Source organism: Zavarzinella formosa DSM 19928, from assembly GCF_000255705.1.
In the GTDB taxonomy this organism is placed as follows: Bacteria; Planctomycetota; Planctomycetia; order Gemmatales; family Gemmataceae; genus Zavarzinella; species Zavarzinella formosa.
In genome coordinates this window covers 433,863-491,533 of sequence record NZ_JH636443.1, presented here as the reverse complement: position 1 = coordinate 491,533, position 57,671 = coordinate 433,863, and the positions used below count along the sequence as shown (strand labels likewise).

Sequence of the window (57,671 nt, the reverse complement as noted above, 5' to 3'; positions counted from 1 at the left end):
GCGACCTCCAGCATCACCATTCAAGACATTGGCCTCGTCGGTGGCAGTCTGGTGATTAGCGGCACGGATGGCAACGACATCATCACGGTCTCGCCAAACGTCAAACCAAACGTCAAACCGGGCCAACTGAATGTGACGATCAACGGAACCCTGGCGGGAACCTACGACTTGGCGGATATCACTTGCGGAATCATCATTCACGGCTACGCCGGCAACGACCGGATCACCGTGGCGCCGACCGTCGCCATCGACACGGCGATTTGCGGCGACACCGGCAACGACACCCTCACCGGCGGCGCCGGGGATGACCTCCTCGACGGCGGCAAGGGCAACGATTCTCTCGTCGGCGGCAAGGGGGACGACACTTACCGATTCGCCGACGGATGGGGCGTCGACAAGTTCGTCGAAGCGGTCAACGGCGGGGCCGACACCCTCGATTTCTACGATGCCTGCAACAACATCGTCTTCACCAAGACAACCACACTGACGGCCAAAAGCGGTGCCAACACGCTCACCGGTTCGCAGGCCGAAAGCATCATCGGCGGCGCCGGGTTTGACACCCTCGTCAGTCCGGGGGTGGCCGCGACAACGGCCATTCCGGCCGACAAGCGGCATTTCCAGCCCGCGCCGCCCGTCACCACCCTTGGCCGGGGCGGCAATATCTGGGATATCACGCACTTTAATGCCGGCACGCTGAACGGTTCGTTGGATTTCTGCGGCATCGAGAACCTCACCGGCGGCGCTGGGGCTGACACGTTCAATCTGGCCAATCACGCCGGCGTCTGCGGCGCCATCACCGGCGGGGCCGGGGTCAACACGCTGAACTACTCCGATTTCACCCACTCCGTGGTGGTTTCACTGCAAGACAAGTTCGCCACCAATATCGGTTGCTTTAGCGGCATCAATGCTTTCGTGGGAAGCGGCGATGGCGCCAATTTTGACTCCACCGGCGGCGGCCTCTGCGAGGACACCTTGATCGGCCCTGACGCCGCCACGGCGTGGAGCATCACCGGAGTCGACACGGGCAAGGCCGGCACGACGAGTTTCAAGGGATTTGGAAATCTGGTCGGCGGCAAGGGGAATGACACGTTCAAGATCAGCGTCGGGGCGTCCATCAGCGGATTCCTCGAAGGGGGTTCGGGCACCAACACGCTGGACTACCGGGCGTTCAAAACCTCGGTTTTCTTCAGCTATGACCTCGGAATTTCCACCGCGATTGGCGGTTTCGTCGATGACATTCAAAACGTGATGGGGGGCGAGGGGAATGACATTCTGGTCGGTTGCGATGTCGTCAACGTCCTGTCCGGCAATGGCGGCCGCGACATCATCATCGGCGGCTCCCAAGACGACCAGCTCAACGGGGGGGCGGGCGACGACATCCTCATTGACGGCGAAACCGAGTTTGATTCCGATGTCACCGGCCTGATGTTGTTGCAAGCCGAATGGGTCCGCACGGACGAAACCTATGCCCAACGCCTCGCCCACCTCCGCTTGGGCGGCGGCCTCAACGGCACGGCGGTGCTGGATAGCACATCTGTCTTCACCGATGAGGCCGTTGACAAACTGACCGGCGGGGCGGGAACCGATTGGTTCTTCGCCAACATCAGCATTCCCCCGATTGACATCCTGACAGATCGTGTGAAGACGACCGAACAGGTCAATTGAGGCGGGAGTCTCAATTGCGGCTCTTCATAAAACTCAGAAGGCCGTCCCAAAATCTTAAATTTGGGACGGCCGGATCGATATTCGACTTGATCGCTGTCATTCAAATCCAATCCAGACCGCTAAGTTTTGCCAGTTTGGACATCAATTTGCGGATTTCATAAAATCGACATATTTTGATTTGTTTGGCTTTTTCAATTTCCTTCCCCCTGATTCGTCTGTTCTTTGCCGATTCGACACCCGTGCTGTCGTCTCAACATGCCTTGAATCACTATTGCCCAGCCGAAAAAGCAGCCTTAAATTCCGCACAATCCCTCTCTTCCGGTTAATCGTTAAAATAGGAATTTTGGCTAGAACACAATTTAAAACGAGTCAACGAAATTATCCTAAAATTTAGTCAGTTCCCCTTTGTCAAATTCCGATTCCTCGTTAGAGTCAAAAAAGTTGAAAGTCGTCCTTTGACGATTAATCAGGTTTGAGGTCCCCTCAAAACTTCAATCTGATTTTTCTCACCATCCACGGCTCTCCCGTCCGCGGAGTTTACAAATGGCCTTTTGGAATATGAACATTAACGCCAGCTTCAAAAAACAATCGTCCGGGTTCAAGAAGCAATCGCCCAGCGCCCGCTTGAACGTTCAAACGCTTGAAGCCCGCGAAGTGCCCGCCAGCGGACTGGGGGTCGCCAGCGATTTCAGTGCCTTCTACTTCGGCGATGTCAACGCTTACAACAGCGACATCGAAGGCCGGGTGGCGGTCGGCGGCAACGCCTCCTTCACCGCCTACAGCGTCGGGACCAAGCTCCCGAACTCCAACGGCACGCGGGACGACTTGATCGTCGGCAACGACCTGACCTTCACCAACGGCCAGAACTTCGCCGGCAACACCGTTTACGGCGACAAGGCCACGACGGACATGTTCGGCCACCCGCAAGGGGACATTCACAAGGGCACGCCGATCGACTTCGCGGCCGCCCAATCCGAGCTGACCAACCTTTCCAATGCGTGGAAGGCCATGAAGTCGACCGGCTCCGTGTCCAACTGGTACGGCGCCCTGACGCTCACCGGCAAAGACGCCAAGCAAAACGTTTTCAACCTGACGGCCGCCCAGCTGTGGGACGCCAACGGCATCACGATCAAGGCTCCGGCCGGGTCCACGGTGCTGGTCAACGTCTCCGGCACCGATGCCCGGATGCAGTTCATGGGGATGAACCTCCAGGGGGTTGACAACAACCACGTGGTGTTCAACTTCAACCAAGCCACCAACCTGCAATTCCAAGGCATCGGGTTCTTGGGCAGCGTGGTCGCTCCGAAGGCCGCGTTCGACTTCTCGAACGGCGCCATCCACGGGACCGTGGTCGCCAAGTCCATGTGCGGTTACGGCGAAATCGAAACGGCCAACCCCTGCATCGACATCAAGCCGCCGTGCATGCCGTGCCCCGGTTCGACCATCAAGGGCAACGTGTTCTATGACAAGAACAACAACGGCGTGATCGACACCGGTGAAAACACCCTCAGCAACATCAAGATCACGATCACCGGGATTGACAAGAACGGCAACCATATCAATCTCGCCACCACGACGGACTCCGACGGAAACTACTCCTTCGTCGGCCTTCAAGAAGGCACGTACACGGTCCGCTCCGCCAACCCGACCTGGATGCACGGCGGCAAGAGCGCGGCCGGCTCCTTCGGTGGCAAGACCGGCGTGAACGTGATCTGCGGCATCCAAGTGAAGGGCTGCGGCGTGGTCTCCACCGGCTACAACTTCGGCGAACTCTGCGGCTGCAAAGACTAATCGCTGACGAGAACTGACAAACCACAACGATCCCGGCGAATGTTCGCCGGGATCGTTTCATTTCCCGCCCGTCTCCAATATCCTGTCGGCACATGATTCCCGACTGGCAACTACCAACCGGCACGGATCGCGGTCTGTGGGACTACGTCTCCAGCCGCCGCGTGGCCGACGAATACGACGCCGCCCTTTCCGGCACCCATTTGCTGGAAGTGGATCTGGCCTTTGCCGACCAGCACTTCCCGACGCCCGGCAAGGTGATCGACCTCGGCTGCGGCACCGGCCGATTGCTGATGCGCCTCGCCCCGCGCGGGTTTGACTGCCTCGGCGTCGATCTCTCGGAGCCGATGCTTGATGTGCTTCGCCGCAAGGCAGCCGACGCGAACTTGCCGATTGCCACGCTCAAAGCCAACCTCGTCGAGTTGGACGAAGTTCCGGCCGCCTCGCACGATTACGCGGCCTGTTTGTTCAGCACGCTCGGAATGCTTCGCGGCCGGGAGAACCGGGCCGCTTTTCTGAAACATGTCCGCCGAATTCTAAAGCCCGGCGGGGTGTTCGTGGTCCACGCCCATAATGTGCGGTTCAAGATGGGATTTGGCCTCGGCCGCCGGGGAGCCGAACCCGGCGACCGGACCATGCCCCAGCACCGGGGCGGGGCCGACCTGACGCTTCACCACTACACCAAGCGAGAACTCCTCGCCGAGCTCGCCCCCGCCGGATTCTCCCTGCGAGAGCTTCGCCCTGTCAGCACCCGGCCTGATGGACGGTTGCTGATGCCGTGGCTGTTTCCGGGCGTGAGGGCTTACGGATATCTCGTGGCCGCCGTGGCTGGCTGAGAAGTCGCCAGATTGTCTGTAACATTCGCAAGATAATTACCGCTTCCAGGCTGGTGGGCGGCGGCAGACAGGACAAGCCAGAGGATATTCAGCACGACACGTTGACTGGCAGGTGGCCAACCGTCTCCGAGGCCGGTGGGTTGCTCCAACGGCAAATGGCGGGCGACCAAGTCGAAGAAGGCCCATGGCATTCGAGTTTGAGCCATGACGGACGCCTCCTGTCTGGTGGCGATTGCCTGTCAATTGCTCAAGTTGAATGCCAGAAGTTTTGTTAGCGCCTCCAACACCCCCAACATTCGCAAGCCGATCACCACAGTTAGGCTGACCAGCAACGGCGGAGCAACCCGTCTCATCAACTGGAAAGAATTGGTTCCGGTCAGTTTGGCGGCCATCAGGCAGACGGCCGCCACCGGAGAGAGCGTTCGGCCGGCGGCCGAGGAAAGGGACACCACCGCTCCGATGTCGGCGGGGTCCGCTCCCACGGCGTTTGCCGGAGCGACGTAAAAGGAGTACAAGCTCTGTGTCGCCGCGATGCCAGACCCGCCGATGGCCGCGAAGCCGCAGGGAATCGCCCCGGCCAGCGGGTCCAGCAAATCCGGGGCATGTCCCACAAGGTAGCCGATCACCCGCGTCAGGCCGACAAGTTCGATCGCCTTGCCGAAACAGTTGGCGATCACGATCAACGAAATCACATCCGTGAACGCATGCCCCGCCCCCTCGAAGAAGGCTTTCGGTACCCCCCGGATCTTTTGCCGGTGGCTCAACGCGGCCAGCGCGACCCCGAGAAGCATGGCCGCCCCGATCAGCCGGGTTTCGTAGCCCGAATCCTTTTTGTCGAACAACACCATTGCCGGGGCGCCCGCCAGTTGGCCGAGGACTTCCACGGGTTTCGTGACCACCCAGCGTTCGGGAACCTTGAAGACATTGAACGGCGGCCCGATCAGGAACAACACCACCAGAGGCACCACCGGAACCAACGCCCGGAAAATGTTCACACGGAAGCTCACCGGCGGCTCGATCACTTCGGGGATTGTACCTTTGAACTGGCGTTCCCCGCGAACCGTGAGGTACCAGAAAATCAGCGTCGCCAGAATCACATGCGGAAACAACAGGGGAACAACATGCGACACCACCTTGGTGGGGGACATGCCAAGCCGCTGGCCGACCGTGTTCAACTCCGGGGCACCGGGGTTTAGCAACTCCCCGCCGATGGAAGCCCCGAGCAAAATCGTGGATCCAATGGCCACATTGGAAAGCCGCGCCGCCCGCATCAGCGGCACCACGACCGCCCCGAGGCAAACGGCCGTGCTGGTCTGGCTGATGACCGGGATGTTGACCATGAAACCCACGGCCACCACGCCGGGGATCAGAAACAACCGGGCGTATTGCAGCGGCTTGGTGAGCGCCCGCACCAGATGTTGATCGCATTCTGTGTGGCGAAGCACATAGGCAAAGCCCATCGCCGTGCAGATAGGGATGACAAACTTCTCGTTGCTGAAGGTCGTCAGAAACTCCCGCACGATGGGGGCGATATCACCCTCCAGGCCGCCGATGGCGAGCGCGGCGAGCAGAAGGGCGAGGCGGACGTCGATGCCTCGGATGATCGCCACCACAGCGGCCGCCACGATCAATCCGGCCGCGAGAATCGTCAGGATTGATCCATCCATGTGCGTTAATGTGTCCTGGGAAGGGTTGGAACCGGTTAAAACGATCACGTTGAGTCGGCGGGTATCGCCGCAGGCACGCATTATGGCGCGGGCGAGTTTGAAATGCGAACGGATTTTGATTCAAGTTTCCGGGGAGCCGGGCGTTCTCGTCCAACACGCGGCATGATTGTCACATCAGGCACACGCCATGCGATCACACCACGGGAGATTATTCACCATGCCGACGGACGCCAAATGCGGATTGCTGGTCGGCGTCGGCTTGGTCATCGCCGTCGCCATCTTGTTCTTCCAGAAAGACCCGGAAGCACCGGCCCTCGCCATCCCCTCGGCCGAGGCCAAGCCCGTCGCGGCAGTCCCCAAACCGGAGGAAAAGCCGCTTCCCCCGCCACCGCTGGCTCCCATCGGCGAGGCTCCGGGACGATTCGTTTCGTTGACAAAATGATCGCTTGAGTCGGCGACAATCCCCGGCCGGTCACCGGGTGAAACTTGAAAAATTCCCGGATCAAATACGCTCAAAAATCCCTTTAAAACCAGCGTAATCCGCACAATCTTCCCATTTGAAAAATTTTGCCCTTGCGGCAGCCCCCCTGGGTTGTGTAATCTTCCACCTCCCGTGGTTCTGGATTGAGTCCAAACCCAAGGGAGCATCGGGGCACGGTCGTCCCGGTTCGTCTGACAAATCACCAAGGAGGGTTCCCGTCATGGCCGCCAAGGAAAGTCCGCGCCCCGTCATCGGTATCAACACGGATTACTTTCTCGCCGGGAAGACTTACTCGGCTCATGCCCGCGTGAACGCCGGGTATTTCGACGCCGTTTATGCCGCCGGCGGCCTGCCGATCCTGCTGCCTCCGCTCGGCAAGGAAGCGGAAATCGACTCTTTGCTCGACCGCTGCGACGGCGTGCTTCTCACGGGCGGCCTGGACATGGACCCCCGCAAAACCAACCAGCCGCTGACCGCCACCGTCCAGCCGATGGCCGAACGCCGCGACTCGAACGACCGCATTCTGGTCCGCCGCGTGATCGACCGGCAAATGCCGGTGCTGGCCATCGGCGTCGGCATGCAGCAAATCAACGTGCTGATGGGCGGCTCCCTCTTCTCGCACCTGCCGGTGGATTGCCCGAAGGCCCTGCCGCACTTCGACCCGACCGGCGCCCCGCACCGCCACATCGTGATGCTGGAGGAAAACACCCGCATCGAAGAAATCTACGGCACCAACGAACTGCGAGTGAACAGCCGCCACCATCAAGGCATCAACGTCGTGGCCAAGGGCCTGCGAGTCGGCGGCCGCGCTCCGGACGGCGTCATCGAAGCCCTCGAATCGGAAGACTCGGACTGGTTCTGCCTCGCCGTCCAATGGCACCCGGAAGCCGACACCGCCTCGGCCCTCGACATGCAAATGTTCGAGTGCTTCGTGCAAGCGACCGCTCGGGAATCACAGGCAGGTGCCGCTCCCCGGTTTAAGCTGGCCGCCGCTTAAGATGACAAGGGGACAAGGGGACAGGGAGACAAGGTGACCAAAAGCGAGCCGGGTCGCGTGGGCGCCCGGAGACCGTCATGTCTCAATCGCTCAGGCGTTTGTTCGGCAAGAGAGGAAGTAGCGGTGGAGAAGCGGCCGACGTTATCTGCCCGACATGCTTGGGACCGGCTGGAGAACTGGTGCCGGAAGAGTCACCCCTTGCTTCTCGATACGCTCAAGCCCGGTGCGACAGCCCGAGAGATTGAGACGGTCGAATTGGCAATTGGGCAACCACTGCCGCCGGACCTCCGCGAGTCATTCGCCATCCATAACGGAGCGAAAAAATTTCTTTTCGGGTATAATCTGCTCACGACACACGAATTGCTCGATCAATGGCAGATATGGAGAGATGTCACGGGGTTCAACGAGGAGCTTCGGGAGGGGGCAGAGTCGTTCCCGCCATTGGCAATCGCCCTCGACTATACCAACGCAAGCTGGGTTCCGCTGACGCAGGATGGGGGCGGCAACCACCTTGGGGTGGATCTTTGCCCTGGGCCGACGGGCGCGGTCGGGCAAGTCATCAACTTTGGCAGGGACGAATCTCACAAATGTGTGCTGGCGTCTGGGTGGGCTGAGTTTCTCGCCGACTATGCGACCCTCTTGGAGTCCGGCGCGGTGTCGGTGATCGATCCGGACCCGTCAGAATGGTTCGACTGCTGCCGAGCCGTGTTTGGTCGGCACTGCCATGATGGTCTGTGCCAGTGGCGGCGGGAGGGGCGCTGGCCTCCACAAAATCAACCCGAACAAAGCGTTGCAGGTGACCGGGGACCTCAGCCCTCATAAATGTGGCAACGGGCGTTACGGCCCCGGCTCCTGAACTGTGTCGATGTATGACGAACTCCGGGCACCCACGCGACCCAGCTCGCCTTTGGTCTCCCTGTCTCCCTGTCACCTTGTCTCCCTGTCCCCGTGTCACCCGATCATCTTTCCCGACCGTCAAGGCTCGCGCCAACCGTCACAATCGTTTCCAGCGGAATTTCTTCGGCGGATTCCCCGGATTATCGCGGCCGTTCTGCGCGCATGGGTTCGCTCGGTTTTCTAAGTTTTGCGTGTTGGGGCGGTTATGCGTTCCGCCCGCAAAATCACTGTCCGAGATTAACTCGGCACAACCGGGAGTCCTGTCCATGAATCGAATGATGAAGAAAGTCGTGAGTTTCCTCCAGAAGGAAGACGGACCGACAGCGGTCGAGTACGCCGTCATGCTCGCCCTGATCATTGTGGTGTGCCTCGTCGCCATCACGTCACTCGGCAAGCAAGCGAACAATACGTTCAGCAACATCGGCACCCAACTCTCGAGCACCACGGCGAGCTAAATGAGACGTGCGGAAAAACCCGGACGGCCACATTCAGAACCCGTCCGGTTTTTTGTTCTTTTTTCGATCACCCAAGAGCCTACCCATGCGTCTCATTTATCGAAAACTGGCTTCTTTCCTGCGACGGGAAGATGGTCCCACGGCGGTCGAGTACGCGGTGATGTTGGCGCTGATCGTGGTTGTTTGCCTCACCGCAATCAGCACGCTCGGCAAACAAGCCAACAACACGTACAGCAACATTGGCACGAAGCTCAGCGCGACGACGGCCAGTTAAACCGCCCGCGTCCTGGGTGAGTCGCGCAACCAGCCCGCCTCACCAACTTCCCTTCGCCGGAGGAGCTTTTTTCCACCGGTCTATTCCAGCCTTCGTTTTTTTGAATTTTTCACCAACCCGCTGTGTAATCTTTTCCATTTATCAGTGGGTTTGATTTTTTCTTTTCCATCGCCAATTTTCCAACAGCTTCAACCTATGACACTTGCGACGAATCCATTGGGTCGGCCCTCCGATCTGGCACGGGACTCGCTTGATGTATTGTCACCAACCAAATCGGGACCGTGATGAACGACCCGAACGGGGCTGGCAGAGAAGAGGGCTTCGGGGAACCGGAACTTCCCCGAACCAGATTTGGAATTGGCTGGCCCGGTCGCTGGTGCCAGCCTGTTCCGAATTCCCACTCTCCCGAATTTATGTCACCGGGATCACGGTCTCCGCATGGCCGCCCCGTTTGAACCGCCACCGCCGACCACGGTGACGGAATATCGATCTCCTCCCCCCTCATCCCGTCCCGGCATCCCTCCGGGCCGGGATGTTTTTTTTCTCTGGCAGTTGGAAAGCTTTAGAGTGGGAATGACCAATGACCTGCTGGAATGACGCAATGACCAATGACCAAGCCGATTGTGTTCCGGGGCTCATCCGGGCAAGTGAATAAATCCTGATTGGTCATTGGTCATTGGTCATTCGACCGCGAAACGCCTCTAACTATCCGAGACTCGCAAGACATGAGGCCGAATCGATAAAAACACCGATGAATTCGAGGTGTTCCGTCATCCGCAAGGTGTTCGGCGTGCGATCCTTGCGAACGCCATGAGTCGCACGAGGGGCATGGCCGAACGAAACGCGCGGACTCCGCACGACGGGCATGGCCCGCAGTAACCGCGCAACAAGTCATCAATGATGAAGAGGTTCGGGAAGCGAAATGGATTTCCCGCAAGAGACAGGGATGACAGGCCGATTTGGTAAGACAGAGAAACCATGACGGGCCACCCGTCGAACGACCGGCGGCTCATCACCTCCGAACTTCGACGGACCGGAACCGGCAACCGAGAGAGGGATTCCGGGGCAACCACGGGAATCCTTTATTATCGGTCTGGAACCGGCGGCACAATACGACCGCACCACACAACGGAGCCCCTCCGTGAATCGAATTCTGTTTCCGGCCGAGTTGAACGACCCGAATCGTCGGGCATACTTTGTGTGGCGGACGGATTTCCCAGCCGTCGCCGACCGGGGAGCAGACCAACCGATGAACAAGCCCGCGCCACGCCGACCGCGTGGGGCGTCGATACGGAATCGCGTCCTTCGACGAACCACCCTGACCAATGCCACCGATCGAACAAGCCAGGAAGGTTTGAACATGAACACCCAAGTGATGGAACCGGACATCCGCGCCGATCTCGTGGCAAGGGTTCGCCGCGAGATCAGCGAAGGCCTGTACGACACGCCGGAGAAGTTCGAGGCCGCCCTGAGCCGCCTGTCGGACAACATCCGGTTTTCCTGAGCCGACGCCGCCCGCTAGAATAAGGGCATGGGTCCGATTTCCTGCTTGGGAGGCGCTTGATGTCGCTACCTGCCGTTCATGTCGGTCAGTCGCCGGTCGAAAAATTCCGTGAATACCTCGCCAGCCGGGCAACGCCCAAGCGAATCACGGATCAGCAAAAAGATCTGGTCGAACACATCTTCGCCCGGCACAGCCATTTCGACGCGGACCAGCTCCTGAAGGACTTGGAAGGGGCCGGTGCGGGGATCAGCCGGGCGACGGTGTACCGCACGCTCACGAAACTCGTGGATGCCGGCTTGCTGCGAAAGCTGGAAATCGGCACCCGGGTCTTTTACGAACACGATTACGGCTATCCGCAGCACGAACATCTCGTCTGCCATGTCTGCCACAAGATGATCGAATTCCAACACCCGGCCATCGAATCGGCCATCGCGGAAATCGCCGCCCAACACCAATTCCAAATGGAAGGCCACACGCTGGTGATTCAGGGAACGTGCATTGAATGCAACCGAGCGAGATCATCCAAGCGGCGGTTGGATTTGATTTGAATTTGTGGAAGAGAAGACTAACCACAAAGACGCAAAGATCACACAAAGTTTCACAAAGAAAGCCAAAACAACAAGCAAAGTTTGATTAAGAAATCAGAAGACAAACCGGATTGATCCGTCGTTCGCTCTTGGTTGGATTTCTTCTGTTTTCTTGTTCAAACTTTGCTTGTTGTTTTGGTTTTCTTTGTGAAACTTTGTGTGATCTTTGCGTCTTTGTGATTAGTCTTCTCGGCTCTTCTCCTCTTTTTTACTCATCCAACTGCCGTCGGATCTGGTTGAGCCGCCTAGGGTCCACGTCGCCGGGCGGGTGTTCGATCAGGTAGTCCACGTCGGCGATGGCTTCTTTTTTCATTCCCTTGGAAAGATACATCCCCGCCCGCATCATGCGGCTTTGCCCGGCCTCGGGGTCGAGCATCAGGATGCCGTTGAGGTAACGCAGACCGCCGTCCACGTCTTGGTCGTTCTGGGCGACGCGAAGAAGGTTGTGCAGCATCCGCGAGACGATCAGCTTTTTGGTCACCGGCTTTAGGAATTCGTCGCTAATGTCGATGCCGCCGACTTTTTTCTTCGCTTCCTCTTCGGTCATGAACTCGCCGCGTTCGTAAACGTCGATGAACTTGCCTTCCCCTTTCGCGGGCATGTGCCGGGCGACGAAGTGCCCCGGCAGGCCGATCCCGGCGACGGGAACATCAATTCGCCGGGCCAGTTCCATGTAAATCACGCACAGGGTGATCGGCAATCCTTCGCGGTCGTCCATCACTTCGTTGAGGTAACTGTTCGACCGGGTGTAATAATCCCCCCGGCTGCCGTGATAGCCGCGAACATCGAAGAAGAATTTGTTTAGTGTCTTGAGTTTGGCCGAATCGTCCGCGTCTTTCGGAAGCAGGGCTTTGATCTTCCCGGCCATCCGGTCCACTTCGTCGCGGTAAGACTTCACATCCACATCTTCGTTGTCCAGTTTGGCGAGCAGCAGGGCGGCGTGGATCAGGTCGGTCTTTTCCTCGGGTTGCTTCAAGACCGCCATCAGTTCGTCGTACACCCGGCGTTCCTGCACACGGGAGGCCAGAAACTTCAACTCGGCCGCCTGCCGTTCGAGTTCCTTGGCCCGTTCGCGGATCACATCCGTGCTGGATTTTTTGGCGGCCAATTGGCCCAATGTCTTCTGCGGGTCGCCTGTCTTGAAGTCGCCGAGCAACTTGAGGATTTCCTTGGAATCTTCCGGCGTGGAAGCGAGCGAGGCCCCGACGCGGAAGTTCTTGAACTCGGCCTTTGTGTCCCGAAACTTCGCCAGCCCCACGCTGGTGCCTTCGCCGGCCACGTCATCCGATTCCAAGACGAGTTGATCGTTCAGGTAGCAGAGGGTTTTGGTTTTCTCCACCCGCACGCGCAGGGTGTTCCATTCTTCCGGCTTGTAGGAGACGCTGGCGGCATCGTGGAGGATCTTCCACGAATACACATCCGGGCCATCGAATCGGGTGAACCGGAGTTTCCCGCCCGTGGGGTAAAATCCGTAATGCCTCTCGCCATCGTGCCGGAAGATCAGCCCGGCCGCTCCGCGTTCGTCTTCAAGTTTCACGGTCACGGTCACTTCAAACGGAACCTTCGGCGTCTCCCGCTGATACACGCAATAGCTGCGGCCCCCGAAACCGTTGCCCGCCCCCTCGACGCGAAGACGGCCGGCCCGCTGCGTCCATTGGCTGCCGAGTTCGACCTTCCAATCCTCTGGGTCCAGTGCCCCGATGGTCACCCACGCGGCCATCGGCACGGTGTTCGGCTTCTTCAACAGTGGTTTGAGTTCATTGACGGAACCAGCGAATCCGAGATTATCCGTGACGAGCGATTTCAAAGTGATGATCCCCTGCACCCGGCCGAACAGGTCCACCAGCGGGCCGCCGCTGTTGCCCGGTTCGACCGGAATGGCAATCTGAATCATCTTGCGGCCTTCGATCTCCCGCTTGCCAGACACCACGCCGCTGACGACGCTATGCTTCAGCCCCTTCGGATTGCCCAGCGCCAGCACCCCCTGACCGTCTTTGAGGGCGTCCGAATCGCCAAGCGGAATGGGCTTCAAGTCCTTCGCATCGATCTTGATGATCGCCATGTCCCGCTTGGTGTCGTGGGCATGGATGGCGGTCGCGTCGAACTTGCGGCCATCCGCGAATTCGACGGAGATGGGCCGACCTTCCCCGATGACGTGGGCATTGGTGGCGATCAACCCGTCGGCCGAGACGACGAACCCGGTTCCCAGATTTTCGCGCTTGGCCTCCCGGCCTCGGGAGGTGATGACGCAAATGGAGGGTTTAAGTTGTTCGGCGATTTCTTCCACCGTCTTCGCCTTTGGTTCCTGGGCGACGATTGGGCTGGCAAACAGAAAGGGAATGGCCAAAGCAAGAACGCACAAACGCATGAGATTCTCCCGGCGGGTACGTTATTCTTAACCGCCGGATGACCTGACGCAATGAAAAATGCGGAAAGCAACCTTCATGTAATGAAGGATGAAGAATCGATTTTTGGCGGCACCGCCCGAACCCGGTTTCAATTTCCTTGTCCCGTCTGATAATATGAGTCGGCGAGATTCGGACGTTCAAACGTCCAATGATCGCGGAATCACGGTTCGTCACGTCTTTTCGGTTCCATTTCTTTCCCAAGGAGTTTGCACATGAGTACGCCTCGCGTGGACATCGTCCCCCTTCGTCCGGCCGTCAAATCCGATTCGCCGACCACCCTTGACGTGTTGCTCGCCATCACCCCGCCCGAAGACACTCTGACCCAACGACCGCCGATGAACATTGGTTTGGTCCTCGACCGCTCCGGTTCGATGGCCGAGGCCAAGAAAATGTCGTTCGCCCGCGAGGCAGCCGTCTTCCTTGTGCAACAACTCAAACGCAACGACCGCTTTTCCTTCACCGTGTTTGACGAGCAAATCGAAACACTTGTCCCCAGTCGGCCCGTTGAAAACACTTCTTCGCTTGTCTCCCTTATTAATGCCGTCCAGCCTCGGGGGAGCACCGACTTGTTCGCCGGGTGGGCCGAGGGGGGCAAACAGGTCCGGGAAAACAAAATCGCCAACGGCACCAACCGGGTGATTCTCCTTTCGGATGGCCAGGCCAATCACGGCGAGACAAACCCGGACGTGATGGCCGGGGCCGCCAAGGCTCTGAGCCAGGCGGGTGTCAGTACCACAACAATGGGTGTCGGCGATTCTTACAACGAAGACCTGCTGGAAAAGATCGCCGAACACGGGGACGGCAATTACTACTACATCAGTTCGCCGGTCCAACTCATGGACATTTTCCAATCCGAATTGAAGGAACTGGTTGGCATCGCCGGGACGAGCGTGACCCTCCGGGTGAAACTCCCCGAAGCGGCGACCGGCTTGGATGTGTTGAACGACTTCCTCAAAAACGGGGACGGCGCCTATCAACTTCCCAACCTGATCGGCGGGGCGACCACCAACGTGCTGGTGCGGTTCACTGTTCCGGCGCAGGCGGCCGAATCCGAGATCGCCCGGTTCGTTCTCGAATGGGACAATCCCAAAAAAGCCGGCCGACAGACGCTTGAACTGGCGCTGAAACTCCCGGCGATCACCACCGATGCCTATATGAAACTGGCCGAGGATGTGACCGTTTCGGATCAAGTCTCTGTGTTGCAAATCGCCCGGCTCAAACGGGAGGCGATGTCCCACATGGATCGCGGCGACATGCACGGCACCGCCGCCTTGGTGCAAGACATGGACGCGATGGTGTGCGCGATGCCTCCCGCCTCCCTCACAAGGGCCGGTGAAACCGAGGACTTGGAGGAGATCAAGAAACTCCTCGCCTCCGGGGACAAGGACAAGCTCCGCAAGACCGCCAGCGTGCAATCGAACTACGCCCGGCGAAGCAAGCCGTAAAAGCAACATGGCGAGCCGGGCGCTGACGCCACCCAGCTCGCCGGTCTGGCCATCAGTTCACGTCTCCTCTTCCGATTTCACGCTCCTTTAAATCTCCAACTCGCCCCATCTCAATCTTTTACGCTGGACTTGCTTTCCCCTTCACTGGTAATATCCCCCACAGGACTGAAATATTTTCCTTCCGCAATTTCCAACTCTCCCTTGGGGGTCTTACGTTTCATGAGTCAGACATCGAGCGAACCGGGCAAGAACGAAAAAATCTTGTTCTGGGCCAGTTTCATGACGCTGATCGCCGCCGGCATCGGCTTCTCCGTCCGCGGGGCCATCCTCAAGGACTGGGGCCAGCAGTTCAGCTTCACGCAGAGCGAACTCGGCACCATCACCGGGGGCGGTCTGCTCGCCTTCGGCGTGACGATCATCTTCTTCAGTTTCTTCGCCGACCTGTTCGGCTATGGCAAGCTGATGCTGGTTGCTTTCTTGCTGCATGCCTCCAGCGCCATCGTCACCTTCGCTGCCACGCCGGTTTACGCCGCCTACGGCAAGGAAGGTGCCTACACATGTCTTAGTATTGGGATGTGGCTTTTCGCCTTCGGCAACGGGACGTGCGAAGCGGTCATCAATCCGCTGACGGCCACCCTCTTCCCCAAGAACAAAACCCACTGGTTGAACATCCTGCACGCCGGCTGGCCGCTGGGCTTGGTCCTCGGGGCCGGGATTGTGCTGGGCTTTGGACAGGTCGGCCAGCCGATCCGCTGGGAATTTAAGCTCGGCGTGTTCCTGATCCCGGTGCTGGCTTACGGTATTCTGATGTTCAACAAGCCGTTTCCGCGATCCGAGGCCCATGCCTCCGGTATTTCGATGGGAACCAGCATCCTGACGCTGCTCAGCCCGGTGCTGTTGTTCCTGTTCGTCATCCACGCGATGGTCGGCTATGTGGAACTCGGAACCGATAGCTGGATCGTGAATATCACCGAACGAGTGTTGGGCGATGCAAACAAGGCCCTCATGGCCTTCATTTGGACGAACATTATGATGTTCACCCTGCGATTCTTCGCCGGGCCGATTGTGCATCAGATCTCGCCGCTCGGTTTGTTGTTCTTCAGCGCCACCCTCGGCACGGCTGGCCTGTACATGCTCGGGCTGGATTTCAGCAGCTCGACATGGCCGTGGATTGCCGCTGTCACCGTGTACGGCATCGGCAAGACGTTCTACTGGCCGACCATGCTGGGCGTGATTTCCGAACGCTTCCCCAAAGGCGGGGCACTGGCTCTCGGCATCAGCGGCGGCATTGGCATGATCTCGGCCGGGATGCTCGGCGGCCCCGGCATCGGCTACAAACAGGATTACTTCTCGGTGCAGAAAATCGAGGAAACATCCCCCGCGACTTACGAACGCTACGAAGCCCGGAACGACAAGGGCGAACCGGCCAAGACCGGCTTCCCGATTGTTTCGCAATTTGCCCCCGACAAGGCTCCGCTCGTCGCCGGGATCGACAATGGCAAGTACAAGGTGCTTGAGGATTACCAAGGGGTGAAGAAAGACCCGACCAAGAAGATCGGGATCGACGAAGAACTGGATATCATCGCGGCCGCCAAGGCCAAAGACCCCAACGCCAAGGGCGAGGACAAACTGGAGGCGAACCTGAACGCCCAGAAGAAGTGGTGGATGGAACAAGGTCTGCCGAACGAGGCGAACGATTTGCCGAAACTCGAAGAAGCCAAGACCTACGGGGCAAAGCACGCGCTGCTGGTCACCGCCGCCATCCCGGCGACGATGGCGATCTGTTACCTGCTCCTGATTATCTTCTTCAAGCTGACCGGCGGGTACAAGCAAGAGACGATCTGATGATGGCTGGATGAAATCAGAAGAGCCGGACGCCACAGGCGTCCGGCTCTCTTTGTTTGTTGTCCAAGGTGATTCTTTTGGAGAGCGGCCACACCCGATCAATCGTGGATGGGGCCAAGATCATTTGGAAAAAGGGCCGGACTACCGGAGCGGGTGTCAATCAAGTTGTGTGTGTCAATGAAGCTCCGGCAGTCCGTCCTTGTGCGGGGCAGGCTCAGTGGGCCGTGTCAGCGTCGGAAGGGACCGGGCTGGCGCCCAGATCGACCGATTCTTCACAGCGGCCCGCGAGAACCGGTGTCAAAGGGCTGTTGGTTTTGCGGGCTTGGAGTTCGGCCCGATTGACGGCCACGTCTCGCGGGGCTTCGATGCCCACCCGGATCCGGTCGCCGTTGACGGCGACAATCTTGATCCGAATGTTGTCGCCGATGATGATTTCTTCGTTGAGCTTGCGGGTGAGAACCAACATGATGATCTTCCTTGATGTTGTCTTTGATTCGCTTCGTGAGAAACATAGGTTGCAAAGTCCGAGCCAAAGCATCCGGCATGCAAAATATTTCCAAATAGTGATCTGGACAGGGCATCGAACTCTCGCTGAATTGCCCATCTTTCCGATATTCGCGCCGACGCTCCTGAAAAATTGGCCTTGATTTTTGTAGGTGTTACAGAATTCCACATCAGGGTTGCAAGATTGCGCAGTTTGGGTGTCACAATCGGCAAAACCGGCAACGAATTGGCAGATCCCCCACTTCATCTTGCGTGCGGCTGGCCGCTTGCCTAAACTTACCCTTTCACCCCGGTCACGGATGAGAGACCGCTTCACCGATGCCAGCCACCAAACCGCCCGTCCCGGCGTATGATCCCGCGAACCCCCTGTTCGTGCAACCGGACCGCTCCATCTTGGTGGAGACGTTCAACCCCCGCTATGCGGCGGCCCGCGACGCCATCGCCCCGTTCGCGGAGCTGGAAAAAAGTCCCGAGCATATCCACACTTACCGGTTGTCCAATCTCTCCCTGTGGAACGCGGCCGCCGCCGGATTCACCTCGGCCGAGATGATCGCCGTCCTTCAGAAGTACACCAAGTTCCCGCTGCCGCCGAACATTCCGACGGACATCGAAGAAACAGTCTCCCGCTATGGCCGGGTGAAGCTCGAACGCTTCGACGAAAAACGCCTGCGGCTGGTGTGCGAGGAAAAGGCCCTCTTGGAGGAACTCGCCCGGCAGCCCAAGGTGAAGGCTTACCTCGGCGAAAAGCTGGACACGATCAGCTATGCGGTTGATTCGGGCCACCGGGGCGTCATCAAACTGTCGCTGATCGCCGTCGGTTACCCGGCCGAAGATCTCGCGGGCTATGTGGAGGGGACGCCGCTGCCGACGGCCCTCCGCACCATCGCCCGTTCGGGGCTGCCCTTCAACGTGCGGAACTATCAACGGGAATCGGCCGACATCTTTTACGCCGGGGGCGATGTGAAGGGGGGCAGCGGCGTCATCGTCCTCCCTTGCGGGGCCGGCAAAACGGTTGTCGGCATCGTAGCGATGTCCTTGGTGCAAAAATCCACGCTGGTTCTGACGACCAGCGTGACGGCCGTGAAGCAGTGGCGACGGGAGATTCTCGACAAGAGTGACTTGAAGGACGACCAAGTCACCGAATACACCGGCGACAAGAAGGAGATTGGCCAGGTCACCGTGGCGACCTACCAGATCATCACCTACAGGCCGGACAAGGACGAAGACTTCCCCCACTTCAAGCTCTTCAGCGAGCGGGACTGGGGCCTCATCATTTATGACGAAGTCCACTTGCTCCCCGCCCCGGTGTTCCGCGTGACGGCCCAGATTCAGGCCCGCCGCCGGTTGGGCCTCACCGCCACGCTGGTGCGGGAAGACGGCCGGGAAAGCGATGTGTTCAGCCTCATTGGTCCGAAGAAGTACGACGTGCCGTGGCGGGAATTGGAAACGCAGGGCTGGATTGCCTCGGCCAGTTGCGCGGAAATCCGGACGGCCCTCCCTTCGGAAGGCCGCATGGAATACGCCGTCGCCGAACTGCGGGACAAATACCGCATCGCCAGCGAAAACCCGGCGAAGGACGACATTGTCGCCCAATTGCTCAAACGACATGCCCACGAGCGGGTCATCATCATCGGGCAATACATCAGCCAGTTGAAACGCCTGAGCGAACGGTTCAACCTCCCGCTCATCACCGGGTCAACGAAGAACGACGAACGCGAAGAGTTGTACGGCCAGTTCCGGCGTGGCGAACTCCGTCACTTGGTGCTGTCCAAGGTGGGCAACTTCGCCATCGACCTGCCGGACGCCAACGTGCTGATTCAAGTGTCGGGGACGTTCGGCTCCCGTCAGGAAGAAGCCCAGCGCCTCGGCCGGGTGCTTCGCCCCAAGCCCAACGGCGAAACCGCCCACTTCTACACACTGGTGACACGGGACACACGAGAACTGGAATTCGCCCAGCACCGGCAAATGTTCCTTACGGAACAAGGTTACAGTTACGCCATCGCGGACGAATCCGAGTTGATGAACATCGTCGCGACCGAACCGGCCCCGGCTACGGTCAAAACGGTTGCGAGCGATGCGGTGATGAAGTGAGCGGGCGGCGAATCACGCGGAGAGCGTGACGCCGCAGCAGTGAAGCAACACGCCGAGAATGCGGTCGGGTTGTGAAATGGGGTATTCGGTCAGATCAATGTCAAGTTCCGTTCCCCGGAGTCGAAGAAACCGCCAAAAAGTGCCGGTGGTGACGCAACCATATATCGGGTCAATCGGCCGACCGGCCCGGAGATTGAACCGCTGGGCGGCGACCATTTCCGCCGCGCACTGGCCAAGTCCGTCCGAAATGCTGTCTCGTTTGGCTTCAACAATGGTGACAATCGGCGCGGAAGCGGCGAATAGTTGCCGTCCCCGGCTGAGAATAAAATCGCAAATCCCCTTGAGGCCGGCTGCTTCATCCACGTTGAGACTGGCCCCTGAAATCACGCTGATCTCATGATTGCTTCGCAGCCAGACTTCTCCCAACAGCGGGGCCACCAACCATTCCGAACGGGCTTTCTCGGAGATATTGCCGATGGCCAGCGGGGCATACGCCAGCAACATGGTGGCCAGCGCGGGGGTCAATGCAACGGGAGGCACGGAAAGGAACATATCGGCCTGATCGGCGATGTTCAGGCCAAGTTCAGCTTGAACACTGGCGAGCGTGAAATCTTGAAAACTCATTGGCGGTCCCCAAGACGGCTGGCATTCTCATTTTCACAGCGATCATCCCCGCCGTGAAGCCGCGACGCGGAGGCTTTGCGCAGCGGAGCGCGTCCAGCGATGGTCACCCAAGTCCTTGAATCCAAGTATTCGGTGACCATCGCTGGACGCGCTCCGCTGCGCAAAGCCTCCGCGTCGCGGCTTCACGCCAAGGATTTACTCGTCGTCTTCCCGCAACTTCGCCAGCACGCCGATGTCTTCCAAGGTCGTCGTGTCCCCGGAGGTGACGCGGCCGGCGGCGATGTCACGCAGGAGGCGGCGCATGATTTTACCGGAACGTGTTTTTGGCAAGCTGGGGGTGAACTTCACGTCGTCCGGGCGGGCCAGCGCCCCGATTTCCCGGGCGACGTGATCCCGCAGTTCCTTCTTGAGTGCTTCATTCCCCTCGAAACCGGCCTTGAGGGTCACGAAGGCGGCGATGGCCTCTCCCTTCAGATCGTCCGGTCGGCCGACGACGGCGGCCTCGGCCACTTTCGGGTGATTCACCAAGGCGCTTTCCACTTCCATCGTGCTGAGCCGGTGGCCGGAGACGTTCAACACGTCGTCCACGCGGCCCATGATCCAGAAGTAACCGTCGGAGTCGCACCGGGCGCCGTCGGCGGTGAAGTAATTGCCGGGGTTTTGGCTCCAGTAGGTTTGCTGATAGCGGGCGTCGTCGTTGAAGATGGTCCGCAACATCGCGGGCCACGGCTTGCGGACGACGAGGAAGCCCCCCTCGTTCGCGGGAACCGTTGTGCCGTGCTTGTCCACGACTTCGGTGACGATCCCCGGAATCGGCCGGGTGGCGCTTCCCGGTTTGGTGGCGATGGCCCCCGGCAACGGCGAAAGCATGATGCAGCCGGTTTCTGTCTGCCACCACGTATCCACGATCGGGCATTTCTTATTGCCGATCACTTCGTGATACCACATCCACGCTTCCGGGTTGATCGGCTCGCCCACGCTGCCGAGCAACCGAAGGCTGGACAGGTCATGAGCTTTCGGCAGATGATCGCCCCACTTGATGAATGCCCGGATGGCGGTCGGGGCGGTGTAAAACACCGTGACGCCATACTTTTCGATGATGCTCCAGAAGCGGTCTTGCTTGGGCGTGTCCGGGGCGCCTTCGTACATCACGCATGTCGTTCCGTTGGCGAGCGGGCCGTACACGATGTAGCTGTGCCCGGTGACCCAGCCGACATCGGCGGTACACCAGTACACGTCCTCTTCCTTGATGTCGAAGACCCACTTGTGCGTGAGGCTCACGCCGAGCAGATACCCGGCGGTCGAGTGCTGGATGCCCTTCGGCTTGCCGGTCGAACCAGAGGTATACAGCACAAACAGCGGATGTTCGCTGTCAAGCGGTTCGGCCGGGCAGACGACGCTTTCCTCGGCGACGATCTCATGCCACCAGACATCCCGGCCCGCCTTCATCTCGACGGCTTGGTTGCAGCGGTTGAACACCACGCACTTTTCAACCGTGGGGGATTTGGCCAAAGCCGCGTCCACGTTGGCCTTCAACGGGACAACCTTGCCGCGCCGCCAGCCGCCATCGGCCGTGATGACCAGCTTGGCTTGGGCGTCGTTGTTACGGTCGGCGACCGCCTCGGCCGAGAACCCGCCGAAGATCACCGAGTGCGTCGCCCCGATGCGGGCGCAGGCCAGCATGGCGATGGCCGCCTCGGGGATCATCGGCATGTAGATCGTCACCCGGTCCCCGGCGACGACGCCGAGTTTCTTCAAGGCATTGGCGAACAGGCAGGTTTCGCGGTGGAGTTGCTGGAAGGTCAGCGTGCGGGAGTCGCCCGGCTCGCCTTCCCAGATGATCGCCGCCTTGTTCTTGCGGGGGCCGTCGAGATGCCGGTCGAGGCAGTTGTAGCTGACGTTGGTCTTCCCGCCGACGAACCATTTGGCATGCGGGGCCTTCCAGTCCAGTGTGGTGTCCCACGGTTTGAACCAGTGCAGGCTTTTCGCCTGTTCGGCCCAGAATGCCTCGGGATTCTCATTCCCCTGCTTCCAAAGAGCCTCATACTCCGCGACGGATTTGACGTGGGCTTGCGCCGAAAATTCCGCGGTCGGCGGGAAGGAACGGGTTTCCTTCAACATGCTCGTGATGGACTGCTCAGGAGAGGCCATTTCGGCTCCGAAAAGATACAGGTGGGTACGGTTACAGGATAAAAGCGGAAGGGGTCGGAAGCCAGACGCGAAGACGTTTCTGGCGCCGAGTTTCTGGATTCTAGCCGACGGCCGGAGGGGGAGGCCTAACGGTCAACGATTCCTTAATACCCACGCCGCTGGCGCCGACAGCCATCATTCGGGCGATTAGGGCGATTAGCCGGGCGGTTGCATCTGGCAGAGAAACACCGTTGGCATGGATGTTGGAAATCAAATTCCGTTGGGCATCCGTATGGCCTCGCTGCGGCCGATGGGCCAGATACGCGGACAGGCTTTCGGCCGTCGCCAGACCGGGCCGCTCTCCAATCAACAGCACGGCCACCGTCGGGCGAAGGGCTTCCCCGAGGGCGTTGAGAATCCCCACCCGGCAATGATGGACAAAGCACGTCGGGCCGACGCTCCAACCGCGTTCGCGGGCCGCGAGTGTCAGCGAATCGAGCAACGAGAGGGCGTTCAACCGCACGGCCGCCGCCGAGAGGCCGTCCCCGATGATGAACAGCACATCGGCCGAGATGGTGTGCGGCCTGAGCAGTTCGAGTGAACCGTCGTCCAACTCCCGGCCCCGGTCGGGCCGCATCAGGTACTCGGCCTTGGAGCAAGCTCGCGTGCGCAGTTCGAGAAAAGAACGCCCCGAAAAATCACGGGGCAGATCTATCTCCGCATGGACCGCATCACGGGCGGCGGCATGATCGGCTCGCAACTTCAGCCAGGTGGAAGTGAGATACCCCGGCCCGGCCCGGCCTACCATCAACCGGGCGGGCGTGCGAGCCAGAGCCTCTTGCAACAGGCGGGCAAGATCAGCTTCGGCGAGAGATTCGTCCGGGAGCGGCATGGAAAAGCGGGAGTTAATGTTCGGACACAAGGGGCCATCAATCGTATCGCCACTTCGCTTGGTCGATCTTACCGCCGCCACGACTCCGCGTCCGGCATCCGGCTCAACGTCGTGATCGCCGCCGTGGTCTCTCGGGCGGTCGTGACGCCGTGTGTCAGTTCCTCGACCAACCGGCGGGCGGCGGGGGTGTTGATTTCTTCCAGTACCACCAGTGCCCGCAGGAAGCGGAGGGTTTCGGGAGAAAGGACGGTCCCGGCGTGTCGCGTGGCCAAACGCTCCAACTGCTCGCGAACTTCCGGGGATTGCGGTTTCCGAAACTTGTCAGACAGTCTATCCGAAACGCCGGAGCCGAATTGTTCCAACCGCCGATAGGCCGAGGCTCGCACGCGGAACGCTGGGTCGTTCAAGTCGGCTATCAGCTTGGCCCACTCGGCCGTGTTCGGCACCGTGATCGGCCGGAGGCGTTGCCGCAGGAACGGCACGAGGATGTCCGAAGGGGTCTCCGACAGTTTCCAGATGGCTTGGTAGGCCGTCGTGGAGTCGCCGACCAAATCGCCCCACCAAGCCGCCATGTCTTCCTCTGTGTGTGTCTTGCTTAATGTTTTCAGCGGGAAGGCCGAGAGATCCCAAGTCATGGCGGTGCCGTCGTCGAATGGGGTCAGCACGGTGTTGGTGTCGAGAAAAACCATTGGCGCCGGTTGAAGTGGGAAAATGTTTTTCGGACCCATGCTGTTTTGGGGCAACGACCACACGCCAAGCTGGCTCGCGGTGGCCAAGTCGAGCAGTCTCAGATGGCGCCCGTCCATAAAGACGGCCTTCCGGCCTCGGATATGCAAATCATCGGTTAAATCCTTGAACGCCGTGGCCGGCGGCCGGGAGATCACCTCGCCGGACGCGGCTTCCCTGATCTCGATGACGTTATCATTTTTTTGAATGGACGACAGAACCCAGAGCCAGCGACTGTCATGAGAAAACCCCGCGACGGCCCCTTTGAACGGGCCACGGGCTTTGCCGGTGCGTAAGTCAATCAATTGAGTATCGCCCCGCAACGTGGTGGCCAGCATGTAATCGTCGCCCGGCTGGCGGATATGCGGATTGTTGATGTCATTTTGATTAATGGCAACCACCAATCGCGGGCGGCCGGATACCGCATTGGATGCGACAACACGCAGAGTCGCGCCGTCATCGTTTTTTTTCGTCGTCGCTGTCAAAACCGTCTGGCCGTCCGGCGTCAGCCAGTTTGAATGCAACGAAGGCATTCCGACACGCAAAGGAACAGCGGTCGTTCGTCCGGTCGCCGTGCCCCAATTCAAGATGGCGCCGCCCCGATTGATGGCCCGGATGATCCGCCCGTCGTCCACGAATGCGATCTGATGCGTGTCTTCCGGCCGCATGGAAAGCATGCGGATTCGACGGGCCGACCGGGCATCCCACAATTCCATTGTGCCGGCGATGTCGTTCGGCATGGCCAGCCATCGGCCGTCCGGCGAACTGACCGCCCGATGGAACTCCGCCGATGAGTCCTCGTCGGCAGCGGGGCTTCCGTCCGTGGCATTTCGCACCAACAGACGAGGCCCGCTGCGGAGAATCAGTTTGGTCCCGTCCCTTGAGTATCGGCACGCCGCGCCATACGAGAACTGTTGGCCGGCAAGTATCCGTCGAACGACTTGCCCCGTTCCGGCATCATGCACCGTCGTCTCGTCGCTCACTGTGACAGCCACCCATCGGCTGTCTGGCGAAACAGTCAGGTCCCGGCAACTCGTCGAGATCGGCGTCGGCCCCGGCACGGTGAACACCACATCGCCCGTCTCCGCGTTAATCACTCGCAAGACCGTAAACCACTCACGGCCAATCTGGGCTTCTTCCAAAATGGCCAGCCGGTCCCCTGACGGAAAGAATGCGGCCATTCCTGATCGGGAATTGCGGGCGAACAGTTCCTTGCCGGTGCCTGAGTCAAGAACGACGAGTCGGCCGTCGACGGCGCCAACCGCCAATCGCCGACCGTCGGCGCTAAACGCCAGCCGCATTTGTTCCTCAGCGGCCCCTGTCCTCGCCTCCGCCAAACTCACGGATTTAGCCTGATTCGCTTTCACATTGAACAAGATGAGATGCTGGTTGCCGCCGACCACGGCAATGAGCGCCCCATCGGGGGAACTGGCCACATCATGCACACGTGAAGTCATTTCTCTGATGGAAAATGACGCGATCATCCGGCCGGTGGCGGCGTTGAAAACACCCTTTGAGGCGTTTCTCCCGACCTCTGTGTCAGCCAACACGGAGTTACCGTCAGCGGAGAGCAGTTCGCCAAAGATGGCTTGTTCTGACAGGCGAACCAGACTGGTCTGCCTGCCCGTGTCCAAGTCCCAGCGCCGGATTGTCCGGTCCTTCCCGACCGTGACGATGGTTTTTCCATCGGCCAAGACGGTGAAATCGGTCAACTGCGGATGCCGCAACCGCAGCGATCCGAAACGCTGGATGGCTCCCTCCGGCAGCGGATCGCCATGCTGATCGACATGCCTCGGCGCCGGCCCTTGCTCGGGCGTCTGGGCCGCCAGCGGGGACGTGGCCCACAAGAGAAACAGACAGCGGGCGAAAGCGGGCATCTTGGCGCTCCAAGGAACCGGACTCCGTCATTTGACGGGCCTGTCCCAAGACCGAACACCCGACCGGGATGTGTTGTTGACGTTTTGCCAAAAAAATGAAATGTGGCAACAGTGAAGCCGCGACTCGGAGGCTTTGCGGAGAGGAGCGAGTTCGGAGATGATCACCGAAGGCCAATAATCGCCGTTCGCCGTGACCATCTCAAAACTCGCTCCTCTTCGCAAAGCCTCCGAGTCGCGGCTTCACATGGACGAAATCGCCGTTTTGAAACTTACCCCTTCAACCCCGGCAGGTGGCCGGTGCTGTCGCCGAGGTTGTTGAGCTTTACGTCCATGCGGTCGAGCATGGAGAGCCAGAGGTTGTTGAGCGGGGTTTCCTTGGCGAACTTCAAGTGCCGGCCGGTTTTGATCGTGCCGCAACCGCGACCCGCGACGAGGATCGGCAGGTCTTCGTGGTTGTGCGCGTTGCCGTCCGAGTTGCCGCTGCCGTAGGCGAGCATGCAGTGGTCGAGCAGGGTGCCGTCCCCTTCCGTTACGCTCTTCAATTTCTCGATGAGGTAAGCTAGTTGGGTCGTGTGGAACTTGTTGATGTCCCGGATCTTTTCCTTCTTCTTGGCATCGTTGCCGTGGTGCGACAGGTCGTGGTGCCCCTCGGGAACACCAGCGAACGGGTAGGGCTTGTTGCTCCCCTCGTTGGCCAGCACGAAGGTGCATACGCGGGTGACATCGGCTTGGAAGGCCAGCACCATCAAGTCCGCCAAGATGCGCAGATGCTCGGCATAATTCGCGGGGATGGTGGCCGGGGCTTTGTAGTCCGGGGTTTTCACCGGTGGGAGCTTGTCCGCGCGGGCGATGCGTTGTTCCACGTCGCGGATGGCCGAGAAGTATTCGTCCAGCTTGCGCTGGTCGTTTGATCCGAGCTTGTTTTTGAGGTCGGCCGAGTCTTCCCGCACGAAGTCCAGCACGCTCTTGCGGCGGGCATCCCGTTTGGCCCGCTCGGCATCGCCGCCTGAGCCGAAGAGGCGTTCAAACACCAGTTTCGGATTCACTTCCTTCGGCAACGGCTGCGTGGCCGACCGCCACGACATCGTGGAAGAGTAAACGCAGGAATAACCGCTGTCACAATTCCCGGCCATCGAACCGGCTTCGCCGCCGATTTCCAGCGAGGGGAGGCGGGTGACATCGGCCAGTCGACCGGCCGCCACTTGATCCACGGAAACGCCGGACCGGATATCTGCCCCGTCTGTCTTGCGAGGCTGGCAACCGGTGAGGAAGGCCCCCAAGGCACGGGCATGGTCGCCACCGCCGTCGCCGTGGGCGCGGGCCTTGTCAGCCGTCAGCCCCGTCAGGATGAGCAGATCATCTTTCACCTTGGCGAGCGGTTGCAGAATCGCCGGAAGATCGGTCAGCGCTCCCTCGGTCTTCGGCGTCCAATCGGCCATGTTCTTGCCGTTGGGCACATAGAGGAACGCCATCCGGTTCGGGGCCGGGGCCGCCTTCCCGTCCACCGGGGCCGCCCATGAGGTGACGGCCCCCATCGAGTCCAGCCACGGCAACGCCACGGTGGCCCCGATTCCGCGAAGCATGGTCCGGCGAGAAATCTGCTGCACGTTTGTTCCCCTATGTGCGGTTCTTTGTTTGAAGTTCCAACTTAAAAGTTCCAACTTTCAACTTTGTCAGCTCGCGTCAACTTGGAACTTCCAAGTTGGAAGTTGGAACTTGCGTTTTTAGCTCTTTCCCCGCCTCATCCGAAACGCATCGCTCTTCACAATCTCGGTCACCAACGCGGAGAACTTGTATTCTCCTTTGGCCGTTCCGGCGACGACCGCTTTCAGTGTTCGCTTGTCGTAGAACTCCAAGCCGCGGCCGAGGGCGTAAGTCAGCATCTTTTCGGCCCAGTTGCGGGCGATCAGTTCCTTCTTCTCTTTCAGAAGCAGCTTCAACTCCTGCGGATTCTTGAATTGTTTGCCGTCGGGAAGTTTTCCGGCCGGGTCGATGTTGAATTCGCCGTCTTTCCAGCGGTATTTGCCAATCGCGTCGAAGTTCTCGAAGGCGAAGCCCATCGCGTCCATCTTCGCGTGACAATTGGCACAGCTTGGGTTTTTACGGTGTTCTTCCATCCGTTGGCGGAGGCTGCCGCTGGAGACGGCCTTGGAATCTTCCTTCAGTTCCGGCACGTCCGGAGGCGGGGGCGGAGGCGGCGTGCCAAGGATTTGTTCCAGCACCCAGCGGCCGCGTTTCACCGGGGAGGTTCGCGTCGGATTGGAGGTCACGGTGAGGACGCTCGCCTGGGTGAGAATGCCGCCGCGAACACCGTCAGCCGGGAGTTCCACCCGCACGAATTTCTCCCACGGGATTTCCTTGCCGCCGGGGGTTGGTTTCTTGGTTCCCCAGTCGTTGCCCTTGGTGTCTTTGATGCCGTAGACGCCCGCCAGTTTGCCGTCGAGATAGGTGTAGCGGCCATCAATGATGTCGAGGATCGAACGGTCTTCCCGCACCAGTTCCTCGAAGAACAATTGGGTTTCCCGCATCATTGATCGGCGGATGTCCTCGTTGAATTGCGGGAACATTTTTTGATCGGGGGCGAAGGTGGCGAGCCGTTTCAACTGGAGCCATTGCATCACGAAGTTGTCCACCAGCGTGGCCGCCTTCGGGTCTTTCAGCATCCGCTTCACTTGCGATTCGAGGTTGGCGCTCAGTTGGTTCTTGGCGGCAAGGGCGAAGAGTTCATCGTCCGGCATCGAGGCCCAGATGAAGTAAGAGAGGCGGGAAGCCAGTTGATACTCGCCGATGGGGTGGGCGTCGGCCGAGTCGGGCCGGTCGTCGAGTTCGACGCGGAACAGGAACTTCGGCGAGGTCAGCACGGCTTGAAAAGCGAACTGGACGGCCGCTTCAAACTTTTCTCCCTTGGCTTCACCGGCTTCCACCAGTTTCACCAACCGTTCGACTTCCTCCGGGGTGGCCGGGCGGCGATACGCCTTGGTGGCGAACCGGCTCATGATCTCGCGGATCTGTTCCCGTTTCGGCTTGGAAGCGTCGGCCGCCAGCAGTTTCTTCTGCGTCTCCGGCCGGGTGTCGGCGGGACCGTTCAGGTTGAAGTTCTCGACCAGGAGCTTGCGTTCCTTGCCCTTGTCGTCTTTCTTCGGGTTGACGAAGTTGACGGCGATCCGGGTGTTGCCTTTGTCAATCTTCATCTTGGTTTCAAAGAACTTCGCTGTCTTTTCATCCCCGCCGGGGATGGTGACGACGTTCATTTCCTTGCCGTCCAGCGTGATGCTCAACTTCACCGGCTCGTTGTCCACGGTTTCCGCGTAGGCCCGGAAGCGGAACACGTAATCGCCGGTGAGAGTCAGGGAGTATTGGGAGTTCAGGTTGCCGGTGGTGATCGGCCGGAATTTACCGACCTTGTCCGGGTTGGTCGAGGGTTCGAGGTATTTGCCCCCCACCCAGCGTTCCGGCGTCTTCGGCAACACCGGGATGATCGCCCGGTCCATGATCGACTCGGCGGCGGCCAGATAGCGTTCCAGCAACACGGGGGAAAGCGTCAGCACGTCTCCGATGTTGTCGAAGCCGTAGCCGATGTCGTCAGCCGGGAAATCCTCGGCGGGGTTGAAGTCGATGCCGACGAGGTCGCGCACGGTGTTGGCGTATTCGGTCTTGTTCAACCGGCGAATGGTCACCCGGCCGGGGTCCGGCTTGGCGGTCAGGTCGGCCTTGTCGAAGATCGCGTTGAGCATGGCGACGAATTTTTCACTCTCGTCGGCCATCGGTTGTGGCTTGTCGGCCGGCGGCATCTCCCCCTCGGCCACCGTCTTCAACACCTTATCCCATAGTTTGCGATTCTTCAGCAGCGAGGCTTCGTCGGTGAGGGTGTGCAAGGCCACGCCGGCGTTTTTCTTCTTTTCCCCGTGGCAGGCGATGCAATGCTTTTGGAGGAACGCGACCCCCTCCTTGCCAAAGTCCGCGGCAACAGCCGGAACGGCGGCGGCGATCCCCAACAGGAAGGTCAAGACAAAGGGCAATCGCATGAAATCGGTTCCGAGGGTCGAAACGGGCGAGGCGGGGGCGTGATCGCGCACCGGCGGGGAGGTATTGGTTATCTTATACGCCCGAATCGCCCGAGAGCAATCGGAAGTTTCATTGAGGCAGGCATGGCGCCGCTTGATGGTTCGCGCCCGGCGGACTTTGCCGGATGTCGCGAACGGACGGGGCGGCGATTTTCCAGCCGCAGAATGTTCGGCCCGGTCATTCCCGTCGATTCAAAAGTTTAACGCCGGGGATAAGCAATCCGTGTGACCGGCCAAAGGAACCGCCCACAATTCGTTTGACAGACAAACACACGCGCGGCACGATGACCGGAGTCAGTGACACGCAAACTGACAAGTTCGAATATCAGCCAAGCTTGCGTTGTTTCGGACAGAGTGTTCCGGACATCTCATCTCCTGAACGGCTGATCGGAGTCCTCTCCATGAGCGTCCCCAAAGCGGACTCGTCCGAGCAACTTCCCCCCACCGTCGATTTGAGTCTGGATGCGCAAGGCGTGGATGCGTCCGGTCAGTTGGCCGACACCGTCAAAACCAACCCGGAAGAGGGAATGGCCTTGAGGCATGCCGTGCTTGATATTCCTCCAAAAGACGAGCCGAGACTGGCCTATGCCAACTGGCTCATGTTCACCGGGCAGGGGGAACAGGCGGAATTCATTCGGCTGCAATGCCGGCTGGCTGAGTGCAACACTTCCCCGGACCACCGCATCGGCCAAGAGTGCAATTGCGAAACCTGCCAGATGAGGAAGCGAGTCGCCGTCCTGCTGATCCCGAGAACGGCGGCCGATTGGGGCGAGGTCAAGGCGTTGGAGTCGGCCGGATTGACCGTGCCCGCGCAATTGGTCACCGGCCAGTTGCCTTACGTTCCGGGGGGATTGGGCTTGCAATGGGTGCGGGGCTTCCCGGCGAGGGTGACGGCGCCGACGGCTGTTTTCCTGAAGATTGCCGAGGCCCTTTTTCGCCGCCATCCGATTACCCACGTGACACTCATCGACGCGGAACAGTATCTGTGGACTGAAAACCGGTCAACCGGCGAGAAGCATTATTGGCTAAACGTCCCCGGCAAAAAAATCTGGGTCGGAACAAAAGGGCCGGGGGGCACGGAACGGGACTCAAACCCCAAGGAATTCAGCCGCTGGATCCAGGAAGGCATCTCTCGGGCTTGTGTTGTCCGGGGCCGGAAACTGGCCGGGCTGCGGGTGTGATTCCGCCATCTATCGGCGGGCTGTTTCCAATTCTCGGGCCGCGTTCGCCGGGGAATATTGTTCCCGCAATGGTTCGGCGGCTTTCACCAGCCGCATCCTCAAGTTTTCATCCGCAAACAGTCGCGTCATTTTTTTGCCCACGGTGGGCGGCTCGGCCGGTTCCATCAGCAGGGCTTGTTCGCCGTCCCGCAACATGGTTGAAAAAATCCGGGGGGCGATGATCGGCTTGCGGGCCGTCAGGGCCGCCATCACGCTTTCCTCGTTCGTGGCGATCACCACATCGGCGATTCCGAAGACCCCGGCCAGCGGCAGACTGGTGCCGACCAATCGAATCCGCGTTCCCTCCGGGGCCAGATTTCGGGTGAGTTCTTCCACTTCGGCGGCCTTCGGCCCGTCCCCGTGGATCAACAGGTAAATATCCGGCTGCGGATACCGGAGCATCTCGAATCCCCAGATCGACGGCAACGCCTCGATCTTCTCGAAGAGCCGGCTGGCGCTGGCAAACACAAATGCCGTCGGCGGGATGCCGAATTTCGCCAGTGTCTCCTCCCGGTTCAACGGCGGCGACTCGGGGGGAACGGCCCAAGGCCACGCCAGCGTGGCAAATTCCCGGTTCAAATAGCGGAAGGAAGCTCCGGGGATGTCCCCGCTGATCCACAGGTTCGAGAATTTCAGCCCGACACCGGCAAGGGCCACTGTCTTCGCCGCTTGTTGGCCCAAGGCGTGGATGTGACGATGTTGGGCCAACAAGCGGCGAAATTCCAGAAGTTTGCGGAAGTCCCAGATTCCCCGGCGATGTTCCGCGAGGTCGGCCACGGCAACCGGCTGACGGAATGATGGCCGCAACAAGGCCAGTTGATCCCGCAAGACCGGGTCGGAAACCACAAAGAGAGGGGAAGTCATGAGGCGTCGGGGGCGTCCAGGATGCCGATGTAGGGCAGGTTGCGGTATTCGTCGTCGTAGTCCAGTCCGTAGCCGACGACAAACTCGTTGGGGATGTTGAAGCCCACAAAATCCGGCTCGATGGCCACTTGCTGGCGTTCTCGTTTGTGCAACAGCACGGCCGTGCGAACCGAGGCCACCCCGAGGGTTTGCAAATGCCCGACCATGTGTTTCATCGTCGTGCCGGTGTCGAGAATGTCATCGATCAGGAGAATGTGCCGACCCTTGAGTTCGGGGAGCAGATCGTCCTGAATGTGCAGGGTTCCGGCGGTGGTCGCCTTCCCCCGATAGCTGGAGGCTTGCACGAGGGCAATCTTCAACGGCAGATCCAGCCGACGAATCAAGTCCGCCAGGAACACGATGCAGCCCGTCAGCACGCCGACGATGGTGATCGATTGTCCCTGATACGATTTGGCGATGTCGCGGGCGACCTCGTCGATCCGTTGTTGAATCTGCTCCGGCGTGATAAGAACGCGCATGCCGACCGCTCCGAAAACGCCCGATGAATGAGAGAGGTTTGGTAGAATTTACGAACCTGTCCCCGTTGATGCGAGACTGAAACAAATCCGTTCAAACCTTTTCCACCATCGCGTCAAACACCCGAACCTTGGCCCAGTTCACTTTGCACTCGTCAATGAACTTGTTGTGGGTCGGGTCTTCCTGATAGGCATCATGGGCTTCCCGGCTCTCGAAAACGATGTGCAGGCTCACATCCCAGGCGGTGTCGTTGACATCCCGTTTCAAATCGGCGACCAGCTTGCCGCAGCAGAAAAACACGATGCCGGGCTGGACTGTCAGATACTTCTTGCAGGCTGCCACTAGTTCGTCGGCCTTCTCGGGGGCGCTGTCTTTCAGGGTGAAGTAAACATCGTGGCACAGGAGCATGGGAGGAACCTCGGAAACGAGAGAGAATGTTTCCACCGATGTTACTCCGGCCCGCTTCCCCCGACCACCGGGCGTTTCGCGTTCGTCATTTTCCCGGCGATCTGCTATCCTCAATTTCAGAGTGTTCACCATGCCAGCGCCGTGATCGCCCGGCCTCTCTTCGAGTTTCGCCACCATGAAATGGGCCAAGTCCGAATACATTCTGAAGGGCGTTTTTCTCGGCCTGCTCCTGTTTGTCTCCCTGCAAAATCTCGACTGGCCCGAAACCGGCCGCCTCGCCCTCTTCCTCGGTGGCGGCCTTGGCCTTGGTTTGTTGATCGGGGCGCTGGGGCAATATCGCACTCTTCCCGGCCTCTTCCGCAATCCCGTCGGTTACTTCCTGTTCTTGCTCTTGGAAAACCCGCTGCTGATCTATGGCGGCATCATCCTCGGCTTGGGGGCCGGAACCGTTGATTATCTCCGCATCCTGTACGAAAGCATTCCCGAAGGGACGCCCAAGCCCGAAGAAACAACCGTCTTGGGTTTCTGCGTGCTGGGCGGGGCCGTCTTGGGGTATGGCCTCGGCGAGTTGCGACAAGCGACCGCCGGATATTACCGGCTCGCACTGGCGATGCTCGTTTGCGCCAGCGTGGGGGCGGGCATTTATTATTGGATCGATCAGGCCGACTTTTTGGCCGATCCCTCCCGTCGGGTGATCCTTGGCATGCACTTGTTGATGGGGATTCCGTTCTTCTACATGCTGGTGTTTGCCGGAGTGGCCGAGGAATCGGAAGTCGAGATCGCGGCCCTGTGCGCCACGCTCGGCTTGGGGTTGTTCTTGGTCAAGTTCCCGAAGAACATGCCCTCGCTGCCGTTGATTCTTCCGGTGGGCCTCTATTGCGTTTACACCATCCGGGTGATGAAACCGTTGCGAGTGTTTAAATACACGCTACGCGGCTACAGCCACAACGAAGTCGGCCAGATTCGCTCCTCGCTGGCGGCCTTCAACCGGGCCTTGCAACTTGACCCCCGCAATCACACGGCCAAGGCCGGATTGGTCCGGCTGCATCGCAACATTCAGGTGGACCAACTCGACAACGCCACCAAGCGATTGCTGAACCCGAACCTGTGCGTGACCGAGGCGGCGAACTACCTGTTGGCCGAGGCCACGCCGACGGCCGATCATCTGCGGGATGCAAACGCCCTGTTGAAGTTCGTTGCCGATCAATGGCCGGAAATGAAGGCCAACACCGATTATTATCGCGTGATCTCCGACACGCACGCCAGGGACTTGGACGCCGCCGCCGAGCGGTTGTCCAACCTGCTCGATCCGGCCGCGTGGCCGGCCGGGGATATTTTCCGCGATGCGATTTTGTTCGATGCGTGGCAACTGGCGTTGCGCGCCCACCCGACGTTGAAGACCCGTGTGGGGAATGTGCAAATCAACCTGCCCGGCCGCCGGATGGAAGCCCTGCGGGCGATCCAACGGCAACTTCGCACGACGCCGACCGACCATGTGGTGCTGGACTTCCGGGCCGAGTTGTTCGATCCGTTGACGGAAGAGGAATACAAGAACGCCGCCTCGACGCCGCTCATCGATTTCAGCTATGAATTCGCCGAGGAACGCGGGCTGGCTTTGGCGGCCACCCCTGATCACTGGCAACAGGGAATGTTTTTCCTGCGGGTTGCCGCCCACGGCCAGCCGGAACGCTCGCCGGGCTTGTTCCTGAAACTGGCCGAGGTAAGCGAACAACACGGCGAGAAGGAAACCGCTCTCGACTATCGCCGCAAAATCCGCGATGTCGGCCAGGCTTTTGGTCCAACGAACATGGCCGCCGACCAACAGAAGATTTACTTCGACACCGTGAAGAAACTTGGCGAAGAGGCGACCAAACGGGAAGACTGGCCCGAGGCCATCCGCAATGTCTTGCTCTCCACGCAAGCCGAAAACAGCGGCAAGGAAACCCTGCGGACGCTGGCCCAACTATACGAGAACAACAAGCAGGTGATGCTCGCCCTGCGAACCACCGAGGACGCCCTGACCCGCGGGGCCGACAAGGATTTGAACGAACGCAAGGACCGTTATTACTATTCGGTCGAACCGGCCGAATTGAAGATCAAAGCCGAGGATGTGCGGTCTTACTTCGACACCAAGTATTGCATTCGCAAGGCGAAGCAACTTCTTGACGGCAACAGTCAGGATTTGGATGTGATTGATTGGGCCAATCATCTCGCCACGCTGGCGACGGTGATGGAACCGAACAATCTGGTTGGCAAAGTTCAAATGGCCCGCTGCCATCTGCGTCGCGGCGAACGGGACGACGCGATGCGTCTTCTCGAAGACGTGAACGAGATGAAACCCTCCGGCGAGGCGGAGCGGGACGCTTGGGAATGGACCCTGCGGCAAATCGGCGGCCTGTATCTCGACGAATACAACCGGCCTGATTTGGCCGTCGAGGTATTGCTGAAATTCTCCGGCTCCGAAAAGAGCGGCGCGAGAACCCTCTACGACCTTGGCCGGGCCTACGAGGCCAACAACGACTTGGGCAAGGCGCTGGCTTACTATCACCAAGCAGCCTCGTTCGAGGACAATCCAATCCGTTGGGATGCGGAAGACGCGATTCGCCGGTTGAAGGAACGCGGGGCGACCCCGAGCGAATTGAACTGACGAACCAGATTCGTGATCGTTTGACCCATCCGAGACGCACATGCCATTGTTGACCAATCTTCAAACCAGCCGGGGCCGGCCGTTGCCCCTCGGCGTCCGTTCTATTCAAGGCGGTTTGAATTTTTGCTTGTTATGTCGGCACGGCACATCGGTCACCCTCATCATCCAGTCGATTGACGAAAATGATGACACGATCATCGCCCGGATTGACCTTCATCCGAAGGTCAACCGCACCGGCGATCACTGGCACGTGATGGTGTGCGGCCTCCCCGCCGAGGGGTTTCGCTATGGCTGGAAGGTGGATGGCCCCATCGGGCACGGCCATCGCTATGATTCCACCCAAACCCTGATTGATCCCTGCGCCCCGTTGCTCTCCGGCGGGGCGGTCTGGGGGGCGGCCTGCGAATTCGACCGGCATAAAACCTCCCGTCGCAGCCTGTATTATCACGGGCCGCACTATGACTGGAAAAATGACGCCCCGCCGCTTGTTCAGCATGAAGAATCGCTGGTCTACGAACTTCATGTCCGGGGCTTTACGTGCCACCCGAATTCGGCCGTCTCCCATCCTGGCACGTTCTCCGGGTTGATTGAAAAAATTCCCTATCTGAAGTGGCTCGGCGTCACGGCTGTCGAACTGCTTCCCATTCATGAATTCGACGAGTGTGACTGTGCGTTTATCAACCCGAAGACCGGCGAGCGGAACCGGAATTTCTGGGGTTACAACACTCTGTCGTTCGCGGCCGTGAAGGCTGGTTATGCCGCCAGCGCGCCGAACCACGGGCAGATCGGCGAATTCCGGGACATGGTCCGGGCCTTTCACGACGCGGGCATGGAGGTCTGGCTGGACGTGGTGTTCAACCACACCGGCGAAGGGGACGACCGCGGCCGGACATCGTCCTTCCGCGGGCTGGACAATTCGATGTATTACATGCTGACACCGGATGGCCGGTATCAGAATTTCACCGGGTGCGGCAACACGCTGAATTGCAACCACCCGGTCGTGCGGGATCTCATCCTCAGTTGCCTCCGGTTCTGGGTCGGCGAAATGCACGTCGACGGTCTTCGCTTTGATCTCGCCTCGATCATGGGGCGGGATTCCAAGGGGAATGTGCTGGCCGAGCCTCCCATCGTGGAGATGATCACCGAGGACGGCGTCCTCCGGGACACCAAACTGATCGCCGAGCCGTGGGACGCGGCCGGTCTCTACCAGGTTGGCGGTTTTCCCTATGGCCCGCGCTGGAGCGAATGGAATGGCCGCTTCCGGGACGATGTGCGGCGATTTTGGCGGGGCGAGCCATACACCATCGGCCCCCTGGCCACCCGCCTGAGCGGCAGCGCGGATCTTTATGCCTGGTCCGGCCGGTTCCCCCGGCACAGCGTGAACTTCATCACTTGCCATGATGGTTTCACGCTGTGGGACATGGTGAGCTACAACCACAAGCACAACATCGAAAACGGCGAAGACAACCGCGACGGGATGAACGAGAACGATTCTTGGAACTGCGGCATCGAGGGGGAAACCGACGACCCGCATGTGCTGCTCCTCCGGCAGCGGCAGGCCAGAAACTTGATGGCCACCTTGCTGTTGTCGCAAGGCGTGCCGATGATCACGGCCGGGGATGAGTTCCTGCGCACGCAAAAGGGCAACAACAACGCGTGGTGCCAAGACAATGAATTGAGTTGGGTGGATTGGTCCCTCAAAGAAAAGAACAAGGACTTCCTGCGCTTCACGCGGGAGATGATCCAGTTCCGCAAACGTCATCCGGCCCTGCGCCGCAAGGGATTCTTTCAGGGAGAGTTTGTCCGATCCCCCGCCATGCCGGTCGTCGCTAGTTCGGATAGCGCGCTGCTGGCGATGCCCTCGGCGAAACCAACCGCCCATCCGCCCGTTCCCCCGTCGTTGCAAGGGCTGGCGGATATCTACTGGCACGGCGTGGAACCGTTCGGGGCCGACTTCTCCGAGCATTCGCGGGTGATCGCCTATACCATCGACGGTCGTTACACGGGCCGCGCTGATATTCTGGGGGACACGTCGGACAACGACATTTATGTGGCGATCAACGGCAGCGACGTGGCAATGTCGTTCCGCATCCCGCCGTCGCCGCAGCGTAAGAAATGGCGCCGCGTGATCGACACCGCCTTGCCCAGCCCGCAAGACATCGTGCCGGAAAGCGAAGGATTGCTCATCCCCGAAGGTAGCCGCTACACGGTCGGGGCATTCGCGTTGGTGGTGATGGTGTCCTCGGATTTGAAGGATGAGGGATGAGTTTTCAGTTTTCAGTTTTCAGTTGAAACCGTCGCTTGACGGTATCTTCCAGCAATAATTGTGCTTTGCTGAAAACTGAAAACCAAGCGAATCAAAGAAGTGTCAAAAGCCCTCTTCGCGCGGGTGTGTGTTTGAGATTATAATCGTTGTTATCCGCGGGAGAGGACTTCCTCGCGGGGCATCGGTGAGGGTGCAACATGGCCGGATCAGGCAAACGACCACAATCAAGTACCAGCACGGCGCTGGGTCGGCTGGCGAACCAGACTCAGCAAGACTTTGAACTCGAATTCTTCGCCGGCATCTTGGATCATCATCCGGAATACGTGGAGGCCCTGAAGGTCCACGCCAAGAATCTCGCCCAGGCAAAACGGCACGACGAAGGCGTGGAGTTCGACTCCCGCATTACCCACCTGCGGCCGACCGACTCGCTGGCTCATTACAATCTGGCCTGCAGCTACGCCCTCACCCGCCGACTGGACGAAGCCCTTGAGGCCCTTCGCCGGGCCGTCGAACTCGGCTACCGCGACTTCACCTTCATTCAACAAGACCGCGACCTCGACCCCGTCCGCAAAGATCCCCGTTTCCGGGCGATCCTGCGGGAATTCAAGAGCCGGTGAGTTTCGCCTCTCATTTCTTTGGCCGCCGCCGGGAATGCCAGCGTCCGGAACGCATGGAGAAGAACGTGTCCCGGCTTTTTCCAATTCTTGGCCTGATTCTCCTGACAGGTTGCTCGTCTTCGGTTGTCCAGCCTCCGGAGACAGACAAGATTCATCATGCTCTCGATGAACTCGCGGCCGGTCGCGGTGAATGGGACAAGTTTTCCATCACCTACGACGACATGCACGGCTTTCACGGCGGATTGACACTGACGATCCACGGCGACGGGCAGATTGAGCGGCAAATTGTCATCAATCATGCCGAGGTTCAAACGGGCAAAACGCTCTTGGTGCCGAAGGAAGACTTGGAGAAACTCCTGGCCTTGCTCCGCGAATTGAGAGTTTGGGAGCAACGCACAGCCGAGCGAACCTCGTTGCCCGACGAGAGCCGTACCGAGCTAACGATTCATTATGGAGACAACAAGACCACAATTTGGGAGTGGTACAATGAGATGTCAGCCAATGCCCGCATTGAGAAAGTGCATGATTTGATGTCTCAACTCGTGCGGAGCCAACAGCAACCTCCGCAATAGTGAAGCCACGAGAAAAGGCATCAACCCGGCCTGTCTTGCAAGCATTCCACCAATCGGTGTTCAAACACCAGCCAACCGCCGGGGATGTCCCTGGCGAACACTTCAACCCGGCTGTCCCGTCGGTGGCTGGTGGCCCATGTCACCGTCTCGGCGCCGGTGCGGTTCACGATCACCCAGTCTTCCTTCAGGTGAAACACACCTTTCAAGCGGCTGATGCCCGGTGTTCCGGCGAACAGGGCCATCAGGCGGTCTTCGTCAAACACATCGCCTGGGGAAAAGATCCAGCCGCAGGCGCTCGGGCTTTCCTTGCGGACCGGGCGGCCGGGCGTGGGAAACGCCAACAACTTCGGCGAGGCATGATTGTGATCGGCGTGAGCCTCGGGGAAGATCGCCTGCCGGGTCGGATCGGCGCCGAGATCGAGCCAAGCGGGGTCGAGTGTTCCCCTTTCGATCACGGCCACATGCAGTTTCGGCGGGAAGAGTTCCCGGCCCCATTTCATAAATTTTGTTTTGGTGTCGGCGTCGGCTGTGTCGGCTTTGTTCAGGACCAGCACATCGGCCAGTTCCATTTGATCGCGGAACACCGGAGATTCGGCCAGCGGTGGGCAGTTGAAATCGCTTGGCGAGACAACGCAGACAGTGGCCCGCAGGTCCACGAAGCGGGCGATGTTCGGCCGCCGCAAGTCCTCGATGATGCGGGCCGGGTGGCCGACGCCGGTGGTTTCGATCAGCAGGCGTTCCGGCCGGACGTGTTCCAAGACCTGAGCCAGCGTGAAGTTAAACTCCTCGGCCGACGTGCAGCAAACGCAGCCCCCCTCGACCTCGCGGATGTCGAGCGTGCCATCGGCGGCATCGCGGAGGATCGCCCCGTCGATGCCGACTTCGCCGTATTCGTTGACAATCACCGCCCACCGCGAACCGGCCGGGCGCGTGCGGAGAAGATTCAGAATGGCGGTCGTCTTGCCCACACCGAGAAACCCGGTGATCAAGTTCGCAGGCACTGGCTTGGAAAAATCATTCACATTCGGCCTCCAAAAATTATTCTCCGATACGTCTCCTCACCGTACAATCCCCGGACAAACATTAATCACACCCGGAGCCGATTTCGTGGCTGATCTCTCCCTTTCCCGCCGGAAGTTTCTGGCCGCGACGGCGACAACCGTTGGCGCGATGGCCATCCCCGCATTTGCCGCGGACAAGCCGAAGAAGCTAGTAATGATCGCCGGGACGCCAAGCCACGGCCCCGGCGCCCACGAGTTCAACGCCGGCACACTACTGCTCGCCAAGTGCCTGAAAGGCTTCCCCGGTTTGGAACTGAGCGTCAACCTAAACGGCTGGCCAAAAGATGAAACCGTGTTCGAGGGAGCCGACGGCATTTTCATTTATGCCGACGGCGGAGGAGGGCATCCGGCCGTGCAGAAGGACCGATTGGTGAAGATCGACCAATGGATGAAGAAGGGCGTCGGCCTCATGTGCGCCCACTACGGCGTCGAGGTTCTCAAGGACAAGGGAGGCCCCGAATTCCAACGCTGGATCGGCGGCTATTACGAAAACAGCTTTTCCGTCAATCCGATGTGGAAACCGGAGTTCAACGAATTCCCGAAGCATCCGATCACCAACGGCGTGGGACCGTTCGCCGTTGACGACGAGTGGTACTTCAACATGCGTTTCCGGCCGGAGATGAAGGGCGTCACGCCAATCCTGACGGCCAAGCCCTCCGACAAGGTCCGCGAAGGGCCGTATGTGTACCCGCGCGGGCCGTACCCGCACATTCAGGAGGCGAAGGGCCGGCCGGAACACATGATGTGGGTCGTCGAACGGGAGGACGGCGGCCGGGGCGCGGGCTTCACCGGCGGCCATAATCATCTAAACTGGAAAAATGACGGTTTCCGCAAGGTTGTTCTAAACGCCCTGGTCTGGCTGGTTAAACTCGACGTGCCCGCCAAGGGGGTGGAATCGTCCGTCACGGACGAGGATATCAAAGCCAACTTGGACCCGAAGGGTCAGAAGAAATAGCAAAACCCCGCCCATCGCCTTAATAACATCATCAGGCCAGGCGGACAAAGGATGCCCGTCCGTTTGGCTCGGAAGCTCGCGGTTTCTCGCCCCGCGTTCCCTCCAAGACAGATTGTTCACCGGCGCGGAGAATGGAAGCACGGCGTGTCAGCGATTGAAACGACGGATACCACCGCCGCCCCGCCCCCGGCGAGACCGTCTGTCCGTCCCTTCCGGTATTTCATCGAAATCTTGCTGTTCGCGGCCGTGTATTATGCGGTCGGCAAGCTCGGCCTGCTCCTCTGCCTCAAGGGCTGCTCGACTCCCATCTGGATACCCACCGGTCTCTCTCTGGCGTTCATCTGGTTCCGCGACTGGCGATATTTGCCGGGCATTACTCTCGGGGCGTTATTGGTTGATGTGACCACGGAGGTGTCGTGGTGGGCCGGCGTCATTATGGCAACCGGCAATACGTTGGAGGCCTGGGCCGGTGTCTGGCTTCTGCGGAAAGCGGGCTTCTGCCCCCGGCTTGAGCGCATGCGGGATGTGGTGGCTCTGGTCGCCTTGCCGATGGTGTTCAGCACCCTGATCAGCGCCCTGTTCGGGGCAGTTGCTTTGGCGTTGTCCGGCGGGGTGGCGCTTGAGGATTTCGTGGTTTGGTGGCTGGGCAATGCCCTCAGCGTCGTCGTCGTCGCCCCGCTGTTGATGACTTGGCGGAAGGGGGGGATCGCCCGGCTGGCTGGCCGGCCGTGGCGGGAAATATTGCTCGTCTTCGCCGGATTGTTCGGGGCGACGATCTTCGCCTTCACGATGAAATCCTCCGACCCGCATGATTTCATGTTGTTGGTTCTCACCGTGCCTTTCCTGACCGCCGTGGCTCTCCGGCACGGTCCGCGCGGGACAACAGCCGCCGTGTTTTCCGTTTCCATCATCGCCATCCTGGGCACGGTGGGCGGGACCGGGCCGTTCAATTCGGATACCCTGATTTCGAGTATCACCCGGCTGGATGTGTTTCTGGCCGTGATCGGCATCCAAGCCATGATCGTTTGTTCGTTGATGCAGGAGCGAAAGCGAACGGAAAGCACCCTGCGGACGGAACACTCCACGTTCACCTATGCGGAATCACTGGCGAAAATCGGCAGTTGGCAGTGCGACATCCGGGGAAAATTCATTTGGTGGTCCGATGAAACTTATCGAATGTGCGGCCTTCCCGTCAGCGAATCGCCCGGCACCAAGGAAGAGTTCATTGCCCAATACGTTCATCCCGACGACCGCGAGCAGGTTTTGCGCGAGACCATGTTGGCGGCCGAATGCAAGACGCCCTGTTATGTCTGCTTTCGTCTGGTGATGCCGGACGGCCGGGTCAAACACATCGAATGGCAGGGGCGGTCCCGGTTTTTATCCGATGGAACATTCATCGAATACATCGGCACGATGCAAGACATCACGGAGCGAGTTGCCGCCGGGGAGGCCCTGAAAGCCAGCGAATCCCGCTATCGCCTCCTCGCCGATCACGCGAGCGACGTGATCACCCGGCAGTCAATGGATGGCACGTTCCTCTACCTGTCGCCGTCGATCACCAACCTGATGGGATTCTCGCCCGAGGAAATGGTTGGCCGGATGCCGTTTGAATTCATCCATCCGGACGATGCCTCTTATGTGAGGAAGGCCAAAGAGGGGTTGACCGAGGCCGTCGTCACGCTGACCTTTCGCGTCCGGCACAAGGCCGGGCATTATCCGTGGGTCGAACTGTGCGGCAGCATCATCCAGCCGCAAGAGGGGGAGCCGGAGATCATCTGCCAGCTTCGGGACATTTCCGAGCGAAAACGTCTGGAGGAGCAGATCCAGCAATCGCAAAAGATGGAGGCCATCGGCCGGCTGGCCGGGGGAATCGCCCACGACTTTAACAACTTGCTGACCGTCATCAACGGCTTCAGCGAAGTGCTGGCGGAAATGCTTCCCGAAAGCAGCCCCGCGCTCCCGCTGGTGACGGACATCCGTCAGGCGGGGTTGAGAGCCGCCGGGCTGACCAAGCAACTCCTGGCGTTCAGCCGCCGGCAACTCGTCAGCCGCCGGGTGATGGATTTGAACGAGGCGGTGAAGAACTCCCATTCCCTGCTCACCCGGTTGATCCGCGAAGACATCCGGCTTGGGATCGTCCCTTCTGCCAGCCGGGCCGCCATTCTCGCCGATCCGGGGCAGATCGACTTGGTGGTGATGAATCTGGTTGTCAACGCCCGCGACGCGATGCCCGCCGGGGGCGAGATCACCATGACGGTGTCGCACCACACGGTTGTCGGCGAGGGAGAATTGGGCGAGATGCCCGCCGGGGAGTACGTTGTGCTGTCCGTCGCGGACACCGGCGACGGCATCGACGACGCGACCAAGACCCTGATCTTCGAGCCATTCTTCACCACCAAGGAGCAAGGCAAGGGAACCGGCCTCGGTCTGGCCACCGTGTATGCCATCATGCAACAGTCGCGGGGCCGGATCACGGTGGAAAGCGAAATCGGCCGGGGGACCACCTTCCGGTTGTTCTGGCCGGCCGAGGAGTCGCCCTTTTCGTCATTCCCGCCGGAGAAAGATCAGGTCATCGTCAATCTCGGGGACGGCGAGGTGATTCTGGTGGTGGAGGACGACGATTCCGTTCGGAACCTCACGTCACGGGTGTTGCGGGATCGCGGCTACCGGGTGCTGGAGGCCGGGGACGGGCTGGAGGCAATGCGTCTGTGCGAGAGACGGGGGATGCCGGTTGATTTGGTCGTCACCGATGTGGTGATGCCCCACATGAACGGCCGGGAACTGGCCGGCCGGCTGCAACGGATGTGGCCCCATGTTCCGATTTTGTTTCTTTCCGGCTACACCAATGACGCGATCCTGCGGCAACACATTCGGGAGCAAAGCGTCGTGCTGCTCACCAAGCCATTTTCGGCGGAAAGCCTGTTGAACAAGGTGCGTGAACTGCTCGACGACAAACCCGTCCGGACTCAAAACGCCGACACCCAATCTTGACGGAGGGCAACCCGCTGGTGTTGTTTTCCGTCAGGAAGTGAACCGCAACCGGTGAATGCCGGAGCGGGCGGCGAGTTTCAAGATTTCGATCCCTTCTTCCGGTCGCCCTTCGAGGTGACAAACCACCAGCCCGCCGTTGGCCGCCTGGCAAAGTTGCCCGGCGGCTTTCCAGTCGTTGCGGGTGGCCCCGGCCGGGAGTTCCGCGAAGACTCCCGTTTTTTCCCAATCCGAATCGACCGCCGTCGGAATTTGCCTGGGCCGGTCTGTTTCCAAGGCATTACGAATCGTGGCCAATAATTGCCGGGGAATCTCCGAGTTCAAGAGGCTGTGATGGCCGATGATCGCCGAGAGGCCGAGCGGGACGATCACGACCGTCGCCCGGTCCAGCAGGAAGGCTTTTCGCAACCGCTCGTCACCGTGCTTCCGCAGCCAGTCTTGTTTGACGTGCCCGGCCGTCTTGGCGAAGCGGGCGAGGGCCGCCGCTTTGGCCAGCAACGTCGGCACATCAACCGGCCAACCGCCGAGCATCCCCAACAGGCGTTCCAAATTAATGCCCACCCGCACCAAGGCGGCCTTAGATTCGCGGGTCAGCCCTGGTCCGAGCCATGCGGGGCGTTTCGGGTGGTCGAACACAAATTCGGCGTTCTTCCAATGTTCCGGCGTCGGCCCGAGCCAGGGGAGTTGTTCCTCCGGAGAAGTGGCCGAGAGATGCCAATGCCAGCCGATGGCCTCATCCGAACACATGGCAAGATGCCGATGCAATTCCCGGACATGCTCCGGGGACGGGCGCGGTTCGGAAGGGAACAACCCGGCCGGGGGGAAAGATTGATCTTCACCGCCGGGAATGCGGAAATGGCCCGACACGCGAACGTCGCCCACTTGGGCCAATTCCCGAAGTGACTGGAAATATCGGAAGGCCACAACCGCCGGTTCGCCAAGTTCACGGGTCGGCCAGTCGAGCCGGTCATCCGCGAGATGCTCGCCGACATCGCGTAATCGGTCGAGGAGTGGCAATCCCTCGTCGGCTACCCTTCCGGATAGCTCCATCGGAGCGCTGAGTCCGTCGAGGGTAATCAATCCCTCGTCATGGGCGGCGACCAGTTCTCGCGGATAGAGATGTTTCAAACTGAAGCCAATGTCCTCCGCCCGTCCGGCGGCATGCCGGCGGGTTAATCGCACCGGCGACGGGATGGGAACGGCCGTCGCCAGTGCGGGAACCGGGGGACGCTGCCCCCGTTCCTCGTAGGCTTTCGCCAGGGCGGGCAGGCCGAGTTCCCGGACGACGCGGACAACGGTGTCGGCGATTTCCGAGGTGGAAACCGTGCCGCCAACGCCTCCGGCTTCCAAGAAATGCGTGATGCTTTCGGTGAGTTCGCGGGCAAGAAAGGCGTCGGCCGTGCCCAGCCGTTCGGCCACTTTGAACAAACTGCGGGTGATACGCTCCGGCTCGAACGGTTCCACCGTTCCATCAGCATGCCGGACAAATTCGGGATTGGTCGCTTCCATGTGAGGAGCCGCGTGATGTGAACTGAGAGCAGAGTTCGGAATACCGTGGTGGCTTCTTGGTTTTTTCGGTCCAACGGACCGATTAACATAGCCCAGCCCGAAAGGGCTGGGTAAGCCAACCATCGAAAGACCTCGGTCTGAAGGACCGATTATCGGCGGAATGTCTGCAAGGATTGTGAAGACAACCGATAATCGGTCCTTCAGACCGAAAAACCTTGGCGGCATCCAAACCCAGCCCTTTCGGGCTGGGCTATGTTAATCGGTCCGTTGGACCGAAAAAACCAAGAAGCCACCAACGTGTTCCAAACTTGGCTCATGGCTCACGGCTGAAAAATCAGTCGCTCTTCTTGGCGCCACTGTCGGTGAGTTCGATGGTGGTTTCCATCTTTTGGCCGCCGACTTCGCCGGACATTTCCGTCTTCACCATGTTCAGGTTGAAGTCCTTGCTTTGCCAGACCTTCATTTCCATTTCCATTTCCTGCCCCTGGACCTTCAATTTGGTCTTGTAGGTCTCCCACTTGCACTTGTATTCCTTGCCGCCGACCTTGATGGTTTCTTCGCCGTCCTTGAGTTTTTCGATCTTGGCTTCGGTGCCGGGGGGCAGGGTGCCGGTCTTGGTCGGGTCCCAGGGCTTGGTCAGGTCGATCTTCTGGTCTTGGGCGGGGATTTCCATCCCGTTGAATTTGCTGGCAATCTTCAGGGTGGCTTCCTTGTCGTCCTTGGCGGAGACGGTCTGGGTCATCGTGCCCTCAATGGCCAGTGGCCCGATTTTCATGGCCATCTTGTAGGTGGCGAAGTCGCCGACCTTCACCTTCTTGTAGGGGTTTTCCTCGTCGGCCGCGAAGGCGGCGAAGGGAACCACGGCAAGGGCCAGCATGGCGGCCAGAAAACGAGTCTTCATGGATTGTCCTTTGGTTGCCGGCCCCGCCGCGAGACCGCCCCTTGCGGCTCGTCAGCCCGGCCCGGATTCTTTCGGAAGATTATAGGCACGGATGGTTGTTATCTGTCATGAAATCCGTTACCGTGGCAGTCCTGCCCGTGAGAACGATCCCACCCACCCGAGGAGTGTACCCCGAATGTCTCTCTCCCGTTTCATGATTCTGCTGGCGGCGATCGCCTTCGCCGCTCCGGCGAACGCCGAGATCAAGCCGCACGTGTTGTTCTCCGATCACATGGTTCTCCAGCGGGACAAACCGCTGGTGATCTGGGGCACGGCCGACCCCGGCGAGGAAGTGTATGTCAGCCTTTCCGTCAAAACGGCGGACGGCAAACGCGAGGAAGGCAAGGCCGTCAAGGCTGACCAAGGCGGCAAATGGTCGGTGAAACTCGCCGCCTTCCCCGCCGGAACGGATGGCGTGTTGACGATCAAGGGGGAGGAAAAGCCGACCCCGAAGGACAAAAAGAGCGTTCCGAACAGCGTGACCATCAAGGATGTTCTGGTGGGCGAAGTGTGGATTGCCTCCGGCCAGTCCAACATGGAATGGTCGCTGCAAGCCAGCCCGAAGGGGGGCGGCCCGGAGGCTATCAAAACCTCGGCCAACCCCAACCTGCGGCTGTTCATGGTCCCCAAGAACGCCATCCCGGCGCCGCAAATCACCACGCTGCCCGGCAACGGGCCGACCGATTCCAAGTGGGCGTTGTCCAGCCCGCAAAGCTCGGCCGGTTTCTCGGCCGTCGCTTATTTCTTCGGCCAGGAACTTGAAAAGACACTGAAGGTTCCCGTCGGCCTGATCGGCACTTATTGGGGCGGCACCCCGGCCGAGGCGTGGACCAGCAAAGAGGCTCTGCAAGCTGATCCCGAGTTGAAGTATTACGTCGAAAGCCTCGAACAACGCAAGAAGACCTACGACCCCGCGAAGGAAAAAGAGGCCTATGAAGCGGCCCTTGCCAAGTGGAAGACGGCGGCCGAGGAAGCCAAGAAGGCGGGCAAGCCGGCCCCCGGCGGCCAACCCCGTCTGCGCAGCGAACCGGGCAAAGGCTCGGGCGATCCGTCGTCGCTGTACAACGGCATGATTGCCCCGCTGATCCCGTTCACCGTTCGCGGCGCGATCTGGTATCAGGGGGAATCAAACGCGGGCAAGCCGATCGAGTATCGTAACCTCTACGCCACCATGATCTCGGACTGGCGGAAGCGTTGGGGCGATGATTTTTCGTTCTACTGCGTGCAACTCGCCCCCTTCAACGCCGGCAATCCGGACGGCGAAAACTGGGCCTTCTTGCGGGAAGCCCAAGCCATCGCCTCGGCCAAGGTGAAGAACGCCGGTGTCGCCGTCATCACTGATGTCGGCGACGCCACGGACATCCACCCGCAACAAAAGGCCCCGGTCGGCCAGCGTCTCGCCTATCTGGCCGAATCCCGCACCTATGGCCTCAAGATTGAGGACAGCGGCCCGGCCTACAAGTCGATGGTCGCCGACGGTCCCAAGGCCGTGGTGAGCTTCGACCACCTCGGCGGCGGCCTCGTCGCCCAAAATGGCAAGGAACTGACCGGCTTCACCCTCGCCGGGGAAGACAAGGTGTTCCACCCGGCCAAGGCCGTCATTGAAGGGGACACTGTGGTCGTCACCAGCGACAAGGTTCAAAAAGCCGTGGCCGTGCGTTATGGCTGGAAGAACTTCCCGGTGGTGAACCTCGCCAACAAAGCAGGCATCCCGGCCACGCCGTTTCGCTCGGACGATCTGCCGTTTGGGGTGACGCCGCCGAAGAAGTGAGTGATTGTTGATTGTTGAATAGCTCAAAAACGGGGATGTCCGATCTGGCGAAATCCGGGTTGGACATCCCCGTTTTCGGTTGCCGAAGGCGAAGATCATTTGGTGATCTTCGCCTTCGGCAAGGCGGCTTGAAGTTCCTTGACGCCGGCATCCGTTGCCTTTGTGCCTATCAAATTAATCTCTCTCAATTGCTTGAGAGCGGCCAGCTCTTTTATTCCGGCATCCGTGACTTCCGGGGCAAACAAATCCAAACGGGTAAGTTTTTCAAGATTGGCCAGATGCTTGAGCCCTTTGTCAGTGACTTGGAAGAACAAACCATCGAGTGTGGTAAGCTGTTTTAACTTGGCCAGATGCTCCAAACCTGTATTGGTGATTTTCAGGCTGTGAATTTGAAGAGTGGTAAGTTTCTCCAAACCAACAAGAGCTTGTAGTCCCTCATCTGAAATCTCCGGACCTGGACTGCCCACCCAGAGAGTCGTTAGTTGTTTCATCCGGCCAACATCCTTTAACCCGACATCAGTCACTTTCGTTCCAGTCAAAAAAAGCGATGTAAGGCTTTCCGATTTGACAAGCTCTTTCATTCCGTCATCAGTGATCTTTGTCAAATTCATTATCCGGAGCGCCGAAAGATTTTTGAGGCTGGCAATTTCCTTCATCGATTTGTCGGTGATCTCGGTGCTGATGAGATCCATCAAGACAATCTGCTGATGCTTGGAAATCCCCTTCAGATCATCATCCTTGAAATCATCCGGAAAACGGATGGCGAAAGGTTGTTTCGGAGAAGGAAGGCTGGCCCAGCTTGATTTCGGGGAGCGGGAAAAGTCAAAGCACCAAACATCATCCGGCTTTCGCTGAAAAACATTGGCGCTTAGATCGCGTGACCTCCAGCTAAAACTTGCTCCGGCGTCCTCCCAAGCCTTGAGCAACTCCGGTGGCGGCTCCGACGCTTTTTTCGGCTGGGCAAGGCTCACGCCGGACAGGCCGAACAGACACAGGCCAGTCAATAAAGATCGCAACATGCGTAAATCCAATGGGGTGGGAATGGAATAGCACCGGCGGAGATGCCGAGTCGGATGACTGTTATACGGTGTGCGGCGGGATGGGTTTTCAATTTTTCACCGTCGGCCGGTTTGCAGGCAAACCGGCCGACGGTGACCGCGGCAATTACTTGGTGATCTTCGCTTTCGGCAAGGCGGCTTGGAGTTCCTTGACACCGACCTCCGTGACATCTGTGCCCGACAGATCGATTTCCGTTAATTGCTTGAGGGCCGCCAAATCTTTCAATCCGGCATCCGTGACTTTTGTATAGCTCAAGCTGAGCGAAGTGAGTTGCTTGAGGGCGGAAAGTTCCTTCAGCCAGTCATTTTTCATCCCATTGATTCGTAACGATGATAATTGTTTGATGGCGGCCAATTCCTTGATGGATGCCGGCGTCAGTTTTTGTGATGATAATTTTAACGATTTAAGCTGTTTGCATCCGGCCAGTTGCGCGAGCCCGGCATCCGTGATTAGCGGGCTGGACAAATTGAGAGTCGTCAGTTCTTTGAATTTCTCAAAATGCCTCAATCCCTTGTCTGAAACATCAACAACCATCAGATTCAGTGATTTGAGTTGTTTGAGTTCGGCAAGATGGCTGATTCCGTCATCCCCAACCCCCAAAGAAATCAGGTTAAGATGCTTTAGCTTGTCCAGCCCGACGAGTTCTTTTAATCCTTTGTCCGTGATGGAGGCGTTGGGAGCCGCCAGTTCGAGGGAAACAACCTGTCGAAGCCGGCCAACTTCCTTGAGCTCGGTATCAGTGATCGCGCTGGCCGACAAATTAAGTTCCGTGAGATTGTTGAGTTTGCCCAGTTCTTTCAGCCCGGCGCCGGTTATTTTTGAGGAAGCCAAATAGAGAGAGCAAAGTTGGGGATGATTGGCGAGGGCGGTCAGATCCGCGTCTTTGACGGGCGAGTCTGAAAAAGCGCGAAAATGGATTTGAAATGGTTGTTTGGGCGAGGGGAGTTTGGCCAGATCCGTCTTGGGCGCATTATCAAAAACAAATTCCCAAATTTCTCCCGGCTTCAGCCCGGCCAGATTTCCTTCAGTCACATGACGATTAAATAGTAATTTCCCTCCAGCCTCTTCCCAAGCCTTGACCAACTCCGGCGGGGGCTGCGATGCTTTTTTCGGCTGGGCAAGGCTCACGCCGGACAGGACGAACAGACACAAACTCGCAATAGTCATTCGCAGCATCGGGCAACTCCGGAAAACAGGGACGCGAGGCAAGTCTTGCGGCGGGCGGTCGTCGGTCGTTGGTTATTTCATCCCCTTGCCCACGAACAATCCGGCCACGAAGGCCGCGACGACCAGGACGAACACGATCAGAATCAATCCGATGATTTTGCCGACGGACAGCCCCCCGGCGCTCGGCACGGGAATGGGCAACGCCGACGGGACGGGGGCGGGCAAGGGCAACGGCATGCCATTGGACACCGTGACCGCTTGTGGTACGATGGCACGTGACGGGGTGGTTCCGGCCGCCGGGTGCGGACTGGTTCCGGCGGCGTGGCGGGGATTGATTGCCGGAGAGGCCTCCAAGAGACGGTCGATGTCGTCCTGTTCAAAGAGCTTGGCTGACGCGGCGGGTTTGGGCTTGGCTCCCTTGGCGGTCGGATCCGTGGCCAGTTCTGTTTGATTGTCGGGGTCGGCTTCGGCGAGGTCGTCCTCCGGGCCTTCCTCGTCGGGCGTGGGGACGATCAACGGCTGGCCGCATTGCGGACAGTTCACAATCGAACCGGCTTTTCTCCGGGCGATGCCGAGCAATTTGTCGCAATGAGCGCAGCGAAAGCGGATTGGCATGGGTGGCCCCCCTAGGCATGTATTGTGACCGGGATTTCCGAACCTTCAACAGGTCGCCAACTTTTTTGGCCGGTCGGACGTTGTGTTCTGATCGGATCGCATCGACGGAATGACCGCCTCCGGGCGGGAGGACACCATGACGGGATACCTACGAAACGCCCGAATCGTCCTGGCGTTGGGTTGTTCGGCGCTGATTTGTGCGATGGCCGCTCGGGCCGACGTGGTCATCCTCAAGGATGGCTACACGCTCTACGGGGTGAAAACCATCAAGGAACGCGAAGGCTTGCTGGACGAAAACACCGGCCAGACCTTCAGCGTCGAACGGGCCAACGGCCTCACGGTGGTCGATGACGGCCCGCGCTGGACCATCTTCCCGCAAAGCGTCACGCAAGTCGCCGATGTCTCCAGCAATAACAAATTCAGCGGATTGACCCCGTATTCCCCGAAGAGGCAGCTCCTCGCGGGCCGGGAGGTCATCCCGGTCACGGCCACCCTCCCTAAAATCGGCCCGTGGAATGACAAAACATGGACGCGGACCATCGTGTTCTTGGATTCTGAAAAGGACAACATCAAGCACGAAGTCAAGCAGCATATCAGCGTGATTTCCCCGTATTATGTCCGCCTCGGGTCGGAATCGCACCGGCTCCAAAGCTATTTCCTCCTCAAGGAATTCTCGGCGGATCGCATCCGTGCTTTTCTTCAAAATCACCCGGATTTGGACGACCGGGACAAACCGGACGCCGCCAAGCGGGAACGTCTGATTCACTTTTGGATTCAAGCCGACTGGCTCGACGAGGCCGAAAAGGACATTGAGAAATTCATCAAGGATTTCCCGGCCGACAAGGAACGGCTTGAAAAGATCCGGGCCGAGATTGGCCTCACCCGCGTGGAAAAACTTCTCACGGAAGCGGAACGGGCTAAAGAATCCGGCCGACATCGCTTCGCCATGAAAACCCTCGCGGATTTCCCGAAGGAAAACGTCCCCAAGGAAATTGCCGACAAAGTCATCAAGCTCAAGGCCGAGTACGAAATCCGGCTGGGAAATCTGGACACGGCGATTCGCCACCTGACCGAACTGGCGCCGAAGGTAACCGGCGAGGCGAATCAGTTTTTGAAGGACGGGGCCTCGGCCGTGCGATCGGAATTGCACCTCGACACGCTTGGCCGGCTGGAAATGTTCACCACCCTTGCCGAGCGGGCCGAGGCTGATGTCAAACGGGGCCGCAAACCGCTCCAGACTCCCGAACAACTTCTGGCGGCGGCCATCACTGGCTGGCACCTTGGTAAAGTGGCCGCCGAGACGAAGGTGGACACCGCCCGCAAGTGTTGGATGGCCCGCGACATGGCCCTCAGCTACCTGCGCAGCCCCAACAAACAAATCCGGCAGGCCGTCCTCGCCGACTACGCCAAACTGCCGGAAGCCCTGCCGTTCGATGAACTTGAAAAAGTCGTCTCGCTGCTGCCGCCGCCGGAGGCGCCGGACAAGCATCCGACCGAGCCGACGACGATCACCCTGCCCAAAAGCCAGGAGTTCCCGAAAGGCGCTGAATTCCTGCTGAAACTGCCGGACGAATACTCCCCCGGCCGGCCGTATCCGCTGCTGGTCTTGCTTCCGGACGGCTTCGAGAAGCCCGAAGACATGCTCAAACAATTCGGCGAAACCACCTCCAGCCATGGTTACATTGTTGCTGTGCTCAAATGGTACGATCCGCTCAACAACCATTACCAATATGGTCTGCCAGAACACACGCTGTTGCTGAACTTCATCCGGCACATGCGGCGAACCTTCCAAGTGGATTCCGACCGCGTTTTCGCGTTGGGCAACGGCGATGGCGGCAGCATGGCCGTTGACGTGGCGGCCGGCCATCCGACGATGTTCGCCGGGGTGGCGGCGTTCAACCCCCGCCTGCTTGGCTGGCTGTTCGGCCATTGCGGCTATTGGATGAACTTCCAAAACCTGCCGATCTACTGCGTGATGGGCGACCGGGCCGGAGCCTCCTCGGCGGCCATGCGTCCGGTGTTGGAAAAATGGATGCCCAAGGGTTACCCGTCGCTGGTGGTTACCTACAAGGGACGGGGGATGGAATGGTTCCCCGAGGAATTGCCGTTCTTGTTCGACTGGATGGGCCGCAAGCGCCGGGCCGAACCGGGCAAGATCATCGGCCCGACGGGGGCCACCGAGTTTGAAAGCGGTTACCGCACGGTCCGATCCGGGGACAACCGTTTCCATTGGCTCACGGTGGAAGATCTTCTTCCGGCGTGCCGCGTGAATTACGAGAAGGGCTTGAAGGGCAACCAACTCCCGTCGGTGGCGAGAGTTTATGCCAAAGTCAACGAAGGGAATGCCGTGCAGATCAGCGCGCGCGGGATGAAGAACATCACGATGTGGTTTGGCCAAGGCAACTTTGATTACACCAAGCCGGTGTCGATCAAGGTGGGCGATCGCAAGCCGATCCTCAAGGAAGTCAAACCCAACCTCGGCGTCCTGATGGAAGACCTCTACGAACGCGGCGACCGCCAGCGGCCATACTTCGACAAGATCGAGTTGAAGATCCAGTAGGGTTGTTTGATTCTCACGTTGAAAAAATGAAAGTGACCGCCCAGGGGAGCCTTGGCGGTCACTTTCATTGAACCGCCACCAATTCCACATCTTCCGGCCCCAACTCTCGCCCGTCGGCTGATCGCAAAGCCAGCGGTTGGATGGGAGTCCGAGTCCGGCGGTCCACGAGCGTCATTTCTTGATCGCCGTCGTTTGTCATGCAACCCTGTCCCCATTGCCGTAGGGCGATCAACACAAGGTAAAGCCCCTTCGCCTTTTCGGTGAGGACGTACTCCTTGTACGCGCTGCCATCCGAGGCGGGGATGGTTTCCAGGATGCCGTGGGCCACCAGTTTCTTCAACCGGGTCGTGAGGATGTTCCGGGCCACGCCGAGGCTGGACAGGAATTCACCGAAGCGGCGTTTTCCGAAAAACGCATCCCGCACGATCAACAGCGACCACCAATCGCCGACGGCCTCCAGCGACCGCGCGACCGGGCACTCCGCTTGTGTTAGGTGCTTGCGATTCATGAGGCCAATCCAGGCATGGAGAGAGGGTTTTTCAAGAATCTTGAAAAGTGGTTGCAATGTGCAACCACATCTCCAGTATATCCTCTCAATCGCAGAGCACAAACAAACGGGGAAAAGTCATGAACGCCTTCACACTGTTGCACACTGTGGTGAGTTTGTTGCCGGTCGGGTTCGGCCTGTACGCCTTTGCCCGCCACGGCCGGATCGACCCGAATACGGCTTCGGGCAAGTGGTATCTGGGGACCATGCTCGCCGGATCGGTCTCTTCCTTCGGGTTCATCCTCAAGTTCGGGTTCACCCCCGGCCAGGTTCTCACCCTGTTCACGATCTTTCTCTTGTTCATCGGGACGTTTACCCTGCGAGGACAAATCCGGAAGGCCGGATATCGGCAAACGCTCGCCCTCACCACCAGTTTCCTCATGCTGATGGTCTTCGCCTCCACGGAAACACTCAAGGCGGTCCCCGTCGGCCGGCCGTTCGCCACCGGGGCGGATGATCCGGCCCTCATCCCGGTTCGCTTGGGACTGCTCGCTCTCTACGCCTTGGGGCTTGGATATCAACTGCTGAAGATTCGCTCGGGACGCCCGGCCATCGTGGCCCAAGGCGCCGTAGCGTAAGGAAACCTCGGAAGTCACGGGCCGTCTTGGCGACGGCCCGTTTTGATTGTCTCAACACACTTTTGGAGATCTGTCATGTCAAAGAAACTTGAAGGCAAAGTCGCCGTCATCACCGGCGGCAACAGCGGCATGGGACTGGCCACCGCCAAACGATTCGTCGCCGAGGGGGCGCAAGTTGTCATCACCGGCCGCCGACAGGCCGAACTGGATGCGGCCATCAAGGAGATCGGCAAGAATGCCACCGGCGTGCGGGGAGATGTTGCAAACCTCGCCGACATCGACCACCTTTATGAAGTGGTGCGCCAGAAACACGGCCATGTGGATATCGTGTTCGCCAACGCCGGTGTCGGGGAATTGGTTCCCTTGGCGCAAATCACCGAGGCCCATTTCGACAAGTTGTTCAACATCAATGTGAAGGGGCTGGTCTTCACCGTGCAAAAGGCGTTGCCGTTGCTACGGGATGGCGGCTCGATCATCTTGAACGCCTCGATTGCCTCGATCCGGGGAATGGAAGCGTTCAGCGTTTACAGCGCGACCAAAGCGGCCGTGCGATCCTTTGCCCGCACTTGGACCAGTGATCTGAAAGCCCGAAAGATCCGGGTGAACGCGATCAGCCCCGGCCCGATTGACACGCCGATTCTCGACGGGCTGGGAAAATCCAAGGAAGAAGTGGATGCGGTGAAAGCGGGCATGGCCGCCGCCGTTCCGTTGGGGCGGATCGGGGAAGCGGACGAAATCGCCAAAGTGGCCCTGTTCCTCGCCTCGGACGACAGCAGTTTTGTGACGGGGATAGAGTTGTTCGTCGATGGCGGGATGGCGCAGGTTTAACCCGGCCGGTCACATCACGCCGGGAAAAGCCCCGCCGTCAATCAACAGGCTTTGCCCGGTGACATATCCGGCGTGTGCGGAACACAAAAAGGCGCAGGCGGCTCCGAACTCGGCGGGGTCGCCGAAGCGTTTGGCGGGAATCGCCTGCTCTCGTTCCCCCCGGATCGCCTCGACGCTGGCTCCCGTGCGAGTGGCGGCCGTCTCAACGGATGACCGGAGGCGGCGGGTATCGAACGCCCCCGGCAACAGGAAGTTAATGGTCACGTTGGCATGGGCGACGGATCGGGCCACCCCGGCGAGAAACCCGGTCAGTCCGGCTCTTGCCCCGCTTGAGAGATCCAATCCGGCCAGCGGCATTTTGACCGAAGCCGACGTGATGTTCACAATCCGGCCAAACCGCCGGGAAATCATCCCGTCGATGACCAGCTTCACCAGTTCAATCGGGGTCAGCATGTTGGCCGCGACCCCGGCTTCCATCGCCGCCCGGTCCACTTCCCGGAAATCCCGGAACGGCGGCCCGCCATTGTTGTTGACGAGAATATCCACCTGCGAAACGGCGCCGATGAGCGCCTGCTGACCGGCGGCGGTCCCAATGTCCCCCGCCACGGCGATCACCTCGGCCCCCGTCCCCGCCCGGATGGCGGCGGCCGTCTCTTCCAAGGCCGCCGCGTCCCGGCCATTGACCACCACCCGGCACCCGGCCTTGGCCAGTTCCCAGGCACAGGCCCGCCCGAGTCCCTGACTGGACGCGCACACCACCGCCGTCCGTCCGCTGATGCCGAGATCCATTCCATCACTCCGGTGATTATTGCGGCTATTGTAGGCGTTAGGATTGGAGGCGGACTCGCCGGGAAAATGAGATCAAAATGCTTCGCACAAGTTTGGGGAGCGTTTTACTTTCGTCGGCCGCCCTTACCAGCCTTGCGGCTGGCAGCGAGCACGAACCATTCCTCTCGGAGAGAAGGCCGGTTCTATCACGACATCTGGGTCGCCCCAGAGCCACTACCTTAGGACCGTCATAGTTACAGACGCCGAAGCGTCTGACGAGTTTGTAAGCTCCCACTGTTGGGCGCGAAGCAAGTTAACGACACGGTTGGCGATTCGGAGGTTCGGATTTTGCGGGAAAGCCGGTTCGCTTGACGAAGGTTCAAGCCTGTAGAGGATCTTTCAATCCGCATTCCTCTTCATGTCCTCCAAAATCCCCCATTTTCACTTCCCGTTTGCGGGAAAGCGTGTTTGAATACTATGTTGATAATGTGAAACCCGTTCGTCCTCTTGGTGGGATGCTCAACGGTAAAGACTCGCGGCAACCATCTTTTTGAGGTGGCGAACCGTCTGGTCGAGTAGGAGGTACAATTCCATGATCCGTCGTCACTGGCCGGCGTATGCGTTCGCCCTCGCCATTTTTGGGGCGGGGCTGAACTTGCAGGCCCAACAGGCCGCGCCGCCCGCCAAGACCCCGTCCACCGCTCCGGCCGCCACCACGCCGGACTTTAACGCCAAGGAACTCACGGCCCGGCAACAGGCCGTCGAGCAGCAATACAAGGCTTTCACCCTCAACCTGCTTTCGTTGTCCCGCAAACTCAAGGCCAGCCCGCGAGTCGAGGACCAGGACAAGGCCAAAACCTTGGAGAAGGCCATCGAACTGGCCGACAAAGAAGGGGTGGACAACAAGTTCACCATGCTCCTGCGGACCCTCTCCAAGTCCGGCGACATCGGCATCAACGACCTGACCAAGGCCAGCGGCCAGCAAGACGACCTCATTAAGGTGATGGCCCAGATTCTGGCCATTCTCCAGAGCGACGACGAACTGGCCCGCATCAAGGAAGAAAAGGAACGGCTCGAAAAACACCTTGCCGATCTCAACGCGATTGTTCGTGGCGAAAAGATCATCCAAGCCCGCAACGACTCGGGCAAGGGTGACAAGGACCAACTGGCCAAGGAACAAAAGAAGCTCGCCGAGGCGACCGACAAGCTCGCCGACCGCATGGGCGCCAAGAAGGACGACAAGGCAGGCGACCCCAAAGCCGGCGATCCGAAGGGTGACAAACGCGACGGCGGCAAGGGAGATGAAGGCAAAGGCACCGACAAGCAAGACACTGACAAGCCGAAGGGCGAAGCCAGCAAGCCGACCGAACCGAAAGATCCCAAAGAAGCCAAGCCCGGCATGGGCGGCGAGAGCAAGCCGAGCAACGGCCCGCCGAAAGAAGGCGGTGGCGAACCCAA

44 protein-coding genes and 1 pseudogene (1 of these 45 only partly in view) are annotated in these 57,671 nt (G+C 59.6%); 25 read left to right on the top strand and 20 right to left on the bottom strand.

Annotated features, from left to right (window positions below; genetic code table 11):
• The 3 genes from BGIM_RS68045 to BGIM_RS58375 all read left to right on the top strand — a co-directional run.
• On the top strand, nt 1-1,665 hold the 3' portion of the coding sequence (locus BGIM_RS68045; protein WP_020472909.1) for a DUF4394 domain-containing protein. Its footprint begins 1,266 nt before the window's first position; only the last 1,665 of its 2,931 coding nucleotides appear in the window; its start codon lies beyond the left edge, outside the window; its stop codon occupies nt 1,663-1,665.
• A gap of 543 nt (nt 1,666-2,208) precedes the next feature.
• Nucleotides 2,209-3,456 (top strand): collagen-binding domain-containing protein, encoded by a 1,248-nt coding sequence (locus BGIM_RS58380; RefSeq protein ID WP_020472908.1) that lies wholly within the window; start codon nt 2,209-2,211, stop codon nt 3,454-3,456.
• Nucleotides 3,457-3,548: 92 nt separating this feature from the next.
• A complete protein-coding gene (locus BGIM_RS58375; RefSeq protein ID WP_020472907.1) occupies nt 3,549-4,289 on the top strand; it encodes a class I SAM-dependent methyltransferase in 741 nt (246 codons plus the stop codon).
• A 239-nt stretch (nt 4,290-4,528) separates the two neighbouring features.
• Here BGIM_RS58375 and dcuC read toward each other — a convergent pair whose 3' ends face one another.
• A complete protein-coding gene (gene dcuC / locus BGIM_RS0127450) occupies nt 4,529-5,956 on the bottom strand; it encodes a C4-dicarboxylate transporter DcuC (protein WP_157369457.1) in 1,428 nt (475 codons plus the stop codon).
• 217 nt (nt 5,957-6,173) lie between these two features.
• Between dcuC and BGIM_RS0127445 the strand changes: the two genes are divergently transcribed.
• The 7 genes from BGIM_RS0127445 (at nt 6,174) to BGIM_RS0127405 (ending at nt 11,112) form a co-directional block, all read left to right on the top strand.
• Nucleotides 6,174-6,398, top strand: coding sequence for a hypothetical protein (locus BGIM_RS0127445; protein ID WP_020472905.1), 225 nt, complete (start codon nt 6,174-6,176; stop codon nt 6,396-6,398).
• A gap of 259 nt (nt 6,399-6,657) precedes the next feature.
• Nucleotides 6,658-7,434, top strand: a complete 777-nt coding sequence (locus BGIM_RS0127440) for a gamma-glutamyl-gamma-aminobutyrate hydrolase family protein (protein ID WP_020472904.1) — start codon at nt 6,658-6,660, stop codon at nt 7,432-7,434.
• 198 nt (nt 7,435-7,632) lie between these two features.
• The gene (locus BGIM_RS58370; protein ID WP_020472903.1) at nt 7,633-8,256 is read left to right on the top strand and encodes an SMI1/KNR4 family protein; all 624 of its coding nucleotides are present in this window, start codon (nt 7,633-7,635) and stop codon (nt 8,254-8,256) included.
• Between the two features lie 341 nt (nt 8,257-8,597).
• Complete coding sequence (locus BGIM_RS0127430; RefSeq protein WP_020472902.1) at nt 8,598-8,786, top strand: Flp family type IVb pilin; 189 nt, start codon at nt 8,598-8,600, stop codon at nt 8,784-8,786.
• 85 nt (nt 8,787-8,871) lie between these two features.
• Nucleotides 8,872-9,060, top strand: a complete 189-nt coding sequence (locus tag BGIM_RS0127425; protein WP_020472901.1) for a Flp family type IVb pilin — start codon at nt 8,872-8,874, stop codon at nt 9,058-9,060.
• A gap of 1,141 nt (nt 9,061-10,201) precedes the next feature.
• Nucleotides 10,202-10,564 (top strand): hypothetical protein, encoded by a 363-nt coding sequence (locus BGIM_RS52685; RefSeq protein ID WP_020472899.1) that lies wholly within the window; start codon nt 10,202-10,204, stop codon nt 10,562-10,564.
• A 59-nt stretch (nt 10,565-10,623) separates the two neighbouring features.
• On the top strand, nt 10,624-11,112 hold the full coding sequence (locus tag BGIM_RS0127405; protein ID WP_020472898.1) for a Fur family transcriptional regulator: 489 nt from the start codon (nt 10,624-10,626) through the stop codon (nt 11,110-11,112).
• Between the two features lie 247 nt (nt 11,113-11,359).
• Here the strand turns inward: BGIM_RS0127405 and BGIM_RS0127400 are convergent, their stop codons facing one another.
• Entirely contained in the window at nt 11,360-13,519 is a 2,160-nt protein-coding gene (locus BGIM_RS0127400; protein ID WP_020472897.1) for a transglutaminase family protein, read from the bottom strand.
• Nucleotides 13,520-13,771: 252 nt separating this feature from the next.
• On the opposite strand from BGIM_RS0127400, the gene BGIM_RS0127390 reads away from it, so the two are divergent.
• Both BGIM_RS0127390 and BGIM_RS0127385 read left to right on the top strand, forming a co-directional pair.
• Nucleotides 13,772-15,004 carry a vWA domain-containing protein gene (locus BGIM_RS0127390; protein WP_020472895.1) on the top strand — a complete coding sequence of 411 codons (1,233 nt, stop codon included), beginning with the start codon at nt 13,772-13,774 and terminating at the stop codon, nt 15,002-15,004.
• Between the two features lie 219 nt (nt 15,005-15,223).
• On the top strand, nt 15,224-16,849 hold the full coding sequence (locus BGIM_RS0127385) for an MFS transporter (protein ID WP_020472894.1): 1,626 nt from the start codon (nt 15,224-15,226) through the stop codon (nt 16,847-16,849).
• A gap of 214 nt (nt 16,850-17,063) precedes the next feature.
• Here BGIM_RS0127385 and BGIM_RS52680 read toward each other — a convergent pair whose 3' ends face one another.
• Nucleotides 17,064-17,315 (bottom strand): carbon storage regulator, encoded by a 252-nt coding sequence (locus tag BGIM_RS52680; protein ID WP_020472893.1) that lies wholly within the window; start codon nt 17,313-17,315, stop codon nt 17,064-17,066.
• A gap of 356 nt (nt 17,316-17,671) precedes the next feature.
• Between BGIM_RS52680 and BGIM_RS0127370 the strand changes: the two genes are divergently transcribed.
• Complete coding sequence (locus BGIM_RS0127370) at nt 17,672-19,444, top strand: DNA repair helicase XPB (protein WP_020472892.1); 1,773 nt, start codon at nt 17,672-17,674, stop codon at nt 19,442-19,444.
• 12 nt (nt 19,445-19,456) lie between these two features.
• Here the strand turns inward: BGIM_RS0127370 and BGIM_RS0127365 are convergent, their stop codons facing one another.
• The 6 genes from BGIM_RS0127365 to BGIM_RS52665 all read right to left on the bottom strand — a co-directional run bounded on the left by BGIM_RS0127365 (nt 19,457) and on the right by BGIM_RS52665 (nt 29,718).
• Nucleotides 19,457-20,068 carry a hypothetical protein gene (locus BGIM_RS0127365; protein ID WP_020472891.1) on the bottom strand — a complete coding sequence of 204 codons (612 nt, stop codon included), beginning with the start codon at nt 20,066-20,068 and terminating at the stop codon, nt 19,457-19,459.
• Nucleotides 20,069-20,263: 195 nt separating this feature from the next.
• Nucleotides 20,264-22,219, bottom strand: coding sequence for an acetate--CoA ligase (acs, locus tag BGIM_RS0127360; RefSeq protein ID WP_029630631.1), 1,956 nt, complete (start codon nt 22,217-22,219; stop codon nt 20,264-20,266).
• 100 nt (nt 22,220-22,319) lie between these two features.
• Nucleotides 22,320-23,090 carry an ethanolamine ammonia-lyase subunit EutC gene (eutC, locus tag BGIM_RS52670; protein WP_020472889.1) on the bottom strand — a complete coding sequence of 257 codons (771 nt, stop codon included), beginning with the start codon at nt 23,088-23,090 and terminating at the stop codon, nt 22,320-22,322.
• Nucleotides 23,091-23,158: 68 nt separating this feature from the next.
• Nucleotides 23,159-25,693, bottom strand: a complete 2,535-nt coding sequence (locus BGIM_RS0127350; protein ID WP_020472888.1) for a WD40 repeat domain-containing protein — start codon at nt 25,691-25,693, stop codon at nt 23,159-23,161.
• A gap of 269 nt (nt 25,694-25,962) precedes the next feature.
• Complete coding sequence (locus tag BGIM_RS0127340; RefSeq protein ID WP_020472886.1) at nt 25,963-27,276, bottom strand: DUF1552 domain-containing protein; 1,314 nt, start codon at nt 27,274-27,276, stop codon at nt 25,963-25,965.
• 141 nt (nt 27,277-27,417) lie between these two features.
• Entirely contained in the window at nt 27,418-29,718 is a 2,301-nt protein-coding gene (locus tag BGIM_RS52665) for a DUF1592 domain-containing protein (protein WP_020472885.1), read from the bottom strand.
• Between the two features lie 440 nt (nt 29,719-30,158).
• Between BGIM_RS52665 and BGIM_RS0127330 the strand changes: the two genes are divergently transcribed.
• Entirely contained in the window at nt 30,159-30,938 is a 780-nt protein-coding gene (locus BGIM_RS0127330; protein WP_157369456.1) for a TIGR02996 domain-containing protein, read from the top strand.
• A gap of 9 nt (nt 30,939-30,947) precedes the next feature.
• On the opposite strand, the gene BGIM_RS0127325 is transcribed toward BGIM_RS0127330, so the two are convergent.
• From BGIM_RS0127325 to BGIM_RS0127315, 3 genes are all read right to left on the bottom strand, one after another.
• Nucleotides 30,948-31,841, bottom strand: coding sequence for a glycosyltransferase (locus BGIM_RS0127325; RefSeq protein WP_020472883.1), 894 nt, complete (start codon nt 31,839-31,841; stop codon nt 30,948-30,950).
• Entirely contained in the window at nt 31,838-32,359 is a 522-nt protein-coding gene (gene hpt / locus BGIM_RS0127320; RefSeq protein WP_020472882.1) for a hypoxanthine phosphoribosyltransferase, read from the bottom strand. The genes BGIM_RS0127325 and hpt overlap by 4 nt, the downstream gene beginning before the upstream one ends.
• Before the next feature lie 91 nt (nt 32,360-32,450).
• A complete protein-coding gene (locus BGIM_RS0127315; protein WP_238537725.1) occupies nt 32,451-32,801 on the bottom strand; it encodes a Dabb family protein in 351 nt (116 codons plus the stop codon).
• Nucleotides 32,802-32,940: 139 nt separating this feature from the next.
• Between BGIM_RS0127315 and BGIM_RS0127310 the strand changes: the two genes are divergently transcribed.
• The 4 genes from BGIM_RS0127310 (at nt 32,941) to BGIM_RS0127295 (ending at nt 38,867) form a co-directional block, all read left to right on the top strand.
• Nucleotides 32,941-35,412, top strand: coding sequence for a tetratricopeptide repeat protein (locus BGIM_RS0127310; protein ID WP_020472880.1), 2,472 nt, complete (start codon nt 32,941-32,943; stop codon nt 35,410-35,412).
• 40 nt (nt 35,413-35,452) lie between these two features.
• Entirely contained in the window at nt 35,453-37,678 is a 2,226-nt protein-coding gene (gene glgX / locus BGIM_RS0127305; protein WP_020472879.1) for a glycogen debranching protein GlgX, read from the top strand.
• Nucleotides 37,679-37,875: 197 nt separating this feature from the next.
• The gene (locus tag BGIM_RS0127300) at nt 37,876-38,295 is read left to right on the top strand and encodes a TPR end-of-group domain-containing protein (RefSeq protein WP_020472878.1); all 420 of its coding nucleotides are present in this window, start codon (nt 37,876-37,878) and stop codon (nt 38,293-38,295) included.
• A gap of 65 nt (nt 38,296-38,360) precedes the next feature.
• On the top strand, nt 38,361-38,867 hold the full coding sequence (locus BGIM_RS0127295; protein WP_157369455.1) for a hypothetical protein: 507 nt from the start codon (nt 38,361-38,363) through the stop codon (nt 38,865-38,867).
• A 20-nt stretch (nt 38,868-38,887) separates the two neighbouring features.
• On the opposite strand, the gene BGIM_RS52660 is transcribed toward BGIM_RS0127295, so the two are convergent.
• The gene (locus BGIM_RS52660) at nt 38,888-39,889 is read right to left on the bottom strand and encodes a CobW family GTP-binding protein (RefSeq protein WP_084760100.1); all 1,002 of its coding nucleotides are present in this window, start codon (nt 39,887-39,889) and stop codon (nt 38,888-38,890) included.
• Here BGIM_RS52660 and BGIM_RS0127285 point away from each other — a divergent pair.
• The gene (locus tag BGIM_RS0127285; protein WP_020472875.1) at nt 39,849-40,883 is read left to right on the top strand and encodes a ThuA domain-containing protein; all 1,035 of its coding nucleotides are present in this window, start codon (nt 39,849-39,851) and stop codon (nt 40,881-40,883) included. The two genes, BGIM_RS52660 and BGIM_RS0127285, sit on opposite strands and share 41 nt — an antisense overlap.
• Nucleotides 40,884-41,027: 144 nt before the next feature.
• Entirely contained in the window at nt 41,028-43,874 is a 2,847-nt protein-coding gene (locus tag BGIM_RS58365) for an MASE1 domain-containing protein (RefSeq protein WP_020472874.1), read from the top strand.
• Nucleotides 43,875-43,904: 30 nt separating this feature from the next.
• On the opposite strand, the gene BGIM_RS0127275 is transcribed toward BGIM_RS58365, so the two are convergent.
• Together BGIM_RS0127275 and BGIM_RS0127270 are read right to left on the bottom strand one after the other, a co-directional pair.
• A complete protein-coding gene (locus BGIM_RS0127275; RefSeq protein WP_020472873.1) occupies nt 43,905-45,380 on the bottom strand; it encodes an ATP cone domain-containing protein in 1,476 nt (491 codons plus the stop codon).
• Nucleotides 45,381-45,714: 334 nt separating this feature from the next.
• A complete protein-coding gene (locus BGIM_RS0127270; RefSeq protein ID WP_020472872.1) occupies nt 45,715-46,281 on the bottom strand; it encodes a hypothetical protein in 567 nt (188 codons plus the stop codon).
• Between the two features lie 175 nt (nt 46,282-46,456).
• Between BGIM_RS0127270 and BGIM_RS0127265 the strand changes: the two genes are divergently transcribed.
• Nucleotides 46,457-48,091 (top strand): sialate O-acetylesterase, encoded by a 1,635-nt coding sequence (locus BGIM_RS0127265; protein ID WP_020472871.1) that lies wholly within the window; start codon nt 46,457-46,459, stop codon nt 48,089-48,091.
• Between the two features lie 95 nt (nt 48,092-48,186).
• Here the strand turns inward: BGIM_RS0127265 and BGIM_RS58360 are convergent, their stop codons facing one another.
• The 3 genes from BGIM_RS58360 to BGIM_RS0127250 form a co-directional block, all read right to left on the bottom strand.
• Nucleotides 48,187-49,110 carry a leucine-rich repeat domain-containing protein gene (locus tag BGIM_RS58360; RefSeq protein WP_020472870.1) on the bottom strand — a complete coding sequence of 308 codons (924 nt, stop codon included), beginning with the start codon at nt 49,108-49,110 and terminating at the stop codon, nt 48,187-48,189.
• A gap of 145 nt (nt 49,111-49,255) precedes the next feature.
• Nucleotides 49,256-50,326: a leucine-rich repeat domain-containing protein gene (locus BGIM_RS0127255; protein ID WP_020472869.1), complete on the bottom strand. Its 1,071-nt coding sequence runs from the start codon at nt 50,324-50,326 to the stop codon at nt 49,256-49,258.
• A gap of 63 nt (nt 50,327-50,389) precedes the next feature.
• On the bottom strand, nt 50,390-50,932 hold the full coding sequence (locus BGIM_RS0127250) for a hypothetical protein (protein ID WP_020472868.1): 543 nt from the start codon (nt 50,930-50,932) through the stop codon (nt 50,390-50,392).
• Nucleotides 50,933-51,068: 136 nt separating this feature from the next.
• Here BGIM_RS0127250 and BGIM_RS0127245 point away from each other — a divergent pair, with 136 nt between their 5' ends.
• On the top strand, nt 51,069-53,492 hold the full coding sequence (locus BGIM_RS0127245) for a hypothetical protein (protein WP_157369453.1): 2,424 nt from the start codon (nt 51,069-51,071) through the stop codon (nt 53,490-53,492).
• A 64-nt stretch (nt 53,493-53,556) separates the two neighbouring features.
• Here the strand turns inward: BGIM_RS0127245 and BGIM_RS0127240 are convergent, their stop codons facing one another.
• The gene (locus tag BGIM_RS0127240) at nt 53,557-54,000 is read right to left on the bottom strand and encodes a winged helix-turn-helix transcriptional regulator (protein ID WP_029630624.1); all 444 of its coding nucleotides are present in this window, start codon (nt 53,998-54,000) and stop codon (nt 53,557-53,559) included.
• Nucleotides 54,001-54,119: 119 nt separating this feature from the next.
• Between BGIM_RS0127240 and BGIM_RS52645 the strand changes: the two genes are divergently transcribed.
• Together BGIM_RS52645 and BGIM_RS0127230 are read left to right on the top strand one after the other, a co-directional pair.
• Nucleotides 54,120-54,617, top strand: coding sequence for a hypothetical protein (locus tag BGIM_RS52645; protein WP_020472865.1), 498 nt, complete (start codon nt 54,120-54,122; stop codon nt 54,615-54,617).
• A gap of 75 nt (nt 54,618-54,692) precedes the next feature.
• A complete protein-coding gene (locus BGIM_RS0127230; protein ID WP_020472864.1) occupies nt 54,693-55,445 on the top strand; it encodes a glucose 1-dehydrogenase in 753 nt (250 codons plus the stop codon).
• Nucleotides 55,446-55,454: 9 nt separating this feature from the next.
• Here the strand turns inward: BGIM_RS0127230 and BGIM_RS0127225 are convergent, their stop codons facing one another.
• A complete protein-coding gene (locus tag BGIM_RS0127225) occupies nt 55,455-56,234 on the bottom strand; it encodes an SDR family oxidoreductase (RefSeq protein ID WP_020472863.1) in 780 nt (259 codons plus the stop codon).
• Between the two features lie 571 nt (nt 56,235-56,805).
• On the opposite strand from BGIM_RS0127225, the pseudogene BGIM_RS66015 reads away from it, so the two are divergent.
• Nucleotides 56,806-57,671, top strand: a pseudogene (locus BGIM_RS66015) (hypothetical protein); the annotation flags it as partial.

Excerpts from the sequence above, each read along its gene's own strand:
- BGIM_RS58380 (WP_020472908.1), top strand. The coding sequence starts at position 2,209 with ATGGCCTTTTGGAATATGAACATTAACGCCAGCTTCAAAAAACAATCG.
- BGIM_RS58375 (WP_020472907.1), top strand. The coding sequence starts at position 3,549 with ATGATTCCCGACTGGCAACTACCAACCGGCACGGATCGCGGTCTGTGG.
- dcuC (WP_157369457.1), bottom strand. The coding sequence starts at position 5,956 with ATGGATGGATCAATCCTGACGATTCTCGCGGCCGGATTGATCGTGGCG.
- BGIM_RS0127445 (WP_020472905.1), top strand. The coding sequence starts at position 6,174 with ATGCCGACGGACGCCAAATGCGGATTGCTGGTCGGCGTCGGCTTGGTC.
- BGIM_RS0127440 (WP_020472904.1), top strand. The coding sequence starts at position 6,658 with ATGGCCGCCAAGGAAAGTCCGCGCCCCGTCATCGGTATCAACACGGAT.
- BGIM_RS0127430 (WP_020472902.1), top strand. The coding sequence starts at position 8,598 with ATGAATCGAATGATGAAGAAAGTCGTGAGTTTCCTCCAGAAGGAAGAC.
- BGIM_RS0127425 (WP_020472901.1), top strand. The coding sequence starts at position 8,872 with ATGCGTCTCATTTATCGAAAACTGGCTTCTTTCCTGCGACGGGAAGAT.
- BGIM_RS0127405 (WP_020472898.1), top strand. The coding sequence starts at position 10,624 with ATGTCGCTACCTGCCGTTCATGTCGGTCAGTCGCCGGTCGAAAAATTC.
- BGIM_RS0127400 (WP_020472897.1), bottom strand. The coding sequence starts at position 13,519 with ATGCGTTTGTGCGTTCTTGCTTTGGCCATTCCCTTTCTGTTTGCCAGC.
- BGIM_RS0127390 (WP_020472895.1), top strand. The coding sequence starts at position 13,772 with ATGAGTACGCCTCGCGTGGACATCGTCCCCCTTCGTCCGGCCGTCAAA.
- BGIM_RS0127385 (WP_020472894.1), top strand. The coding sequence starts at position 15,224 with ATGAGTCAGACATCGAGCGAACCGGGCAAGAACGAAAAAATCTTGTTC.
- BGIM_RS52680 (WP_020472893.1), bottom strand. The coding sequence starts at position 17,315 with ATGTTGGTTCTCACCCGCAAGCTCAACGAAGAAATCATCATCGGCGAC.
- BGIM_RS0127370 (WP_020472892.1), top strand. The coding sequence starts at position 17,672 with ATGCCAGCCACCAAACCGCCCGTCCCGGCGTATGATCCCGCGAACCCC.
- BGIM_RS0127365 (WP_020472891.1), bottom strand. The coding sequence starts at position 20,068 with ATGAGTTTTCAAGATTTCACGCTCGCCAGTGTTCAAGCTGAACTTGGC.
- acs (WP_029630631.1), bottom strand. The coding sequence starts at position 22,219 with ATGGCCTCTCCTGAGCAGTCCATCACGAGCATGTTGAAGGAAACCCGT.
- eutC (WP_020472889.1), bottom strand. The coding sequence starts at position 23,090 with ATGCCGCTCCCGGACGAATCTCTCGCCGAAGCTGATCTTGCCCGCCTG.
- BGIM_RS0127350 (WP_020472888.1), bottom strand. The coding sequence starts at position 25,693 with ATGCCCGCTTTCGCCCGCTGTCTGTTTCTCTTGTGGGCCACGTCCCCG.
- BGIM_RS0127340 (WP_020472886.1), bottom strand. The coding sequence starts at position 27,276 with ATGCTTCGCGGAATCGGGGCCACCGTGGCGTTGCCGTGGCTGGACTCG.
- BGIM_RS52665 (WP_020472885.1), bottom strand. The coding sequence starts at position 29,718 with ATGCGATTGCCCTTTGTCTTGACCTTCCTGTTGGGGATCGCCGCCGCC.
- BGIM_RS0127330 (WP_157369456.1), top strand. The coding sequence starts at position 30,159 with ATGAGCGTCCCCAAAGCGGACTCGTCCGAGCAACTTCCCCCCACCGTC.
- BGIM_RS0127325 (WP_020472883.1), bottom strand. The coding sequence starts at position 31,841 with ATGACTTCCCCTCTCTTTGTGGTTTCCGACCCGGTCTTGCGGGATCAA.
- hpt (WP_020472882.1), bottom strand. The coding sequence starts at position 32,359 with ATGCGCGTTCTTATCACGCCGGAGCAGATTCAACAACGGATCGACGAG.
- BGIM_RS0127310 (WP_020472880.1), top strand. The coding sequence starts at position 32,941 with ATGAAATGGGCCAAGTCCGAATACATTCTGAAGGGCGTTTTTCTCGGC.
- glgX (WP_020472879.1), top strand. The coding sequence starts at position 35,453 with ATGCCATTGTTGACCAATCTTCAAACCAGCCGGGGCCGGCCGTTGCCC.
- BGIM_RS0127300 (WP_020472878.1), top strand. The coding sequence starts at position 37,876 with ATGGCCGGATCAGGCAAACGACCACAATCAAGTACCAGCACGGCGCTG.
- BGIM_RS0127275 (WP_020472873.1), bottom strand. The coding sequence starts at position 45,380 with ATGGAAGCGACCAATCCCGAATTTGTCCGGCATGCTGATGGAACGGTG.
- BGIM_RS0127270 (WP_020472872.1), bottom strand. The coding sequence starts at position 46,281 with ATGAAGACTCGTTTTCTGGCCGCCATGCTGGCCCTTGCCGTGGTTCCC.
- BGIM_RS0127265 (WP_020472871.1), top strand. The coding sequence starts at position 46,457 with ATGTCTCTCTCCCGTTTCATGATTCTGCTGGCGGCGATCGCCTTCGCC.
- BGIM_RS58360 (WP_020472870.1), bottom strand. The coding sequence starts at position 49,110 with ATGTTGCGATCTTTATTGACTGGCCTGTGTCTGTTCGGCCTGTCCGGC.
- BGIM_RS0127255 (WP_020472869.1), bottom strand. The coding sequence starts at position 50,326 with ATGCTGCGAATGACTATTGCGAGTTTGTGTCTGTTCGTCCTGTCCGGC.
- BGIM_RS0127250 (WP_020472868.1), bottom strand. The coding sequence starts at position 50,932 with ATGCCAATCCGCTTTCGCTGCGCTCATTGCGACAAATTGCTCGGCATC.
- BGIM_RS0127245 (WP_157369453.1), top strand. The coding sequence starts at position 51,069 with ATGACGGGATACCTACGAAACGCCCGAATCGTCCTGGCGTTGGGTTGT.
- BGIM_RS0127240 (WP_029630624.1), bottom strand. The coding sequence starts at position 54,000 with ATGAATCGCAAGCACCTAACACAAGCGGAGTGCCCGGTCGCGCGGTCG.
- BGIM_RS52645 (WP_020472865.1), top strand. The coding sequence starts at position 54,120 with ATGAACGCCTTCACACTGTTGCACACTGTGGTGAGTTTGTTGCCGGTC.
- BGIM_RS0127230 (WP_020472864.1), top strand. The coding sequence starts at position 54,693 with ATGTCAAAGAAACTTGAAGGCAAAGTCGCCGTCATCACCGGCGGCAAC.
- BGIM_RS0127225 (WP_020472863.1), bottom strand. The coding sequence starts at position 56,234 with ATGGATCTCGGCATCAGCGGACGGACGGCGGTGGTGTGCGCGTCCAGT.